General features: G+C 40.4%; 48 protein-coding genes (2 of these 48 running past the window's edge). 34 read left to right on the top strand and 14 right to left on the bottom strand.

The window, feature by feature from the left end; genetic code table 11:
- The 5 genes from M3P19_RS11200 to M3P19_RS11180 all read left to right on the top strand — a co-directional run.
- Nucleotides 1-1,704, top strand: partial view of a DUF1501 domain-containing protein gene (locus M3P19_RS11200; RefSeq protein WP_249657756.1) — the 3' portion only. Its footprint begins 9 nt before the window's first position; 1,704 of the gene's 1,713 nt are visible here — the last part of the coding sequence; its start codon lies beyond the left edge, outside the window; it ends in the stop codon at nucleotides 1,702-1,704.
- A 149-nt stretch (nucleotides 1,705-1,853) separates the two neighbouring features.
- Complete coding sequence (gene metG, locus M3P19_RS11195; protein ID WP_249657755.1) at nucleotides 1,854-3,920, top strand: methionine--tRNA ligase; 2,067 nt, start codon at nucleotides 1,854-1,856, stop codon at nucleotides 3,918-3,920.
- Nucleotides 3,920-4,822 (top strand): histone deacetylase family protein, encoded by a 903-nt coding sequence (locus M3P19_RS11190; RefSeq protein WP_249657754.1) that lies wholly within the window; start codon nucleotides 3,920-3,922, stop codon nucleotides 4,820-4,822. The genes metG and M3P19_RS11190 overlap by 1 nt, the downstream gene beginning before the upstream one ends.
- A gap of 30 nt (nucleotides 4,823-4,852) precedes the next feature.
- Nucleotides 4,853-5,692 carry a phosphatase PAP2 family protein gene (locus M3P19_RS11185; protein ID WP_249657753.1) on the top strand — a complete coding sequence of 280 codons (840 nt, stop codon included), beginning with the start codon at nucleotides 4,853-4,855 and terminating at the stop codon, nucleotides 5,690-5,692.
- Between the two features lie 66 nt (nucleotides 5,693-5,758).
- Complete coding sequence (locus M3P19_RS11180; protein ID WP_249657752.1) at nucleotides 5,759-6,280, top strand: ferritin; 522 nt, start codon at nucleotides 5,759-5,761, stop codon at nucleotides 6,278-6,280.
- Nucleotides 6,281-6,533: 253 nt separating this feature from the next.
- On the opposite strand, the gene M3P19_RS11175 is transcribed toward M3P19_RS11180, so the two are convergent.
- The 5 genes from M3P19_RS11175 to M3P19_RS11155 form a co-directional block, all read right to left on the bottom strand.
- The gene (locus M3P19_RS11175) at nucleotides 6,534-6,950 is read right to left on the bottom strand and encodes a hypothetical protein (RefSeq protein ID WP_249657751.1); all 417 of its coding nucleotides are present in this window, start codon (nucleotides 6,948-6,950) and stop codon (nucleotides 6,534-6,536) included.
- A 136-nt stretch (nucleotides 6,951-7,086) separates the two neighbouring features.
- The gene (locus M3P19_RS11170) at nucleotides 7,087-7,419 is read right to left on the bottom strand and encodes a single-stranded DNA-binding protein (protein WP_249657750.1); all 333 of its coding nucleotides are present in this window, start codon (nucleotides 7,417-7,419) and stop codon (nucleotides 7,087-7,089) included.
- Nucleotides 7,420-7,836: 417 nt separating this feature from the next.
- Nucleotides 7,837-10,035, bottom strand: a complete 2,199-nt coding sequence (locus M3P19_RS11165; protein ID WP_249657749.1) for a xanthine dehydrogenase family protein molybdopterin-binding subunit — start codon at nucleotides 10,033-10,035, stop codon at nucleotides 7,837-7,839.
- A complete protein-coding gene (locus M3P19_RS11160; protein WP_249657748.1) occupies nucleotides 10,028-11,545 on the bottom strand; it encodes a CRTAC1 family protein in 1,518 nt (505 codons plus the stop codon). The genes M3P19_RS11165 and M3P19_RS11160 overlap by 8 nt, the downstream gene beginning before the upstream one ends.
- A gap of 114 nt (nucleotides 11,546-11,659) precedes the next feature.
- Entirely contained in the window at nucleotides 11,660-12,415 is a 756-nt protein-coding gene (locus M3P19_RS11155) for a LytTR family DNA-binding domain-containing protein (RefSeq protein ID WP_249657747.1), read from the bottom strand.
- Between the two features lie 179 nt (nucleotides 12,416-12,594).
- On the opposite strand from M3P19_RS11155, the gene M3P19_RS11150 reads away from it, so the two are divergent.
- From M3P19_RS11150 to M3P19_RS11135, 4 genes are read left to right on the top strand one after another with little or no spacing between them, the layout of a single operon-like run.
- On the top strand, nucleotides 12,595-13,437 hold the full coding sequence (locus M3P19_RS11150) for a bifunctional helix-turn-helix domain-containing protein/methylated-DNA--[protein]-cysteine S-methyltransferase (protein WP_249657746.1): 843 nt from the start codon (nucleotides 12,595-12,597) through the stop codon (nucleotides 13,435-13,437).
- An 8-nt stretch (nucleotides 13,438-13,445) separates the two neighbouring features.
- Complete coding sequence (locus tag M3P19_RS11145) at nucleotides 13,446-14,141, top strand: 2OG-Fe(II) oxygenase (protein ID WP_249657745.1); 696 nt, start codon at nucleotides 13,446-13,448, stop codon at nucleotides 14,139-14,141.
- A complete protein-coding gene (locus tag M3P19_RS11140; protein ID WP_249657744.1) occupies nucleotides 14,141-14,440 on the top strand; it encodes an Ada metal-binding domain-containing protein in 300 nt (99 codons plus the stop codon). Before M3P19_RS11145 ends, M3P19_RS11140 begins: the two co-directional genes overlap by 1 nt.
- The gene (locus M3P19_RS11135; RefSeq protein ID WP_249657743.1) at nucleotides 14,409-15,005 is read left to right on the top strand and encodes a GNAT family N-acetyltransferase; all 597 of its coding nucleotides are present in this window, start codon (nucleotides 14,409-14,411) and stop codon (nucleotides 15,003-15,005) included. Before M3P19_RS11140 ends, M3P19_RS11135 begins: the two co-directional genes overlap by 32 nt.
- Nucleotides 15,006-15,007: 2 nt before the next feature.
- Here M3P19_RS11135 and M3P19_RS11130 read toward each other — a convergent pair whose 3' ends face one another.
- Nucleotides 15,008-16,135, bottom strand: coding sequence for a glycerate kinase (locus M3P19_RS11130; RefSeq protein WP_249657742.1), 1,128 nt, complete (start codon nucleotides 16,133-16,135; stop codon nucleotides 15,008-15,010).
- A 164-nt stretch (nucleotides 16,136-16,299) separates the two neighbouring features.
- Here M3P19_RS11130 and M3P19_RS11125 point away from each other — a divergent pair, with 164 nt between their 5' ends.
- Together M3P19_RS11125 and M3P19_RS11120 are read left to right on the top strand one after the other, a co-directional pair.
- Nucleotides 16,300-16,998, top strand: coding sequence for an SIMPL domain-containing protein (locus tag M3P19_RS11125; protein ID WP_249657741.1), 699 nt, complete (start codon nucleotides 16,300-16,302; stop codon nucleotides 16,996-16,998).
- A gap of 36 nt (nucleotides 16,999-17,034) precedes the next feature.
- Complete coding sequence (locus tag M3P19_RS11120; RefSeq protein ID WP_249657740.1) at nucleotides 17,035-17,529, top strand: DUF6265 family protein; 495 nt, start codon at nucleotides 17,035-17,037, stop codon at nucleotides 17,527-17,529.
- 2 nt (nucleotides 17,530-17,531) lie between these two features.
- Here M3P19_RS11120 and M3P19_RS11115 read toward each other — a convergent pair whose 3' ends face one another.
- Both M3P19_RS11115 and M3P19_RS11110 read right to left on the bottom strand, forming a co-directional pair.
- Nucleotides 17,532-18,113 (bottom strand): TetR/AcrR family transcriptional regulator, encoded by a 582-nt coding sequence (locus M3P19_RS11115; protein ID WP_249657739.1) that lies wholly within the window; start codon nucleotides 18,111-18,113, stop codon nucleotides 17,532-17,534.
- Nucleotides 18,114-18,149: 36 nt separating this feature from the next.
- A complete protein-coding gene (locus M3P19_RS11110) occupies nucleotides 18,150-18,899 on the bottom strand; it encodes an SDR family NAD(P)-dependent oxidoreductase (protein WP_249657738.1) in 750 nt (249 codons plus the stop codon).
- A 133-nt stretch (nucleotides 18,900-19,032) separates the two neighbouring features.
- Here M3P19_RS11110 and M3P19_RS11105 point away from each other — a divergent pair, with 133 nt between their 5' ends.
- Entirely contained in the window at nucleotides 19,033-19,605 is a 573-nt protein-coding gene (locus tag M3P19_RS11105; RefSeq protein ID WP_249657737.1) for a pentapeptide repeat-containing protein, read from the top strand.
- A 10-nt stretch (nucleotides 19,606-19,615) separates the two neighbouring features.
- Complete coding sequence (locus M3P19_RS11100; RefSeq protein WP_249657736.1) at nucleotides 19,616-19,969, top strand: hypothetical protein; 354 nt, start codon at nucleotides 19,616-19,618, stop codon at nucleotides 19,967-19,969.
- 10 nt (nucleotides 19,970-19,979) lie between these two features.
- Here M3P19_RS11100 and M3P19_RS11095 read toward each other — a convergent pair whose 3' ends face one another.
- Nucleotides 19,980-20,450 carry a CBS domain-containing protein gene (locus tag M3P19_RS11095; RefSeq protein ID WP_249657735.1) on the bottom strand — a complete coding sequence of 157 codons (471 nt, stop codon included), beginning with the start codon at nucleotides 20,448-20,450 and terminating at the stop codon, nucleotides 19,980-19,982.
- A gap of 122 nt (nucleotides 20,451-20,572) precedes the next feature.
- Between M3P19_RS11095 and M3P19_RS11090 the strand changes: the two genes are divergently transcribed.
- The 4 genes from M3P19_RS11090 to M3P19_RS11075 all read left to right on the top strand — a co-directional run bounded on the left by M3P19_RS11090 (nucleotide 20,573) and on the right by M3P19_RS11075 (nucleotide 24,977).
- Nucleotides 20,573-22,855 (top strand): M28 family peptidase, encoded by a 2,283-nt coding sequence (locus M3P19_RS11090; RefSeq protein ID WP_249657734.1) that lies wholly within the window; start codon nucleotides 20,573-20,575, stop codon nucleotides 22,853-22,855.
- Nucleotides 22,848-23,660 (top strand): SDR family oxidoreductase, encoded by an 813-nt coding sequence (locus M3P19_RS11085; protein ID WP_249657733.1) that lies wholly within the window; start codon nucleotides 22,848-22,850, stop codon nucleotides 23,658-23,660. The genes M3P19_RS11090 and M3P19_RS11085 overlap by 8 nt, the downstream gene beginning before the upstream one ends.
- Before the next feature lie 121 nt (nucleotides 23,661-23,781).
- Nucleotides 23,782-24,156, top strand: coding sequence for a hypothetical protein (locus tag M3P19_RS11080; protein WP_249657732.1), 375 nt, complete (start codon nucleotides 23,782-23,784; stop codon nucleotides 24,154-24,156).
- 125 nt (nucleotides 24,157-24,281) lie between these two features.
- Nucleotides 24,282-24,977, top strand: a complete 696-nt coding sequence (locus tag M3P19_RS11075; RefSeq protein WP_249657731.1) for a hypothetical protein — start codon at nucleotides 24,282-24,284, stop codon at nucleotides 24,975-24,977.
- Nucleotides 24,978-24,980: 3 nt separating this feature from the next.
- Here the strand turns inward: M3P19_RS11075 and M3P19_RS11070 are convergent, their stop codons facing one another.
- Together M3P19_RS11070 and M3P19_RS11065 are read right to left on the bottom strand one after the other, a co-directional pair.
- Nucleotides 24,981-25,475 carry a nuclear transport factor 2 family protein gene (locus M3P19_RS11070; protein WP_249657730.1) on the bottom strand — a complete coding sequence of 165 codons (495 nt, stop codon included), beginning with the start codon at nucleotides 25,473-25,475 and terminating at the stop codon, nucleotides 24,981-24,983.
- The gene (locus M3P19_RS11065) at nucleotides 25,465-25,962 is read right to left on the bottom strand and encodes a hypothetical protein (protein WP_249657729.1); all 498 of its coding nucleotides are present in this window, start codon (nucleotides 25,960-25,962) and stop codon (nucleotides 25,465-25,467) included. Before M3P19_RS11065 ends, M3P19_RS11070 begins: the two co-directional genes overlap by 11 nt.
- 64 nt (nucleotides 25,963-26,026) lie before the next feature.
- On the opposite strand from M3P19_RS11065, the gene M3P19_RS11060 reads away from it, so the two are divergent.
- Nucleotides 26,027-26,965, top strand: coding sequence for an NAD-dependent epimerase/dehydratase family protein (locus M3P19_RS11060; protein WP_249657728.1), 939 nt, complete (start codon nucleotides 26,027-26,029; stop codon nucleotides 26,963-26,965).
- Between the two features lie 31 nt (nucleotides 26,966-26,996).
- On the opposite strand, the gene moaC is transcribed toward M3P19_RS11060, so the two are convergent.
- From moaC to M3P19_RS11045, 3 genes are read right to left on the bottom strand one after another with little or no spacing between them, the layout of a single operon-like run.
- Nucleotides 26,997-27,422, bottom strand: a complete 426-nt coding sequence (gene moaC / locus M3P19_RS11055; RefSeq protein WP_313791623.1) for a cyclic pyranopterin monophosphate synthase MoaC — start codon at nucleotides 27,420-27,422, stop codon at nucleotides 26,997-26,999.
- A gap of 7 nt (nucleotides 27,423-27,429) precedes the next feature.
- Nucleotides 27,430-27,870: a molybdenum cofactor biosynthesis protein MoaE gene (locus M3P19_RS11050; protein WP_249657727.1), complete on the bottom strand. Its 441-nt coding sequence runs from the start codon at nucleotides 27,868-27,870 to the stop codon at nucleotides 27,430-27,432.
- Between the two features lie 38 nt (nucleotides 27,871-27,908).
- Nucleotides 27,909-28,940 (bottom strand): helix-turn-helix domain-containing protein, encoded by a 1,032-nt coding sequence (locus M3P19_RS11045; protein WP_249657726.1) that lies wholly within the window; start codon nucleotides 28,938-28,940, stop codon nucleotides 27,909-27,911.
- Between the two features lie 106 nt (nucleotides 28,941-29,046).
- Between M3P19_RS11045 and M3P19_RS11040 the strand changes: the two genes are divergently transcribed.
- The 16 genes from M3P19_RS11040 to M3P19_RS10965 all read left to right on the top strand — a co-directional run.
- Complete coding sequence (locus M3P19_RS11040) at nucleotides 29,047-30,444, top strand: serine hydrolase domain-containing protein (RefSeq protein ID WP_249657725.1); 1,398 nt, start codon at nucleotides 29,047-29,049, stop codon at nucleotides 30,442-30,444.
- A gap of 127 nt (nucleotides 30,445-30,571) precedes the next feature.
- Nucleotides 30,572-33,385 carry a helix-turn-helix and ligand-binding sensor domain-containing protein gene (locus tag M3P19_RS16950; RefSeq protein WP_249657724.1) on the top strand — a complete coding sequence of 938 codons (2,814 nt, stop codon included), beginning with the start codon at nucleotides 30,572-30,574 and terminating at the stop codon, nucleotides 33,383-33,385.
- A 296-nt stretch (nucleotides 33,386-33,681) separates the two neighbouring features.
- Nucleotides 33,682-36,867 (top strand): glycoside hydrolase family 2 TIM barrel-domain containing protein, encoded by a 3,186-nt coding sequence (locus M3P19_RS11030; protein WP_249657723.1) that lies wholly within the window; start codon nucleotides 33,682-33,684, stop codon nucleotides 36,865-36,867.
- A 13-nt stretch (nucleotides 36,868-36,880) separates the two neighbouring features.
- Entirely contained in the window at nucleotides 36,881-38,290 is a 1,410-nt protein-coding gene (locus tag M3P19_RS11025; RefSeq protein WP_249657722.1) for a glycosyl hydrolase family 16, read from the top strand.
- A gap of 33 nt (nucleotides 38,291-38,323) precedes the next feature.
- A complete protein-coding gene (locus tag M3P19_RS11020) occupies nucleotides 38,324-39,160 on the top strand; it encodes a glycoside hydrolase family 16 protein (protein ID WP_249657721.1) in 837 nt (278 codons plus the stop codon).
- 27 nt (nucleotides 39,161-39,187) lie between these two features.
- Nucleotides 39,188-42,058, top strand: coding sequence for a PKD domain-containing protein (locus M3P19_RS16910; protein ID WP_283777932.1), 2,871 nt, complete (start codon nucleotides 39,188-39,190; stop codon nucleotides 42,056-42,058).
- 122 nt (nucleotides 42,059-42,180) lie between these two features.
- Nucleotides 42,181-43,695 carry a sugar porter family MFS transporter gene (locus M3P19_RS11010; RefSeq protein ID WP_249657720.1) on the top strand — a complete coding sequence of 505 codons (1,515 nt, stop codon included), beginning with the start codon at nucleotides 42,181-42,183 and terminating at the stop codon, nucleotides 43,693-43,695.
- Between the two features lie 18 nt (nucleotides 43,696-43,713).
- Nucleotides 43,714-47,181: a hypothetical protein gene (locus M3P19_RS11005; RefSeq protein ID WP_249657719.1), complete on the top strand. Its 3,468-nt coding sequence runs from the start codon at nucleotides 43,714-43,716 to the stop codon at nucleotides 47,179-47,181.
- Between the two features lie 16 nt (nucleotides 47,182-47,197).
- Complete coding sequence (locus M3P19_RS11000) at nucleotides 47,198-48,490, top strand: glycosyl hydrolase family 17 protein (RefSeq protein WP_249657718.1); 1,293 nt, start codon at nucleotides 47,198-47,200, stop codon at nucleotides 48,488-48,490.
- A gap of 46 nt (nucleotides 48,491-48,536) precedes the next feature.
- The gene (locus tag M3P19_RS10995) at nucleotides 48,537-49,997 is read left to right on the top strand and encodes a glycoside hydrolase family 30 protein (protein ID WP_417953869.1); all 1,461 of its coding nucleotides are present in this window, start codon (nucleotides 48,537-48,539) and stop codon (nucleotides 49,995-49,997) included.
- A gap of 10 nt (nucleotides 49,998-50,007) precedes the next feature.
- Nucleotides 50,008-51,573, top strand: a complete 1,566-nt coding sequence (locus tag M3P19_RS10990; protein ID WP_249657716.1) for an MFS transporter — start codon at nucleotides 50,008-50,010, stop codon at nucleotides 51,571-51,573.
- Between the two features lie 33 nt (nucleotides 51,574-51,606).
- A complete protein-coding gene (locus tag M3P19_RS10985) occupies nucleotides 51,607-52,494 on the top strand; it encodes a glycoside hydrolase family 17 protein (protein WP_249657715.1) in 888 nt (295 codons plus the stop codon).
- A 317-nt stretch (nucleotides 52,495-52,811) separates the two neighbouring features.
- Nucleotides 52,812-54,086: an alginate export family protein gene (locus tag M3P19_RS10980; protein ID WP_249657714.1), complete on the top strand. Its 1,275-nt coding sequence runs from the start codon at nucleotides 52,812-52,814 to the stop codon at nucleotides 54,084-54,086.
- A gap of 21 nt (nucleotides 54,087-54,107) precedes the next feature.
- A complete protein-coding gene (gene nrfH / locus M3P19_RS10975; protein ID WP_249657713.1) occupies nucleotides 54,108-54,707 on the top strand; it encodes a cytochrome c nitrite reductase small subunit in 600 nt (199 codons plus the stop codon).
- Nucleotides 54,697-56,181 carry an ammonia-forming cytochrome c nitrite reductase gene (nrfA, locus tag M3P19_RS10970; protein ID WP_249657712.1) on the top strand — a complete coding sequence of 495 codons (1,485 nt, stop codon included), beginning with the start codon at nucleotides 54,697-54,699 and terminating at the stop codon, nucleotides 56,179-56,181. Before nrfH ends, nrfA begins: the two co-directional genes overlap by 11 nt.
- Before the next feature lie 105 nt (nucleotides 56,182-56,286).
- Nucleotides 56,287-57,671, top strand: partial view of a cytochrome c biogenesis protein gene (locus M3P19_RS10965; protein WP_249657711.1) — the 5' portion only. The gene runs 1,717 nt beyond the window's last position; 1,385 of the gene's 3,102 nt are visible here — the first part of the coding sequence; its start codon is at nucleotides 56,287-56,289; the stop codon falls past the right edge of the window.

Raw genomic sequence — 57,671 nt, 5'->3', positions numbered from 1 at the left:
ACTCATCATACCCACGATACATCACCACACAAAGGCCTTGAACATGATGGCCACAATGAAGAACATAAAGCATGGAGCCGAAGGTCCTTTATCCAGGCACTGGGTATAGCAGGTTCAGGATCCATGTTCTTGGGCAGTAATCTGCTATCTGCTTCCGCCCCATCACCACTTACTTCTGCTATTGCAGATGCGGAGACTGACAATATTTTGATATTGATCAGACTCTCGGGCGGTAACGACGGGTTAAGCACGGTTATCCCAATCCAACAATATGATACTTATGCTAATGCAAGACCTAACATTTATATCCCAGAAAGTAAGGTCCTGAAACTTACCGATGATTTTGGAGTTCCAACTTACATGAGCGCCCTTGAACCTATGTGGGGCGATGGACAGTTTAAAGCTGTACACGGTGTAGGTTATGAAAACCAAAGTTTATCACATTTTACCGGATCCGATATTTATGCCAATACGGATTTGACCACTACTGGCTTTTCTGGATTGAACACTGGATGGATGGGAAGACATTTTGAACAATGCTATCCTGACTATTTGATCAATCCACCGGAAGCCCCAGCGGCCATCCAAATTGGTAACCTATCGAATTTGGTCTTTCAAGGTGAAGAAACCAATTACGCCTTCGTAACCAACAACATTGATCAATTGGAGGAAATTGCACAGACAGGCTTTTTCTATGACATAGAAAATGCTCCTTTTGACAATTGTATGTACGGCGATCAATTACGCTTTCTAAGAGGTGTTGCGAATACCACTTACGAATACGCAGGTAAAATCCATGAAGCTTACGAAAGAGGACAAAACCAAGTACAGTACCAAGACAATGGATTTGCAAGACAATTGGCTCTATTGGCCAGATTGATCAAAGGAAACCTGGGCACCAAAGTTTATATGATTTCCATGGGTGGTTTTGATACTCACGGAAACCAGCCTTTGGCTCATGAACGCCTAATGACAAATTTGTCCATTGCTGTAAACAATTTCTATGAGGACTTGGCATTTACTGAACAAGATGAGCAAGTGTTGAGTATGACCTTCTCCGAGTTTGGACGTCGAATCTTTGAAAATGGATCTAATGGTACAGATCACGGTAAAGCAGCACCAACATTATTCTTTGGTTCAGGATTGAACGGCAGTGCTTTTGTTGGTGATCATCCGGCACTTGACAGCCCAAATAGCCGAGGAAATTTGGAATACACCATGGATTTCAGGGATCTCTATGCCACCGTTTTGGCGGAATGGCTATGCGTTCCTATCCCATTAGTGGAACAACATTTATTGGACCACCCTTATGCTCCGGTTGATTTAGGATTTAATTGTAGTGGTGTGGACTTCCCAGACATTGTCTATAGTGATGACCCACCTACATTACCAGATACGCCTCCTAGCCCAGATGGTACAGACCCAGACCCAGATGCCTTGGCCCAAATCGTACATCGACCATATTATCCAACACAACAGGCACCGCATATTCATTTGGAAATGCCGGTTGCAGCCCATGTGGACATCCAATTGTACAACATTTTAGGCCAAAATGTCGGAACCGTTTTCAATGAAATGATGTTGGAAGGTTCTGCTGAAATCAACATACGGGAACGTATGCGAGATAGTCTTTCTACCGGAAAATATATTTATCAAATCCGAGTTGGGGAAGAAAAAATGAGTAAGTCAGTAATGATCATGTAGACTGGTTGTAACAGTTTATTTCCAGAATCCTCCGAAAGTGTAACCCACACCCCAAATTTGGTTACACCCTTCGGAGGTTTCCTTTTTTACGGCATTCCTATTGCATCTTTTCCTAAATCAGTATTTTTGAGGCTTAATTTGATTCAAACATGCCTCAGAATACGAAGCCATCAAGATTCACTATAACTGCAGCTCTACCATATACCAATGGTCCTATTCATATTGGCCACTTGGCGGGTGTCTATGTTCCTGCGGATATTTACTCACGTTATCAGCGATTGCAAGGGCATGATGTAGCCTTTATTTGTGGAAGTGATGAGCATGGCGTGGCAATCCCAATGAAGGCGAAGAAAGAAGGGGTATCCCCTCAAGAAATCATTGATAAATACCACGGTATCATCAAAAAATCCTTTGCCGAATTCGGTATTTCATTCGATAATTATTCCAGAACTTCTGCCAATATCCATCACAAAACCGCCTCTGACTTTTTTGAACGGTTACATGAACAGGATGATTTTATTGAAGAGGTCACAGAACAACTTTATGATGAAGCGGCCATGCAGTTTTTGGCCGATCGCTTTGTTACAGGCACCTGTCCAGTATGCGGACATAACGAGGCCTACGGGGATCAGTGCGAAAATTGTGGTTCTTCATTGAATGCAACAGATTTGATCAACCCAAAATCCACTATTACTGGAGCTGTTCCAACTTTGAAAAAAACCAAACATTGGTTTTTGCCTTTGGACCGATATGAAGGGTTTTTAAAGGATTGGATCCTAGAAGGTCATAAATCTGATTGGAAACCCAATGTATATGGCCAATGCAAATCTTGGATAGATGATGGTCTAAAACCAAGAGCAGTGACCCGAGATTTGGATTGGGGAATACCAGTACCGGTCGAAGGTGGCGATGGGAAAGTACTTTACGTATGGTTTGATGCCCCAATAGGTTACATTTCATCAACCAAAGAATGGGCAGCACGAGAAGGAAAAGATTGGGAACCATACTGGAAGGATGAGAGCACTAAACTTTTACATTTTATCGGGAAGGATAACATCGTTTTTCATTGTATCATTTTCCCTAGTATGCTTAAAGCACATGGCAATTACATATTGCCCGAAAACGTTCCTGCCAATGAGTTCCTGAATTTGGAAGGAAACAAACTTTCAACTTCCAAAAATTGGGCCGTATGGCTGCATGAATATTTGGAAGAATTTCCAGGAATGCAAGACGTTCTCAGATATGCACTAACGGCTAATGCTCCAGAAACCAAGGACAACGATTTTACATGGAAGGATTTTCAGGCCCGCAACAATAATGAACTGGTGGCCATTTTTGGTAATTTCATCAACCGAGTTGCGGTTTTAACTCATAAATACTACAATGGTATTGTTCCTGAACCCAAGGATCTATCACAAATTGACAAGGAAACGTTGTCAGCGTTGAAGAATTTCCCAGAAACCTTATCGCAGTCCCTAGAACGGTACCGTTTCCGTGAAGCCAGTCAAGAATTGATGAATTTGGCGAGGTTAGGTAATAAATACTTGGCCGATGAAGAACCTTGGAAATTGATAAAAACAGATTCTGAACGGGTGCAAACCGTTATGTGGGTGGCTTTACAAATTGCTGCTGGGTTAGCGGTTTTGAGCGAACCTTTTCTTCCCTTTACCTCAACCAAACTTAATGGAATATTGAATTTAGGGGACAATGCAAGTTGGCAAAGTGTTTCCAATTCGGAAATCCTAGTCCCTGAAGGTCACCAAATCAATACGAGCGAATTACTCTTTAGAAAGATTGAGGACAAAGAAATTGAAGTACAATTGGAAAAATTGGAAGCCACCAAAAAATCAAACGAACAAATGGAAAAAGAAGTCACCCCGCAAAAAGGAACCATCTCATTTGATGATTTCACCAAGTTGGATATGCGCGTTGGCACCATTATAGAAGCGACCAAAATGCCAAAAGCAAATAAATTGTTAGTGCTAAAGGTGGAGACCGGACTTGATACAAGAACCATCGTATCTGGTATAGCAGAAAGTTTCGCTCCAGAAGAAATCGTAGGTAAAAAAGTTACGGTTTTGGCCAATCTGGCGCCAAGAAAGCTTCGTGGTGTTGAAAGTGAAGGCATGATCCTTATGACCGAAAACGAAGATGGCAAACTGGTATTTGTCAACCCTGACGAAGGAGGAGTTGGCAATGGGGAAACCATCAACTGATGCTTAGAATAGCATATCACCCAATTTACAAGCATCCTTTACCTGAAGGCCATAGGTTTCCCATGATCAAATACGATTTGCTTCCGCAGCAATTAGTACACGAAGGCACCTGCATTGAGGAAAATTTCTTTCAACCGGAGCTACCAGATGACCAACACATTTTAAGAGCGCATACCCCAACATATTTTACAAATTTGGTCCAACTTCAATTAAAACCAAGCGAGGTTCGGAAAATTGGTTTCCCATTAAGTGAAGTTTTGGTAGAACGCGAACGAATCATTGCCGATGGTACTATTAAAGGTTGTGAATTTGCCTTGGAAAATGGTATCGCAATGAATGTTGCCGGTGGCACCCATCATGCCTATTCGAACCGTGGGGAGGCGTTTTGCATGTTGAATGACCAAGCGATAGGTGCACGCTATTTAATCGACAAAGGATTGGCCCATAAAATATTGATCGTGGATTTGGATGTACATCAGGGAAACGGCACAGCGGAAATTTTCCAAGATGATGCTTCTGTTTTTACATTTTCAATGCACGGTCAAGGTAACTATCCGTTCAAAAAAGAAAATTCAGATTTGGACATCCCCTTGGAGAAAGGTACTTCGGACACTGCTTACCTCAAATTATTGAAACAAACATTGCCCGAACTATTTGAAAAGGTACAACCTGATTTTGTGTTTTACCTCAGCGGGGTAGATGTAGTGGCCACCGATAAATTGGGCACCTTGGGCATGACCTTGGAAGGTTGCAAAGAACGGGACCGTTATGTGCTTCAAAGCTGTTTTGATACCAACTTGACTGTGCAGTGTAGCATGGGCGGCGGCTATTCTCCGGATATCAAGATTATTGTTGAGGCACATGCAAATACCTATAGACTAGCCCAGGAAATATTTTTTTAACTTTAGAATAATCCGCAAAACACCACAGCCATGAAATATTTGATTCTTATTGCTTTATTGTTTTCATCCGTCTTTACCAATGCCCAGGATGTCATCGTTTCCCAAAAAGAAAGTACCTGGAAAAATTTCACCTACGATATGGGTGCAGTATTCGGTGGTATTGGGCATTCATATTCTCGACCATTTCATTGGCAAGGTGACGATTGGGCAAACTTTGGATATCTGACAGCAGGTACCTTGGCCTTGTTTTTAGTTGATGATGAACTAAACAATTGGACAAACGGTTTTAGTGATGATATCCCTGGGTTTGTGTTGGATTATGGAAATGAATATGGAAATCCAGCCAATAACTATATGATGACTGGCGGCGTTTACCTTGCTGGTTTATTCACAAAAAATGAAAAACTAAGACGAACTGGCGTGCTATTGATATCTTCTGCAACAGCAGGTGGATTTTTACAGCAGGTCAGCAAACGGATCATTGGTCGTGCACGTCCAAAAAGTGGGGATAGTTCAAGTACATATGATCCATTTCATTTAAATCGGGTGTTTAATTATGATTCTTTTCCATCTGGGCATGCTATGCTTGCTTTTTCCAATGCCTATGCCATTGCAAAGCAATTCAAGAACCCATGGGTAAAGGCAGGGATTTACACCGTTGGTTTTATTCCGGGTTTTGTACGGATCATGGATGATTTCCATTGGGTTTCGGATGTAGCCTTCAGCACGGTATTGAGTATTTTTATAGTAGAGTCCATTGACCGTTATTTAGACTCCAAATACAATGAAAAATACAATGCACAATCCAAAAAACTGAGTTGGAATATGCGTTTTGGCCCAGGAACCTTAGGTGTAGCCGTACAATTCTAAATGAATTTCAAAATCCTTCGGGTTCGTCTCGCCTTTTGTAATTTTACAGTAAATAAATCTTAATACATGCTATCAAAAAAACTAGAAAAAGCACTAAATGAACAGATTCGCATAGAGGCAGAATCTTCGCAGGTATATTTATCCATGGCTTGTTGGGCAGAAGTAAAAGGCCTTGAAGGGGTTGCTGGTTTCATGTATGGCCATTCTGATGAGGAGCGTATGCATATGCTCAAATTGGTAAAATACGTAAATGAAAGAGGGGGCCACGCACATATTTCGGAATTGAAAGCACCGAAAACCGAATTTGGGGGCTTACAAGAGATGTTCCAAGAATTGTATGATCATGAAATTTTCGTTTCACAAAGCATTAACGAATTGGTACACGTAACCTTACAGGAAAAAGATTATGCCACACATAACTTTTTGCAATGGTACGTGGCTGAACAATTGGAGGAAGAAGCTTTGGCCCGAACTGTTTTGGATAAGATTAATCTTATTGGAAATGACAAAGGCGGATTGTATTTGTTTGATAGGGATATTCAACAAATAACAGTGGAAAGTGCAGCTTCGGATACTGCAGGCGAATAATTGTTGAAAACAAACTTATTTAGATTAAGTTAAAATAATTATCTTTGGCCCATCCAACTGAAAAGATGGGAAAAAAGAAAAAGGAAATAAAGAAGCAACAGAAGGCAAAATTGAAGGAATTCCCCATGGATAACCTGAAAACCAAGTGTTGTAAGAAATATAAAAAAGGCGAAAACAAACGTTGTGGACGATGCCCCTGTTTTGACCTTTTAAAGAAAGTAGCATAAAAAACCGCCATATGGCGGTTTTTTATTTAGTCTTGTTTTGTCGAGAGTTTCCGAGTTCCATTATCGGATTCTGACCAAGCTAGTAGTTCAGAATCGGTAACGGATAAATAGGCTTGGGCGCGTTCCAAATAAAGCGCACTATGCGCACAACTTCCATTGCAAGTTTGTAAATGCGATTGATAGGCTTCTTTCTTACCCTTCATATACGTTAAATAGGCCAAAAAATTTGCTTTGCCCAATTGACGTTCAAAATTTTTCTGATCTACCCAATAATCCAACTCATCTTGGGCTTCCAGCTTGTGAAGTTCTTGCTCGTAGGTAGCATCACGCAAGGCCAATTGTTCATAAAAACGTAAACTTTGTGTACGTTCTTCTACTTGTGCATTGACTGAGTAGGTCAATCCACAAATCAAGAATACCGTAAGTAGTTTAGCCGTTTTCATAGCATTTGCATCTATTGTATTAGACGTACAAACACCCCCATTGTTGCGCTAACCCTTATTAAGTTATTGTTAATATTGGGTCCAAACAAAGAAAAGGGGCAAAAGCCCCTTTTTTCACGATTATCCGAATTTGTGCCTATTTACCCAACATGAGTAGTTCATGACACTTTACTTCGGTGATGTAGCGCTTTTCACCTTCCTTGGTTTCATATGATCTATTGACCAGCTTTCCTTCTAGGGCAACCTCCTTTCCTTTGATCAAATAGCTTTCTACTATATCAGCGGTTTTGCCCCAAACCACAATGTTATGCCATTGCGTATCCGTAACTTTTTCCCCTTCTGCATTTTTGTAGGTTTCATTGGTAGCCAAGGAAAACTTGGCCAATTTGGAGCCATTTTCCAATAGCACGATTTCTGGGTCATTTCCTAAGTTTCCAATCAACTGTACTTTGTTTCTTAATGAGTTCATGATTTAAATTTTACGTGTTAAACAGTTAATACTATCGAGCTGAATTACATCGACAGGGCAAACTTAGGGGTGTAAAAAACCATAAATCGGTATGTAAACGTTTGTTTTCGTTTGTAAACGGATGTAGTCGTTTGTGCAACTCATGTAAAGGCAACTATATATAATAAGCTTCTATACGAATTAGCAAGAATTTAAAAATGGACTAGTCGAATTATAAAAGAGAGTTAGTGGTGGAATCTTTTGGATGTAGATGCTGTTAGAACTGCTTTCTTGCCTTTCTATTTCTACTGCTTCTGAAGTTCCTGCCCTTTTTTGTGAAAAAACTGGCAAAAACCATTAATACACTCAATAAGATAATTGAAATCAATATTTGGTAAAACTCTTCTGGTAAGTTCATGTATTTAATATACAAAAAATTTATCCGAAAGTAAAATAGTGCGCCAATGGCAACGTTCGTATCCGTTGTCCTGTTGCCGCAAAAATGGCATTGGCCAAAGCTGGAATTGCTGGAGGTAAAGGCGGCTCTCCAAGTCCTCTGGGTGGCAAGTCATTCACAATGAATTCCACTTCAATTTCCGGCACATCCCGCATTCGAATCCACGGGTAATTGTGAAAATTGGATTGTTCCGTAGCACCATCCTTAAAGGTAAGTTCCCCATAAAGCGCAGCACTTAATCCTTCCAAGATACCACCTTCAACCTGGGCCTCAGCACCAGAAGGGTTAACCACAATTCCGCAATCCACTACAGCATCTACCTTTACTATTTTAAGTCGATTGTTGTCATCCACCTGCACCGTGACCACTTCCGCAATAAAGGAACCCGCTCCTTTGCGAGCGGCAAACCCCCTACCCTGTCCTTTTGGAAGTGGCACATCCCAATTGCTAAGCGCCCGTACTTTCTCGATGACATGGATCATCCGACCATTATCAAATTCGTAATCCCCTGCCACCGGAACCATCCTTGCTGGACCCAAAAACTTTAAAAAATAATCGATAGGGTCCATACCTGCTTTATAGGCCAGTTCATCCAAAAAACAATGAATTGGAAAGGCATTGGCAGATGCCGATACTGCCCTCCATTGCCCTAGTGGTATATCACTAAGTACATGACCGTATTCCAACTGAAGGTTGGATACAAAACCTGCTGGAAACTCGTATTCATCAATTTCCGTTCCCGCTGGCCTACCTTCTCTTCCCAAGGATGTTTTCCGTGATGCGTTTGCAAGTATATGTTGCCATCCCATGACCATTCCCTCCTGATCTAATGCTGCTCTTATTTTTTGAACGCTTCCCGGTCTGTACCAATCATGCTTGATGTCTTCTTCCCTGCTCCATAGCAATTTAACCGGTCTTTTCATTTTTTGGGAAAGAATGGCCGCGTCCATCGCGTAATCCACATAATATCTTCTGCCAAACGCACCACCTATTCGGGGCAGATGAATCTTAATCTGCTCAGGTTGCAATCCAAATAGTTTTATCAACCCATTTTGAAGGGCTTCAGGATTCTGTGTGGGTGCCCATACCTCACAGTAATCATCCCTAAAATCCACGGTACAATTCATGGGTTCCATGGGTACATGCGCCCAAAAAGGTAGTTCATAAATGGCTTCGTGAATACTGGTGGCATTACTTTCGGCCATTTTAATATCACCATCCGTTCGCTCAATACTGGTATCAGAAAGCTGCTCATAAAATCGTTCAAAAATCGCTTTGGAATTCTCCTGTCTTGCATTGGAATTGTCCCATTCAATTTCCAATGCCTTCGCGCCTTTAAACGCCGTCCAAGTGGAATCGGCCATTACGGCCACACCGTTAACAAAGTTGGGACTATTGGCAGCCAAAAGTCTACCACCATATTTTTGATTATCCAATTCCTGGACCGCAACCACACCTTGAATTGACTGTGTCTTGGTGGCATCAAATCGAAGTACCTTGCCCTCATGCACCGGATTTTTGCGTACCGTGGCATATAGCATGTTGGGCAATTTAATATCGATGCCGTAATTTGCCTTTCCACAAACCATTTCATTCAATCCGTATTGTGGTTTGTCTTGTCCAACAATATAATACTCTGATTGGGGTTTGAATTCCACTTCCTCAGGCAATTGGAGTTGGGACGCTTGTATTAGAAAATCCTGGAATGCACTCTTCTTTCCGGTTTTTGCATGGATTATTTGATTGTTTTTAGTTGTTAATTCCGAAAAGGGCAATGCCCATTCTGTGGAGGCCGCCTGCAACAATACATCCCGAACCATGGCGCCAGCCGTACGCATCAAATCCCAATTCAAAATGATCGCATAACTTCCTCCGGCCCATTGTTCGTCATATTTTACATCAAAATCTGCTTGAACAATCTTGACCTTACTCCAATCCGCTCCCAATTCCTCAGCCAAAATCATAGGAAGCGAAGTCTTCACACCTTGTCCAATTTCTGGGTTTTTGGCAATCAAAGTAATCCAACCATCTGTGTCTATTTGGACCAGTGGTGAAAATTCAAATGTTTCTGCTTTTTCGGAATTGTTGATACAGGATTCCAAATGTACCCCCAATACTAGGGCTCCCGTGGCTGTCAAGGACAATTTTATAAAATCCCTTCGTTGGATTGTTTCAATCATTTGTCAGTTTTTTGAATTCGATGTTTTCCTTTACGAGATAAGTGGCATTTATGGCGATACTATTTGAAACATCAACTATCCCTGAAGACCATAGTACCTTCATTTGTGAAATACTGGTATTCTTGGGTATCCCAAAATGTAATTCTGGGGCATTTTCGCTCCCATATCCTGTTTCCCTGGTAAAATATCTGGTTAATTGCCTACCATCGGATAGTTCTAGAATGACCCAACTACCAATCCCAAAAGAATTGGACTTATTTCCTTGCAGTTTGATTTTCAGCCAACGCTGTGAAGGCGATTCATTGCGATATAAGTCATTGAGTTCTGCTTCTCCACCCCAATTGCAAACGTAGATGTCCAAGTCACCGTCGTTGTCTACATCGCCCGAAGCCGTACCTGCAGAAATATGTGGTTGGATAGCCACAATTGATTCATATATCCTTTGAAAGTGCTCCTCTTGGTTCCCAGAGAATAGAAAATTTTGTATTTCTGGATACCCTTCCGTGCCATTGGCTACATAAAGATCTAAGTGCCCATCAGAATTAAAATCCCCCCAAGTCTGTCCTTTTGAAGGTCGATTGCTGCCATTCATCAATACACTTTCTGTCAACGGTTCAAACTTGCCATCGCCTTGGTTTTGATACAAACCGTTTTCATCTGACCTTGAAACGTTGGTCACATAGATGTCTAGGTCGTGATCATAATCCATATCAACTAGGGTTACCCCGTATGATGCAGTCAAGGTTTCAACCGCAGCACCTTTAAGCTGCTCTACAAACTCGTTATCCTTGTTTCCGACGTAAAGATAATTGCGATGTTTACCGACAAATTGCCCATTTTCCTTCACCACAAAGTTGGCAACGTATAAATCCAAGAAACCATCACCATTGATATCCCCCCATGCGCAAGATCTTCCATCTCCGCCATTACCTATCCAAGGTCCAACTTCCTTTCTATAGAAGCTTCCCTTGCCATTGTTAATATATAGTGCATCGTCCTCGCCATCTCTATTGACCACAAATACATCCATGTCTCCATCTAAATCAAAATCACACCAACAGGCACCTGGAGAATTGGTCTGGTCTGATGTAAGTTGACTGGCATCACTTTGGGTAAAATGACCCTCTCCATTATTGAGGAATAATAAGTTGGGGGTGCCAAATTGTGTTGTGAAAAATAAATCCAAATCACGGTCATTGTCCACATCAACGGTATGCACAGATTCACTCCAAGCCCTAACATTGTTGGAGGCAATGTATTGCAACACATAATTCTGTCCGTTATTAAAAAGAATGGTGTTCCCAAGCATCGAAAGTGAGTCTACTTGATTGGCCACAACGATATCCAAGTAGCCATTGCCATCCAAATCTGCAATGGATACCCCGCGTGAACCCTGTTTAACGCCAATATCTTCTCCTCTTACAAACTCAAAATTTTGAGCATGGACCAAAGAATAGAAAAGGTAAAAACTGAATACAAGAAATCGTGTATGTGCAAAATGTAATTGCATGGGGTAAGTTGATTGACGAATTTCATTATATAAATGGACACTTAAACTTACCCATTTGAAGGATGGTCAAACATACAATGCAGTAAATGAACGGGAAATTGATAGTGAACGGTCTTAATAAACACGTTCCTTAAATAGCTGGGTGACGTCTTTGATAAAACTCTTGCTAACCCTTCGCCTTGTGCCGTCTTGCATGATGACTTCCAAGGTACTTCCGCTTCCTCTTGCAAGTTCCACTACATAATCCATATTGATGATCGTTGATCTATGGATTTTAAGAAAAGTATGCATTGGAAGAATCTCCAAATATGTTTTCAAAGGTTTACGCATCATGAAAATCCCTTGGTTGGTAGCCAATTTAGTGTAATAATTTTCAGAGACCAACCATTGTATATCGGACGGTTTACAAAAAAATTTATTGCCACCTCGGGTCAGTTCCAAAAGCAATGGTATTTTCTCCGCCTGCTCTTGTGAGGTATTCAGTTTATCGACCATAAACCAAAGCAGTGCTAAATCAATCAATGTCCAAAACACAAAAAAATAGCGATAAACCCCAAATCTGGAACCAGGTAAATCCAAATACGGACTAGCAGTGGAGCTTAGCAAAAAGAACCAACCAAAATGTAATCCTACCAATATAACACCAATCAACGTTAATTTTGCCAAACCAATCTTGGTATTCACAAGGTTTCGATGCATCTTTCGCAACAGGATAAAACCCAAAATCCATGGCGCCCAAACTCCTATCTGCCAAATCAAAACGTGTATTAAGGAAACCTGATCTCTTGTGGCATATTCCCGCCAGTAAATCAATCCGCCCAGTACAAGTGCGATAATTAGGATTAGAAATACGAAATTCTTCAGTTTCATAGCGCGAGCTTCTCAACACAAAACATTTAAATTTACTAAACGTTTGACAGCTTTTTGTAAGAACGATGCAATATGTCCAAGCAAAGCTTTAAATTCTAAGTTTTCCGTTGCATTCAGCAAGAAACGGGTTTTGAACCTAGGGGTGCGACACTACTTTTGAGGCATAAAATAACTATGTCATGAGCGAACAAGATCAATTGAATTATCAGCGAATTGCTACTGCAATTTCACATATTCGAAACAACTTCAAGGATCAGCCTTCATTGGCTGTAATTGCAGAAAAAGTACACCTAAGCCCATATCATTTTCAGCGATTATTCAAGGAATGGGCTGGCGTAAGTCCAAAAAAGTTCCTTCAATATACCAGTGTGGAACATGCCAAATCACTCTTAAAGGAATCCGAAACCACCCTATTCGATACCGCTATGGAAACGGGTTTGTCTGGTACCAGCAGACTACACGATCTATTTGTGTCCATTGAGGGGATGACTCCTGGCGAGTATAAAAATGGCGGCGAAAACCTCACAATTAACTACAGTTATGCCATTAGTCCTTTTGGATTGGTAATCATTGCGTCAACAGCAAAAGGATTGTGCCATGTGGCCTTTGTGGAAGACGAAGAGAAAGGACTATACCAACTTATGCAGGAATTCCCAAAGGCCAATTACCAACAAAGAGTAGATCAAATTCAAGTCAATGCTTTGATGATATTTGCCAACGATTGGAGTCAAATACCAAAAATTAAATTGCATTTAAAGGGTACTGAATTTCAGTTGAAGGTATGGGAATCTTTGCTCAAAATCCCAAAAGGTGCTCTTGCCACCTATGGAACCATAGCAAAAGACATAGGAAAACCAAATGCTTCGAGGGCCGTTGGTACTGCCATAGGCAGTAATCCGATAGCCTATCTGATTCCTTGTCATAGGGTCATCCAGTCCTCTGGAAATTTAGGTGGTTATCGATGGGATCCGCTGCGTAAAACTTCAATAATTGGGTGGGAAGCTGCGAAAACCCAACACTAGAATTTATTATGGAAATGCAAATAGATTGGAACTCACTTCAAAGTGAAATCCGAAGGAATGGCTATGCCATAATTGATTATGTTCTCAACAATGAGGAATGTGATTCGCTTATCCAAGACTATAACAATCTTGAATTGTATCGTAAAACAGTGCATATGGAACGTTATCGTTTTGGAAAGGGTGAGTATAAGTACTTTACATATCCTTTACCACAGATCATTGAAAACCTAAGGACCACAATCTATCCTCATTTGGTCCCCATTGCGAATGAATGGCATAGAAAGCTGAAGCTTAATGAATATTTCCCTCAAAGATTAACGGACCTACAGGAACTTTGTAGATCAAAAGAGCAGCGCTTAGCCACACCCTTGATTCTAAAATATGGTGTTGGCGGTTACAACACCTTGCATCAAGATTTGTATGGTGAAGTGTACTTTCCCATGCAAGCGGTATTGATGCTTTCTGAACCAAATAACGAATATAAAGGAGGTGAATTTGTATTAACAATGCAGGTGCCACGTGCACAATCCAAGGCTATTGTGTTGAGGCCCAACAAGGGCTCTATGTTGATTTTTCCGACCAATTATTTGCCAAAAGAAGGGAAAAGGGGGTACTATAAAACCAAGATGAAACATGGCGTGAGTGAAGTATTGGAAGGTCAACGTTACTCCCTTGGTATTATATTTCATGATGCATTGAAATAATGGTAGCACATAACGATATTTCAAATAGGACGTTACTAGAAGCAGTAAAAAGCAAGAACTTGGTTTTAGGTGGAAATCGCAATCTTAAGATTTACGGCACGCTGAAGTGTAAATCGGGGAAACGTATGCTCAAGCAAAATCGAGTCTTCTTTTCCTCAGAGCATGAAGCACTAGCGCAAGGTTATCGCCCATGTGGACATTGTATGCATAAAAAATACCTCGAGTGGAAAAACAATACACTTATCTTTGATTCCAAAAGTCAATCAAATGGAACCGTGGACAAAACCTGTAGCCCTTGAAGGAAAGTTGGTAAAACTCATCCCGCTGGACCTGTCACATCAAAATGATTTGTTGAACGCGGCTTCAGATGGAAATTTATGGGAATTATGGTTCACCTCAGTTCCGTCAGCCGCCACAATTTCCAAGTATTTGAATTCAGCATTTGAAAATCAACAGAAAGGTCTTGCACTTCCCTTTACCATTATTGACAAGAAAACCAATAAAATTGTAGGTTCCACCCGCTATTTGAATATTGAAGCGGAAAATCGAAGGCTGGAAATTGGAGCTACCTGGTATGCAAAGTCGGTACAGCGAACGGGCATCAATACCGAATGTAAATACTTATTGTTGCAGCACGCTTTTGAAACATTAGGCTGTATTGCCGTGGAGTTTCGTACGCATTACCACAATTTGGCTTCTCGCAATGCCATTTTAAGACTAGGCGCCAAACAGGAAGGGATTCTTAGAAACCACAGAATTGATCCTCAAGGGAATTATAGGGATACCGTTGTATTCTCAATTTTGGACAACGAATGGAAAACTGTAAAAGCTTCATTGGAATATCGAATGAACAAATCGTATTGAATTTAATGGTTTAACAAACGGGCAAAATTAAAACTTGCCAATTCCAAATTGCTAAAGCTATTGGACTTTGCCTTTTCCAAATCTCCAATTTCATTAAGAATAGAGACTGCATATTGCAACCCTAAATCTTGGATTTGATCCATAGTAAGCGTTATGGAACCACACAAGGCGGCAACTGGGATTTTATGTGAAGCAGCTACTTGAAGGACCCCATTAATGGTTTTCCCAGACAAGGTCTGACCATCTAACTGACCTTCTCCTGTAATTATCCAGTCCGCATCTACCACAGCGGATTTGAAATTGGCCAATTCCATGATCAAATCAACTCCTGAAGTTAATTCGGCATCCATAAAAACCTTTGCTCCCGCACCCATTCCTCCGGCCGCACCCGCACCTGGAATTCCCTGTACATCTAATCCAAAAGTTAGATGGATTACTTGAGCAAACTGTCTCAATCCATTATCCAAGATTTCAATTTCTTCTGGAGAGGCCCCTTTCTGTGCACCATAAATATGTGCTGCACCTTTAGCACCATAAAAGGGATTGTTCACATCACAAGCTACTTGAACCGCAACAGCGTTTAGTCTAGGGTGCAAATGCTCTTTTTCAATGCGCTGGACTTTGTCCAAATTTTTTCCAACGGGTTCCAAAGGATTGTTCTCGCCATCATAAAAGCGATACCCGAGCGCTTGTGCCAAACCCATACCACCGTCGTTAGTAGCACTTCCTCCTATTCCTAAAATTATCTTTTGGACGCCTTGGTCCAGTGCATTCACAATTAATTGACCCGTTCCAAGAGAAGTTGTATGCATGCAATTCATTTCGGAATGTTGCAACAACTTGTACCCTGAAGCTTCCGACATTTCCACATAAGCCGTTTTTTTGTCCTGGGATAACAAATAAGTCGCATTTATTTCTCGGAATAAAGGATCTTGGACAAATACTGTTTCCAGTGTGGCATTAAGGTATTGTTGAACGACTTCCAAGGTGCCGTCTCCGCCATCTGCCAAGGGTTTTTTGATGATTTTCGATTTCGGGAACACTTGCAGGATCCCATTTTCAACGGCATTGCAAAATTGTGCCCCCGAAAGGGAACCTTTGTATTTGTCAGGAGCGATTACAAATTTCATGGGCACCATTAAAAGCGAATTCGTAGTTTAATTGTTTCTGAAAGTACAATGATCGGTCCACAACGCCAAAGTCTGGTTTTATAACCAGCATAACACTGCACTAAAATTCACATTTTAAAGCGTAATTTTGGAATGGAAGTTGCATTCACCTAAAAAAACACATCATGAAAAAATTAGTTACAATTCTTTTAATTACTGTATTTACAATGACTGCATATTCCCAAACAAAAAACTTTTTGGACTCACCCTATTTGGAAACTTCCGCCCGGGTTGACACCTTGGTAACTCCAGATAAAATCTATCTTAATATCACTATTCAAGAAAAAGACTCTAAAGGGCGAAAATCCGTTGAGGAGCAAGAGAACAAAATGGCAAATAGTCTTAGAAATCTAGGCATAGATTTGGAGAAGCAGTTAGTCATCAAGGACTTGAGCAGCAACTTTAAAAAATATTTTTTAAGACAGAAGGAGGTTTTGAAAAGCAAACAATATGCGCTTTTGGTGCATTCAGGAAAGAAAGCTGCTGAAGTGCTGATGGCATTAGAGAAATTAGGGATTGCCAATACGTATCTGGAAAAAACCGAATATTCGAAAATGGAAGCCTTAGAACTGGAGTTAAAATCGAAAGCAGTGGCTAAAGCCAAGAAAAAAGCAGAGGCGTTAACTGCACCTTTAGGACAAACTGTTGGCAATGCCATCCATATTATGGATACTTCCACTCCATATTACCCTAGGTATAATCAACCAAGAATGGAAATGAAAACAATGGCCATGGACATGGCTGAAGCGGAACCTTTGGATATTGATTTTGAAAAAATAAAAGTGGAAACTTCTGTAAATATCAAGTTTCAATTGTCCAATTAATCGGGTTCCATACGTCATGAGGTAAAACCACCAATCATGAAGTATGTCATTCTATTTTTACTGTTCGGAGCACATAGCTGCTATGCGCAACACACAATTCAACTGAGTAAAGATACCATTTCGCCCAATGCCACATTGGAAGATGTATCTTGGATAGCCGGTCACTGGCGAGGTGAAGCTTTAGGGGGTATTGCCGAGGAAATTTGGAGCCCTCCTATGGGCGGGTCCATGATGTTTTCCTTTCGTTTGTTGCATGATGACGAAGTAACCTTTTACGAGTTTGGTCATATTAAACAACATAAGAACACCCTCATTTTACAACTCAAACACTTTGACGGGAAACTTAAAGGCTGGGAAGCTCAAGACGATACTGTAGACTTCAAACTAGTAAAACTTGAAAAAGACATAGTTTATTTTGAGGGCTTGACGATGGAAAAGACGACCACGGATGTGTTGAAAGTTTATGTACTAGTGGAAGAGGAAAGCGAACAGCGTGAATTGCTGTTCACTTATACGAACTATCAGCAGTAAGTTCAATGCAGGACGGAAAGTGCAGCCTCAACCATTTTTTTTAACTCAATAGGATTAGGGTCAACTTTTGCAACTACACGAAGGCCATTATAAAAAGTAAAGATCATGGATGCCACACCTTTGGCATCCATGCTTGATGCAAATTCCCCTGAATCAATACCTTTTTGGATTTGCAGCAGGAATAGCGATTCCAAATTTGACTTGTTCTCGCTCAATACCTTCAATAAATCTTTGTCGCCAGGGACCAATTCTGTTGTAGTATTTACCACAAAACAGCCTCTACGGCATTCATCTTCCACAGATTCCTTTATTGCAGAATCGAATAGTTTCTGAAATCCCCCCTTGACAGTCTCCGCACTTTCAAATATTCCGTTCAACCAATCGGTAGCACCCTTTCTATAATGTGCAAAAGCTTTGTCAAACAAAATATCCTTTCCTCCAAAAGTATCGTACAAGCTGGCTCTATTGATACCTAAATGCGAGACCAAATCTTGAATGGAAGTAGCATGGAACCCTTTTTCCCAAAAGAGCTCCATAGCTTTCTTCAATACTTCTTCTTCGTTGAACTGTTTAGTCCTAGGCATGTTATTGGAATAATTGTTCCAAATTTATTTAAAAAATTATACCTGTGCCAAACCTCCATCAACAGGTATCTCGGCACCTGTGATGTAACTACTATCCGCCGAAGCCAAAAACAAGGCAGTCGTTGCAATTTCGTCTGCAGTTCCAAACCTACCCAAGGAAACCATGGATGGAAAGCCAGACGCCATTTGGTCAATGTTTTCCTGCGGCACATTGTGTTTTCCATAAATAGGCGTATCAATTGGACCCGGGGCAATGGCATTTACGCGGATTCCTTTAGGACCAAATTCGGACGCCAAAGTACGGGTCAAGGAACGCAAGGCAGCCTTACTCGCCGAATAAGCGGCCATACCAGCAAAACCCTTTACATTAACAATGGAGGTGTTGAAAATAATGCTTCCACCTTCATTTACGTGATCGTATGCTGCTTTAACCGTAAAAAGAGGACCTTTTACGTTGATATTCGCTACCTCATCATAAATCTCTTCCGTAAGTTCATGGATTCCTTCCAAACGAAATACCCCAGCATTAAGAAACAAAACATCTATCTTACCAAAATGGGCAATTGTTTTGGCTATAAGCCCACGACTGTCCTCTAAACTTGATGCCTCTGCCTGTACCAATAGATAGTCCCCAGAGATTTCATCTTTAAGAGCGTCAAGTTTTTGTTGACTTCTACCTGTCAATACAACTTTGGCTCCTTCTTGTAAATACTTTTTTGCGGTGGCCAGACCTATGCCGCTGGTTGCACCTGTTACTATGGCTACTTTACCTTCTAATTTGTTCATTTAAAATGAATTATTGATTATTATTTATTTTGGAACGTTCATTCCGATACAAACATATTCTTTTTAGAACGTTCATTCCAAATAAAAGTTTTCTTTTAACATTTATTTAATTTTATACCAAACAACAATCACCATGAATGCTCCTTTTATCGCCGATAGAACATTTGTCAATGAAGACTTCACCTCAAGCCGATTGAAAAAAGGTGATTATGAAAATTGTGTTTTTGAGGGTTGTCTTTTCAAGGAGGGCTATTTAGACAATCAAAACTTTATGGAATGTGAGTTTGTAAACTGCGATCTTACCAACAGTAACATCAAACACACAATTTTTAAGGAAACCTCTTTTAAGGGTTGCAAGCTTACCGGTTTACGATTTGAAGAATGTAATCATTTACTGCTTTCCATTCGTTTTGTAGATTGTAATATGACACTTACCTCCTTTAATGGATTGGCATTGAAAGGAACCTTCTTTTCGAATTGCATCTTACAGGAATCAGATTTTACAGATAGTGATCTTAGCTTCGCACAACTGCCCTATTGCAATCTAAAAAAAGCCATATTTGAAAATACTGTTTTACACCAAACCGATTTTACGGAATCCATCGAAATAGACATTGACCCTGCTCTTAACCAACTTAAAAAAACCAAGTTCAGCAAGGAAAATGTAATCGGTTTACTGAAAAAATACGATATTGTTGTGACGTAAATCTTACGAAATGTCCGAAAAGAGCTGCTTGGAATGTGGAGATGTGTTGATAGGACGGGTAGATAAAAAATACTGCTCTGATCACTGCAGAAATGCGTATAACAATCGATTGAACAAGGATAGCAAAAACCTGGTCCGCAACATTAATAATAGACTTCGGAAAAATTATCGCGTATTAAACAGTTTTCCGTTAAAAGAGGGTAAAACCAGGACAACCAAAATGCGATTAATGGACAAAGGTTTTGACTTTGAATACATCACAAACCTATATACCACCAAAAAAGGAAGCACCTATTATTTTGTATACGACCTTGGCTATTTGCCTTTGGACAACGATTACTATATGATTGTGAAACGGGAGTAACTCGTTAAGCTTACTTCCAATTTTGGGCACTTAACTTTAACGCGGCAATTACAATATCCTTTCTACTAATCTGACCAACTAGAATATCGTTTTTCATAACAGGCAACCTACGTCTGTTATGTTTATCAAACACCCCAGCAGCGTCAAATATGCTCATGTCATGAGGAATTGTCTGAACATTCTTAGTCATGAAACGCTCAACACTTTTATCCAATATGGGTTGATTAAAGTACCTACTTTCTGAAATTTGCTTCATGCAGTCCGCTTCGGAAATGATCCCCACCAAAAACCCATTTTTATCCATAACCGGTCCCCCAGAGATATGATACTTGGCAAATGCTTCCATAACCTCCAAAATGGACTGTTCAGGTGAAAATGTCACTAATTTTTTGGTCATATAGTCCTCCACAAGAATAGGAGCATCATATTCTTTTTTGGAAGAACTCTTAGATCGAACGCCTTGAAAACTCTTGATTGCCATACCATTAACTTTTAGGGTTAATTAATAAATATAGCGTTTTTTAACGAAATATTTAAATATTTAGCAACGAATATGCTATGGATCTATAATTTCATATTTTTGGACGCCAACTTAATCGAACTATGAAATTTTCAAGAAATCTTGCCTTACTACTATTGGTTTTTGCGGTCTATTGGAGCTTTAAGGCCTTAATGCCGAACTATGCTCATGATGCGGATATTGCGCTGCAATCATTCTCCACCGATCGTGCATTATCCCACATTGAACAAATCGCAAAAGAGCCACATGCTGTTGGCTTTCCAGCCCATTCCGATGTCAGGGCATATATTATTCAGGAATTGAACAAAATGGGATTGGAAACCTCAACCCAGGAAGGTTACACGGCTGGAGACTGGGCCAATCTCAGTAAGGCCACAAATATTCTTGCCCGTATTAAAGGTTCTGGAGCTGGTAAGGCCCTGATGTTACTTACCCACTACGATAGTAGTCCACATTCTTCCTTGGGAGCAAGTGACGCGGGAAGTGGAGTGGCCACCATTTTGGAAGGTGTCCGTGCGTTTTTGGCTGAGGATAAAACGCCTGTTAACGATATCATCATCCTTATGTCCGATGCAGAGGAATTGGGGCTTAATGGTGCAGACCTATTTGTGGACAAACATCCTTGGGTCAAAGATGTTGGCCTTGTTCTTAATTTTGAGGCCAGAGGCAGTGGCGGACCTAGCTATATGCTCATTGAAACCAACCAAGGCAATGGAAAACTCATTCAGCACTTTGTAGAAGCCAATCCAAAATTCCCGGTTGCTAATTCTTTGGCTTACAGTATTTATAAAATGCTTCCAAATGATACGGACTTAACTGTTTTCAGGGAAGATGGGGACATCCAAGGTTTCAACTTTGCTTTTATAGACGATCACTTCGACTATCATACCGTAATGGACAATTATGACCGTCTAGACCGAAATACCTTGGCACATCAAGGAAGTTATCTGATGCCGCTAATGCACTATTTTGCTGATGCAGATTTGACCGATCTCCGGAGTTCAGAAGATTACATCTATTTTAACCTTCCCTTTTTTAGGCTGGTATCCTATCCATTCGGTTGGATATGGCCAATGTTTGGTTTAGCGGTATTGGCGTTGATCCTGCTTCTGTTTTTTGGAATCAAGAAAGAACAATTGAAGCTGAAGGAAATCCTTAAAGGATTTGCCCCAATGCTGATTACACTAGTAATCAATGGTCTATTGGGCTACTTTGCGTGGACCATGATCACTTGGTGGTATGTGGAATTCAAGGACATGCTCCATGGGTTTACATATAATGGGCATTTGCTGATTTTGGTGTACGTTATGCTGTCACTGGCCGTATGTTTTTGGGCTTATCATAAATTCCGCAAAATCAAAACAGCCAATTTGTTGGTCGCTCCTTTGTTTCTATGGCTGATTATTTGTGGTCTTGCAGCCATTTATCTACAAGGTGCAAGTTTCTTTATTGTTCCATTATTTGGAACACTGGCCGCCTTAATGGTACTAATCAATCAAGATAAACCCAGCCCGTTGTTACTACTTTTCTTGATTTTACCTGCTGTATTTGTGCATGCACCATTCATCAAAATGTTCCCAGTTGGCCTCGGACTAAAAATGATGGTGGCCGTAACGGTATTCACAACATTGTTATTTTTCCTGTCGCTTCCGTTCTTGGGCGGGTTAAAAAACAAGGAGCGTTTTGCCTACGTTTTTCTGATACTGTTCTTTTCCTTCGGTATTGCAGCGCATATCAACTCCGATTTTTCTGAAGACCGACCAAAACCGAGCAGCTTGTTATACGTGCACAACACGGATAATGACAATGCAATGTGGGCCACTTATGATCATAGTTTAATTGACTGGAACAATCAATTTTTAGGAGATACGAAAAAGGCACCAACTGAAGCTGATTTCAAAACACTCTCCAGCAAATACTTATCGCGGTTTTCGTATATCAGGGAAATTCCCAAAAAAGATATAGCCGCTCCTTGGATCGACACGGTTCGTGATACTGTAATTGGAGATCAACGTATACTAGAACTCTGTGTTACTCCAAAACGAAATGTCAATCGACTGGATGTATACACCAATGAAGGTATCGAAATCAGCTCCGCCAAAGTCAATGGCATAGCACTTTCCGAAGCATTTCTGGCACGTAGAAGAAGTAAACTGGTAACGCATTATATTAGCAACAACGACTACACAGAGTTGGAAATCAGCTTTCCAAAAAATGAAAAGTTGGAACTTTCCTTTTATGAATCTTCCAATGATCTTTTATCGCATAGTGAATTTACCATACCGGAGCGTCCAAAAAACAGTATCCCAATGCCGTTTGTCTTGAATGATGCCATAATGGTCATAAAAACGGAAACATTTGACTAATAACATTGGCGTTTTAGGTTGTGGTTGGCTTGGTTTCCCATTGGCTAAAAAATTGGTTCAATTGGATTACATTGTCCATGGAACAACAACAAGCCAAACCAAAATAGATGTGCTAAGTGAATCAGGTATAATACCCTACCAAATCTCACTCACCAAAACTCAAATTGTTGGAGATATAGCGCATTTTCTATCCCAATTGGATATACTTATCGTAAATGTTCCTCCCAGACTAAGGGGTGCTGGTCAAAAGGAGAACTATGTCTCAAAAATTCAGCTTTTAAGCAAAGCCGTTGCAAAACATGGCCCATCCAAACTACTTTTTGTAAGTAGCACTTCAGTTTATGGTGATGTCACCGGTGAGGTCACCGAACAAACAGCCCCAAAACCCACTACTGAATCCGGTAAACAATTACTGCAATCCGAAGATCTAATTCAATCATTAGAAGGTTTGCAAACTTCCATTATTCGGTTTGGAGGCTTAATCGGTCCCAATAGAAATCCCGTAACCATGTTATCCGGAAGACAAGGTCTCAAAAATGGGAATGACTTTATCAATCTAATCCATTTAGAGGATTGCATTCATATGATCATTACAATTCTCACAAGGAACTATTGGGGAGAAGTCTTTAACGGTGTATATCCCGATCATCCTACAAAAAAGGAATTTTACACCCTGCAAGCAGAAAAAATGGGCATTCCAGCACCTGACTATTTGCCTTCCCAAACGCTACATTCCGGCAAAAGGGTAATTAGTAAGAATTTTCTTGATAAATACCATAAGTTCAACACTCCAATAAGTGAATAATTGACCACACCCTAACGCGGTTTCACAACAATTAAGATAAAATTAAGTTAATTAAATCATTGATTTCTAATACTTTAATAGCTTGAGCGTTAATTTTGTATACGATTTAATTAGAGGAGTCATGGGAAATTCAAGATTAACAACAAGAATCTTGATGGAGATGGAAAATTTGATTACAAAAAGTAGTACAAGGGATAACATAACATCAAGATTTCAGGACTTACATCGGTCTATTCTTAGGAAACATTATAACGCGGCAGATGTAGAAATTGATTATCACAATCATAGGGTTAAAATGGATGTAGTATTGGATGATCGGGAATACGATCCAAAAACCATTAATATGGTAGTGTCCACAATGCCGATGAATCTGTTTTACAAGGACTTGGAATCCTTTCTAAAGTCATGTTTGGGCACAGATGTAAAAAGCTTAGCATTTTATGCCAGTTTGCTAAAGCAACATACGGACAAGGATATTGCTTTAATGGCACTTTAAGCCACAAAAAAACTGCTAATGAAAAAGATGTCCACTGGACATCTTTTTGTTTTTAGGCATATAGTATTCTTTAACAGCTTAATACCGATAATTTTTATAGTTTTGGCGCACTAAAATCAATAGACATGAAAAAAGTTATTGTGTTGGTGCTACTGTTTATGGGTATCAATGGAATTGCACAAACCAACAACGATTTAGCGGCGCACTACGAAGCCTATTACAAAGAAATGCGATTGCAAGGGGATATTACTGGTGTGATAGGTGCCTTGACGCATTTAAATGTATTGTCACCGTCCAAACAGCGACGTGATACATTGGCCTTTGTGTACATGAACAATGGTCAACATATGCAGGCATTGAATACAATAGGTATTGAAAAAAACGCCGATGATTCTGATTTAGCGGTTCAAGTAAAGGCAGTTTCCTTAAAAGCTTTGAATCAACCCAAACGAGCATTGGAACATTTTGACGTCTTGTTCAGTAGAAACCCTTCAGCCTATCTAGCTTATGAATTAGCAGATTTAAAAATCCAAACGGGAGACAATGATGGGGCCAGCAGCAATATTGAATATGGCATTGCCAATTCCAAAGATGATATGAAATACGCTTTCTACGAAAGACAACAACCTTACGAAGTTCCTTTAAAAGCGGCTTTTTATCACTTACAAGGTTTGATAATCTATAACAAGGATAAAACCAAAATAGATGATGCTATTGCCTCTATGGACCAAGCTTTACAACTGGATCCTAATTTTAATTTGGCAAGTCTAAGCAAGCAAGCGCTTCAAGCAAGAAAAGAAGGAGCTACTGAAGAGAAATAATAGCTATTTACGCTTTAATCCAAGCATAATAAGGCTATCCTTCTCTTTTTTGATTTGAATCAATTCCGCAACATTCTCGTTGGGAACCGCAATAGAAAGTACATAATGGGCAATTTTCCATTGCCCATTTTCTTTTTTGAGTATCCCAGAACCTCGACATAACTCCATCTGGGTGTCCAGGAGTTCGTCAAACCAAGCTAGATCATTGGTGTCATTCAGGTAGATATTTCGTTCAACCGCAGTAAAACTCCAAGCTCTACCACGATCAAAATAGGGTTTTGAGAATTCACGAAACTCCTGATTCTGCCAATTTTCCGTAGCGTCGGTGCCAATGAAAACCCCATCATCGGTCATTTTGGAAAAGTACCCATCAAAATCAGCTTTCGAAGCTGCTAAATGCCAAGCGTCCAACAATTCATCAATTGCTTTTTTTCCGTTTTGGCCAACTACTGTTACACTTGCAAGCAACAATAGTGTCAAGGTTAATTTAATTTTCATCCAATATCAAATTTTCGTCCAGTTGACTATTTAAGACCACGTTGAATTGTTTACGCATAGCGTTGTACGCATTGAGCATTTCTATAGTGGGTCCCGTTGTTTCACTGTTGTTCAAAATATGTGCTTTAACCTTAAGCAAGTATGTTTTCACAACTTGCTGCCTACTTTTTACCTGAAATGCATCAAGCAGTCCTGGATATTCCGATTTCCCCAAAGTAATTTCCTTTTCAATCAGATCATCAATGGCCAATGCCAAATCCTCGTTATTACGTGCGGAATACAAAACATCAAAACTGGTATTGAATATCATAAACTCTGGCCAACTTTCAGTAAGTGCAGTTGCTTCTTCGTTCAATGCCGTTCGCTTGGGTAGCTTTTGGTAATTGAAAACACCTTTTTCAGACTGTGTTTCCACTTCCACCGGCTTGTTGTCCTTACATGCAACCACAAGAAAAAACAAGCCTAAAATCCATGACAATTTTCGCATAAGCGAATGTACAAATTTTAATAAAGGCTATATTTACGCACTAACTTAATTAACGTCATTTTAAATGCAAAAACCTATTCTAATTCTTGGCGCCTGCGGACAAATTGGGACAGAATTAACCATGGCGCTTCGTGCAAAACATGGGTCTGAAAGTGTAGTAGCCAGTGATATTCGAGAAGGTAATGATACCCTTATGGAATCAGGTCCTTTTGAACTTTTGGATGCCACCAATTACGAAGCTATTGAAGATGTGGTCATGCATTACGAAATTGATGAGGTCTATTTGATGGCAGCCATGTTGAGTGCAACCGCAGAGAAATTCCCTATGCGAGCTTGGAATTTAAATATGAGCTCATTGTTCAATGTACTCAATCTAGCCAAGGAAGGAAAAATCAGTAAAATCTTTTGGCCAAGTAGCATTGCCGTTTTTGGTCCAAATACCCCAAAGGAAGATACCGCACAAAGTACTATTATGGAACCGAGTACTGTCTATGGGATCAGCAAACAATCTGGGGAACGCTGGTGTGAGTATTATTTCAAGAAATTTGATGTAGACGTGCGTAGTGTAAGATATCCTGGGCTCATTAGTTGGAAAACCATGCCCGGTGGAGGAACTACGGATTATGCGGTTGAAATTTACCATAAGGCATTGGAAAACCAGTCTTATAAGTGTTTTTTAGGCCCTGAGACCAAACTCCCAATGATGTATATGGACGATGCCATTAGGGCAACCCTAAACCTCATGGAAGCAGATGCCAAAAATCTAAGTGTTCGCTCTTCCTATAACTTAGGAAGTATGAGTTTTACACCTGAAGATATTGCAGACAGTATCAAGAACCATATTCCGGAATTTAAGATTTCCTACGAGCCGGATTTTAGACAACAAATTGCAGATTCATGGCCTAGTAGTATTGATGACAGTCAAGCACTAAAGGATTGGAATTGGAAACCTGAATTCAATTTGGATGACACTACTGCGGAAATGCTTAAAAACCTTGGCTAGGCAAAAAACACATTCCCAGAAATAAGGAAGACTATCTGTTAATATCCGATTTACCTCCTGTTTTCTTCAATAATTTAATGTGATGGATTTCCACGCCCTTGTCAATAGGCTTGAGCATATCATACATGTTTAAGGCCACAACGCTTGCGCCGTGCATGGCTTCTACCTCAACACCTGTTTTGTAAAACGTTTTCACCATCACACTCACCGTGATCTCCAAGTCTTCAATATTGTAGTCAATAACGCAATGCTCCACAGGTAAGGGGTGACAATCAGGTAACAAATCGGAGGTTTTTTTAACCCCTAAGAAACCGGCAGCCCTACTCATGGCAAACACATCGCCCTTAGGTACCGTTTTGTTTTTGATAGCTTCTATAGTGGCTTGATCACTAACTTTTACAATAGCTTGTGCCAAGGCCATTCTATGCGTGGACTGCTTCTGGGTAATATCAACCATAACTTACTTAAGTATTAACCTTCCATTGGTATGAATCGTCTTCAAAGAGCTCCTTTCCAAAAACCGGAACCTGGGCCTTTATTTCTTCCACCACAAATCGAATGGCGTCAAAGGCAACCCTTCGATGGGGAGAAGAAACAAAAACGAACAAACACAAGCCCCCAACGGGAACTTTGTCTATACTATGATGGATATGCATACATGTTAGTTCGTATTTTTCGAAGGCCGCTTCCTTTATTTCATGAAATTTCAGATTCGCCATTTCTTCATAAGCACTATACTCAATAGCGCCTACTGTTTTCCCATCTATTTTATCTGCTCGCACTTGTCCCAAAAAAATATCATGGGCTCCAATTTGTGTCTTATGCTGATGATTGGCGATGGAATCTGCAATAAATTGCGGGTCAATCGGCCCTTTTACAAACACATTTTTAATCTTCCTCTCCATTATAACTTATTGTTTACGCTAAGGTAATCATGTTGAATTTATTTTAAACCGTGGGCCTTTTGAAAGTCTCTTGGAGCCATACTGGTTTCTTTCTTGAATGCCGTATAAAAAACAGATACCGTGTTGAATCCGACATCATAAGCCAAGTTCTCTATCTTATCATCTGCAAAATCCGGATCCAATAGTTTAGTTGAAACATCCTTTACGCGGTAACCATTGACTACATCTTTAAATCCTTTATGATAAGCGACATTAATCGCTTTTGAAACCAAATAATTTGGCGCACCAAGTGAAGCTGCAAACTCGGCCACTGTTATTCCCCGTTTAAGGTAGATTTTTTCAATCTCGAAGGAATTTTTAACCTTCGCTACCAAGTCCGGGGGCACCTCTGTTGAACCATTTCTTAGCAATGATTTGGGCGACTTCACTACCATAAAAAAAAGGTAGTATAGGATTACGGACGCCCCAACAATGCCCAATCCGTAGTTAAATGCACCATCAAACCACATCTGATAAGAAAACAACAACCACAAACCAACTACGCAGAAATACAATTGTCTATGCCAGCTTGTAAAGGAAAATCTACTCCGGTTTCGGATTATATAATTAAATCCGATCCATATCAAGTATACTCCAAATAAACGATGTCCGAAAAAATAACTGTGTCTTGCTCCTATATTATCCGAAATCAATAATGCAAAAGCCAAAATAGGCACCACAAAATGTAAGTAATGCCAATAACTAAATTTTACGAAACCTTTTCTATTGGATTCAAAATAAAGCAACAGTAATGGCGCAATTGTCATTGCACCCAACAACCCAAAAGAAATGCCTGTTAGGGAATTCACACTAAACACAAAAGCGAACAAAGATTTGGATAACCGTAAGACAACGGCAATGAAAAGCAATCCCAATAAAATATCTGAGGTTTGATTGTCTTTTCGAATCAGGAAAACATAACCGATTAAAAACAAACCACAAGCAATTGCTATACCCGTAAAAATTGTAAGAAGTACCAACGGAATCAATTCAAAGAAAACACGATAAAAATACCATATTAAGCTGGGCATTAGGCGTTAAATTATTCCTAAACTCATCTCTTGTTCTTTACAAACAGGAAGTCTCATGGGGTTCAAAAAAGGACTTTTGGAGGTATAATTTAAACTTCAGCAATCAATGTACTTATCAAAATCTATCGTTTTAATTCTGTTATTGACATGCTTCAGTTGGTCAGGTCATGCACAAGTAGATTTCGAAAATTCGATTAGGGAATCCTTTGCAACATTTGAAACACAATTAGTGCAATCATGCAATTCAGGAACCACCCCAGCAGTGCAGGTTTCTATTCGTTATAAAAATGGGACATACCATAAAACCCTGGGTTACGCTAACCATAGCGAGCGAATTAAAGCCAGTACTAAAACATTGTTTCGTAATGCTTCTACGGGGAAAGTTTTTCTTGCATTTGCAGCACTAAAACTTGGGCAACAAGGCAAACTAGATTTGGATACGGGCATTGCCTCCTATCTCAAAGGGTTACATCCACGAATCGGAGCATTGACCACGCGTCAATTATTGACCCATACCGCAGGTTTAAAGGATGATTCAGATAATTATGGCCCAACGGGTCGGTCGAGGCAAATAGAAATGCTAAAAAAATATGGTGCAAGTGCTTTTATCGGTGATCCGGATTTGGTTTTCAGTTATTCCAATAACGGATACGATATGGCAGGTGCGATTATTGAAGCGATTACAGGTTTGAACTTCAATGAAGCAATGCAACAACTTGTTTTTCAACCATTGCAAATGAATTCAACTTTTTATGGAGTCGCCAACTTAAAAGATCATCAATTGGCTTATGGCCATTCCGGGTCAAATCATAATTTCAATACCAGCAAATCCATTGCCGACAATGCTAATGGAAGGGCGTCTGGCATGGCCTTTACAACCGCCGTCGATCTCAACAAATTCTTGTTTTGGCTCAATCAAGAACACCCAGAAAAGAAGAGCAATGATTTAAGGAAGCAACTATTACAAATCTACGCGGACAAACAAATGACAGGAGAATATTGGGCGTATGGATATGGTCTATTCCATTCCGAATATTGCAAAAACAAAGCGATTTGGCACAGCGGGGGTTTACCAGGCTACAATGCTGCATTTTTGAGTGTCCCCGAAAGCGAATTCTCCATCGTGGTTTTAGCCAACGGTTCGGAATTCAATCAATGGGAAGTAATTACCAATGCAGTGAAAACCATTCTTAAAAGCGATTGCACCCCTGTTAAAAGCCCAACATCCAAACTAACTGAATTTACCGAAACCGAGGCCAATGATTTAGTTGGAACATACTCCCAGGGCATCGGCGCAGTTTTCAAAATATCCAAATCAAATAAGCAATTGGTACTTAGTGTAAGTGGTGATCAATCACATCCAATTCGGAAGAATTCCAATGGCGACATTGTAGTCCTTGAAGGTGGAAAACCAATACGAAAGTATACCGTTTTCAAGAATAGAATGGGCCAAGTTAGGTTTCTACATCATTGGGTTCGAGCATATCCAAAATTGAAAAATTAAGCAGTACTCTGACCAATTGAGGTCATTATAAAATGTTTTGCGTAATTTAATCAGTAGGAATGTAATCCGAATTCTAGAACCTTGGTTTCAAAATTCAAGGATACAATTCCATTGAAACGAAACATTTGTGATAAGGCCCAAATTTGCTTTTCTGGTTATCTCATTGGTTTGCTTCGCTCAGGGCATATCACAAGAAATCCCTCCTATTCAGAATTTTAGCCCGTCTGATTATCATGCGGAAAGTCAAAATTGGGATTTGGACCAAGGTGATGACAAAGTTATCTATGTAGCAAACAATCGTGGACTCTTGGAATACAATGGAGCTAAATGGACCCTTTACCCATCGCCAAACGAATCGATAATCCGTTCCCTGAAAATTGTTGGTGACCGCATCTACACCGGATGCTACATGGAATTTGGTTATTGGGAACGTAATAAGTTCAACGTACTTGAATACACCAGCTTATCCTCAAATCTTTCAGACACCATTTTGGAGGATGAAGAATTTTGGCAAATACTTGATTTTGGTGAACGAATGGTCTTCCAATCCCATTATCGTATTTACACCTATAACCTGGAAACCAATACCGCAAGCATCATCAAATCCGAAGCTTTTATTCCAAAAGCATTTCCTATTGAAAATACAGTTTACTTTCAAAAACTTAATGAGGGCGTATTTAAGATTGAAAATGGACAAGAGCTTCTTGTCTTGGCAGACGAAATCCTTCAAAGTGAGGAAATCATCAACCTATTTCAAGAAAATGGTTCTTTGGTGTTTCTAACAAGGAATAAGGGCTTCTACAAATTTGAAGATAACAGCTTATCGAAATGGGAAACAGAAGCCAGTCCACTTCTAGATCAAATAAGTCTCTATAGTGGGGCACGGTTGAGCAACGGAAATTTGGCCTTAGGCACAATTTCGCATGGGCTTATTTTGATGGATTCTGAAGGTACGATTATTCAACACATTGATCAATTGAAAGGCCTTCAAAACAATACCGTTCTATCACTTTTTGAAGATTTAGAAAATAATATATGGTTAGGATTGGATGTTGGCGTGACCAGTGTGAATGCCACTTCTCCATATCATGTATACCTAGATCGTGAAGGATTGGTGGGGAGTGTTTATGCCGCTGCGGTTACAAACGACATTTTGTACTTAGGCACTAATCAAGGACTATTCTACAAAACGCTTACAAATGATTCCGACTTTACTTTTATGGAGGGCACCGAAGGTCAAGTATGGTCGCTGGAAAATATTCATGGCACACTCTTCTGCGGACATCACAACGGCACCTTTATAATCCAAAACACCTCTATTTCAAAAATTGATGGCACCCAAGGTACCTGGAAAATTGGAACACTTGATAATCATCCGAATAGGTTAATTCAAGGGAATTATGATGGTCTGTATACTTTAGAAAAAAGAAATGGAAATTGGGAACTACGGAATAAAATAAACGGCTTCGATAATTCCTCTAGGCAATTTGAAGTATTTGATAACAACATTTTTGTCAATCATGAATACAAGGGTTTGTACAAACTGCAATTGGACGATGCGTTTGAAAACGTGGTTCAGCTCCACATCGACGAAACCATTAAAAGTTCCAATTCAGGAATAGTAAAATATCAAGATGAGCTTATATATGGTTATAAAAATGGTGTGCTAAAATATGACTGGGATAATGATAAATTCAACAAGGACAGTTTTCTAAGTCCACTGTTTGAACATGATGAATACGTATCTGGAAAGCTGATAAATGACGCTGCGAATAATCGGTTATGGACGTTCACCAATTCATCAATTGGATATGTATCCAAAGATGGACTGGACGGCACACCTCAAATAAATCAGATTCCTTTATCGGAAGATATGCGAGATGGTATAATTGGTTATGAGAGTGTTGAACCTATTTCCAACGGAATGTACCTAATTGGAGCTCGTTCTGGATATTTTACAATTGACTTGAATGCCATTCAAGACCAAGAATTTGAAGTGCAGCTTGATAAAATTGCGCTTGCAGGAAAAAATACAGGCTTGACCAATGACTCACTTCTGGAATTAACCAATGCAGGGGATTTTGATAGTGACCACAACAATTTGACTGTTTCTTTTCATGCCGCGAGCTATAAAAAATTCCAGAGACCTTATTATCAATACAAACTGGAAAACATCTATGACAATTGGAGCAATTGGTCATTAGACCATGAAGTAACCTTTGAAAATCTACCGCCAGGGAATTATTCCTTTAAGGTCCGAGCCAAGGTAGGAGATAATCTATCCAAAAATACAGCATCCTATTCCTTTAAGATAGCACGTCCTTGGTACAAATCCAACTTGTTCATATTGTTGTATATCATCAGCGGTGTCCTAGGTTCAATAGCAATCCATAGTTCCTACCGACGATATTATCATCGAAAACAGAAAAAAATCATTGAGCGCAACAAACGTGAACTCGAGTTGGCGAAGGCGAATAGTGAAAAGGAGATTGTCAAACTCAAAAATCAGCAGCTAAAAGATGAGTTCAAGAGCAAAAGCAATGAACTTGCAGCTTCAACAATGAGCATTATCAAGAAAAATGAACTGTTGGCTAAAATTAAAAACCAATTGGTCAGTGATGTTGAAGACAAAAACTCTGTGAAGCACATTGTCAACGTTATTGATAAAAATCTAAATCAAAATGATGATTGGGAAATGTTCAAGGAGGCTTTCAATAATGCTGACCGTAAATTTCTCAAAAAGCTCAAGAAAGCGCATCCCAATCTATCCCCAAACGATATTCGATTATGTGCTTATTTAAGACTCAATCTTTCATCCAAGGAAATCGCACCTATGTTCAACATTTCTCCAAGAAGTGTTGAGATAAAGCGGTATAGACTTCGTAAAAAAATGGATTTACAGCATGACGAGAATCTCGTAGATTATATCCTCAAGCTTTAAAAACCATACAACGCGATTTTCCCACCTCAACATTACCTATACAACCGTTGATTACACCCTCTTTTTGAAAAGATAAAAATCCCGGGGGAAGCCCAAGAAATTCAGGGGTTATTGTGATTTTCACAATTTTATTGACTCTTTTTTGAGATGTATGCTTTTTGTAGAGGTTCTTTTTAAGGATACCTCATTTTATTAAGATAAGTTTAACCGTTCCGAATATTGGAAATCCAAAGGTTCATGGTTGAACACAACGCACTTTCCATTCCGGTGAACTTCAAACTAAAACTAACATTACTATGAAAAAAATTGTATTGCAATTGCTTCTTGTTTTGTTCTCAACTGGTATTTATGCCCAAACCGGTCAGGTTCAAGTTGTACAAGATGGAGAAGGAATGAAATTGGTGGTCAATGGAGAAGACTTCATGATCAATGGTATGAATTGGGACTATATCCCAATCGGCACCAATACAGTGAATGCCAATTTCTGGACAAAATCCGATGATGTTATCCGTGCAGGTCTCGATCATGAGATGTCTCTACTAAAAAACATGGGTGTAAATGTGATTCGTCAATATACAGGAGTGCCTGCTAAATGGATTCAATACATCTATGAGAATTACGGCATATACACTATGCTGAACCATTCTTTTGGTCGCTACGGGTTAACCCTTAATGGTGTATGGACTCCAGTTACCATTTATGACGACCCAACTACAATGGACTTTCTGATGACGGAAATGAAGGAATTGGTAGAAGGTTACAAAGACACTCCAGGTTTGCTTCTTTATTTATTAGGAAACGAAAACAACTATGGCCTTTTCTGGGCCGGAGCGGAAACGGAAGATTTCCCGGATGATGAAGGGCGGATTCAATTTATAGGAGAAAGCAGGGGTCGTCCAATGTATCGTCTTATGAACGAAGCAGCTAAAATGATGAAATCCATGGATACCTCCCATCCTGTCGCCATTTGTAATGGTGATGTACTCTTCATAGATATCGTTGCAGAAGAATGCAAAGATGTGGATATCTATGGAACCAATACCTATCGGGGAGTTTCCTTTGGTGATATGTTCCAGGTGGTTAAAGACAAGCTGAACAAACCGGTTATGTTCACCGAGTTTGGAGCCGATGCATTTAGCGCCGTTGAAAACAAGGAAGACCAATATTCCCAAGCCTATTATATGGTAGGAAATTGGAAAGAAATTTATGAAAATGCGGCAGGAGTTGGAAACGTTGGTAATTCCATAGGTGGTTTTACCTTCCAATTCAGTGATGGTTGGTGGAAGTATGGTTTTGATGACAGAAAGAACGCCGATGTCCATGACAACAATGCTTCTTGGTCCAATGGCGGATACGCCAGGGATTTACCCGCTGAAGGAGAAAACAATATGAATGAAGAGTGGTTTGGAATTTGCGCAAAAGGCGCAACAAACCCTAGAGGTCTTTACGAATTATATCCTAGAGCTGCATACTATGCTTTGAAAGAAGCGCATCAGTTAAACCCATATGATGATGGTGTTGATCAAGCATTTGTTTCCAACTATTTTGACAACATCCAATTGATGGATGCAGTTTTGAAGGCTCGGGGCGATAAGGCAGCTTTGACTGGAGAGCAAAGTAACTTGTTAAGGATAAGTAACCTTCAAGCAAAATTCTCAACCTTCAGTACTGGTGGTAGTTTACTAACTACACCAGACAATGCTGACCCAGATGACCCCAACACTTTTCCCAATCAATTAGGTTTTGATCACATGCAATCCTATTTCATCGGTGTAGAAGGGAATCCTGCTCCAAATATGCGTGCAGAAGTTAATGTCAACGTGGTGGGCAATGTGGCCCAAAACCCAATTAACGAAATCTTTTATGAGAACAATTCGCGTCCATTGGAAGTGAATACCGACCAAGGGAACGTTTTGGTTCAAGATGTGAATCGAATTCGGGTCTACAATGCAGAATTTGAATGGAAAGCCAAAAATTTTGACCTAAGAGGTTTTTACAGAACAGGTCACTACCACTGGGGTTATGAAGGAGATTTCTTTGGACTCTATCCAGAAGCAAATTATGGGCCAAACCTAGACATTTACAATGGTGAAATCCTAGGAGCTGAAGTAGACGGCAAAGGAGTTCTGAAAGGATTAAAAGCCGCTGTAGGACCACAATTATGGTGGGGTGCAAACCCAACCATGCTCTTCAAATATAAAAGGCACCTTGGCAAGTTTGATGTAACGGGTATCTACCACCGGGATTTCGAAACCGATATCACATTTGACGAAAATGGTCGACGTGTCTTGGACGTAAATCAAGTACGTAGTGGTGTTATTCCGCCATGGCCAACCGAAAGAGCAACAATTGCAATTGAGCGAGAGTTTGGAAAGTTTGGCGTAATGTTAGGTGGAATTTGGGCCGGTAATCCACTGAATGGAAGCACGTTCCAAGATGTAAGGGGCACAACCGGTAACTATGTAGTTTTCGAAGATCAAGTCCAAGCCAGTGATAATTGGGGTGGAAAAATAAAACTCACCTATGAAGCAGGTAAATTCAATTGGTATGGACAGGCGGCTTCCATGGGTCTTGTAGCCAATGGTGGCGCCGACCAGACCTTGACCTTCACAGGTTGGAAATTGAAAGACACCGGTAGTGGTAACCAAGTCAACTTCTTAACTGGTTTCACATATGCAACAGGTAATTTTCAAATTGCACCAAATTTCTTGTGGCAAAAACCTTTGGTAGATGCAATGCCAAATGATGTAACTGCTCCAGGAAGATTAAGGAACATCATAGACGATCCTTTTTCAGTTCGTGGAAATCGGGAGACTACTGGCGGTGAAATCCTTTTGACATTTGACCCAACGCCAGGAACTTGGATGTATGAATGGGACAACGACAGGGCAGAAGATGCAAAATTTGCCATGAACCTTGGATTCGTTTACCGTCATCTTCCAACAACTCAGGATGCACACATTGGTTTCCTGGCCAACAGGCAGTTCTTTGCATTCCCAAACTCAGCTCCTGCTGAGGATCTATGGGAAATCCATTCAAGGATGGTATCCAAAGTAAGTCCGGATTTAGGGATAATTGGAAACTTCTACTATGGAAATGGTCAAGGAAATGGTGACAGCGATCGACTTATTAAAAGATTTGGTGGTGATATCAGAGCCATTTACAAAAACATGAAATTCCGCACACATGTCAAGGTCAACGACTGGGGACCTTTTGATTACCACAGGGATTTCAACCTTACGTTTCCGCTACAGTTGATGTTGGATGTATCCACAACTTTAGGTAAACCAGATTGGTTTATTCTGCCCAGCACACAAGTTGGTATACGTGGAATATGGAGATCATTGGATGAATTTTCACCCCGCTATGCACCAAACGCAGCACTCGAATTTGCCAATGAACCCATAATCAGTCCAGTTGGATTTGATAATGGAAGTGAGTGGGAAATTATGACATACATACATATCAATATTGGCAAATAAAAAGACTACTAAAATGAAAAATAAGAATTATATCAGCTTAAGATCCGTACTTTTTCTATGCCTGGGAATTGTTGTTCTATCCGGTTGCGAAAGAGATTTTTCGGATGATGTGGAATTCGCGACTTTCCCTGCCAATGGCGATGTTTTTATTGATGCCTTTTCTGCAGGATTGGATTATTTTCCATTTGTTGACGCCGGAGCAGACCCTGAAGCATTCAGCGTAGCAACCGACGACAACGTATTTATGGGCAGCGCTGCAATGCGTTTTGATGTCCCTGCCTTTGGAAATGGTTTTGTCGGTGCGGCGTTCAACACAACAGTCAATAGGGATTTATCCAGTTTTGACGCACTTACATTTTATGCCAAAGCTTCTCAAGCCGCAAGCATCAATGCAATTGGATTTGGAATCTCTGCAGAAACCAGTAATAAATTTCAAGTGACCTTGAACAATTTGGCAGTGAGTACCAGATGGGAAAAATATGTAATACCTATACCTGACGCCTCCAAATTGGTCAACGAAACCGGTATGTTCTGGTTAGCCGAAGGCGCCTCTTTTGAAGGAGACGAAGGAGGCTATATACTTTGGTTGGATGAAGTACAATTCGAAAAATTAGGTACAGTTGCCCAACCCAATCCGGCAATTTTTGCTGGAGCAGAATTGGTGGAACAAGCATTTACAGGTTCAAACATTCCAATTACGGGACTTACGCAAACCTTTAATTTGGACAATGGTGTAAACCAAACTGTAACCGTAGCACCTTCTTATTTCGATTTTTCTTCCACGGATGAAAATGTGGCACTGGTAAGTGAACTCGGTGAAATTTCAATTGTTGGAGAAGGTACTTCGACCATTTCAGCCATACTTGGCAATGTACGTGCTAATGGTTCACTTGAAGTTACCTCTAATGGCGCCTTACAAACCGCACCTGAGCCTACAACGCCAGCTGCTAATGTGAAGTCCATTTTCAGCGACGCTTATACCAATGATACGGCCAGTAATTTCTCTCCTGGCTTTGGCGGTTCCACAACAGAGGTTTCGGTTACCTCAACCAGTGGAGGCGATGTATTGGCGTACACCAATAACAATTTTACAGGAATCATTTTTGAAAACACTGTAGACGCATCTGGGCTAACATTCATGCATGTGGATGTGTATGTTCAGGAAGCCGGTACCGAAGTGGGAATCCAAATCAGGGATATTGGAGCCAATCTAACACTTGAGACCGATGTTAATACCGGGCTACCTACTGGAGACGATGCAGATCGTAGGTTTGATTTGACCGGTTTGACTGTTGGACAATGGACATCTTTTGACATTGCACTAGATGGTGATATCGCATCACAAAAAAACAATTTAGGAGCATTGATTCTTACTGGTGGACCCAACTTCATATTCGACAATATTTATTTCTACACGGAATAAGACGTCCTAAATCATTAGCAAAAAAATAAGGTTATGAATGTAAATAACAAATACAGTAAAATTCAAAGAATATCGGGATTATGGTGCCTCGTTGCACTATTCACCATACTGCTTACGGCTTGTTCAGCAGATGAGACCCAAACCGTGGCCACATTCACCAATTTGGTTATGGAAGACAATTTCGATGTCGAAGGCAGACCGGATGCATCCATATGGGGATATGACATTGGAACTGGTGTAAACGGATGGGGCAATCAGGAACTGCAATACTACACTAGTCGTCCGGAAAACGTAACAGTGGAAAACGGCGTCTTGTTGATAACAGCTCAACAAGAGGCATTTGAAAACTCCCAATACACATCAGCTAGATTATTGACCAAAGATCTGTTTGAACAACAGTACGGTAGATTCGAAGCTAGAATTCGACTACCATACGGACAAGGGATTTGGCCAGCATTCTGGATGTTAGGCGCCGATATAGACGAAAATCCTTGGCCTGGTGCCGGGGAAATCGATATCATGGAATATCGAGGTCAAAACCCAACAGTTTTGATAGGTAGCGTACACGGGCCAGGATACTCAGGCGGTCAAGCAATATCCAAAGAATATGTATTGGAAAATGACCGATTCGACACAGGATTCCATGTTTTTGGTATCGAATGGGGACCTGAGTACATCAACTATTACGTTGATGATGTCCTGTACAATCAAATTACTCCTGAAGACGTAACAGGAACTTGGGTGTTCAATAAGCCCTTTTACATCCTCATGAATTTGGCAGTAGGCGGAACCTTTGTTGGAAGCCCTAACGCTGAAACTCAATTTCCACAATCCATGATAGTGGATTATGTACGTGTTTACGAACAATAAAAACTAACTCAACTAATGTATACTAAAATGAAATATATAACGACAAAAGCCAAGATCCTATCACTCTTGATTTTGGCCATATCCTTATTTGGATGTGAAGAAGATGATGAAGGGAACATTTTACCCGAAGTAGTCGCAGGGTTTACCCAACGAATCGTATCTGGCACGGGTACCGTATCATTTTTAAATATCTCAGAAAACGCTCAAAATTATCAATGGGATTTTGGAGATGGAACAACTTCAACCGAAATTGAGCCGGTTAAAACCTATACCAACGGCACATACACAGTACGTTTAACCGCTTCAAACATTGCAGGCGCAACAGATACTTTTGAAGATGAAATTGTAATCGCAATCCCAACACCTCCTGCTGCACCCATGTTGCCAATTACTTTTGATGGCAACAATGTGGACTATCAAGCTTCCACTTTTAGTGGAGCAGCATTCGAGGTAGTGGCCAATCCCGCACCTGGTGGCAGTAATGACGTGGCTTCCAATGTTGGTGCAATTACCAATAGCGGAGCCGAATTTGAAGGCATCTTCTTCAACTTGGGAACTGCCATAGATCTTAGTACAGACCAAACCATAACCATGAACTTCTGGGCAGAAACTGCTATTGACGTTCTGGTTAAATTAGAAGAAGGAACTGGCGCCGATACTGAAATCAGTGCAAGCCATGGCGGTTCTGGGTGGGAAATGTTGTCATTTGATTTTACTTCAACCGATAGTTTCTCACGCTTTACCATGTTTGTAGACGGCCCAGGAACCACAGCTGGAACCTTCTATTTGGATGATATTGCCCAAATGGGATCCTCTGGTGGCGGAGATACCCCAACAGAAGCCGCACCTGCCCCACCTTCGAGAGATGCCGCAGATGTTATTTCCTTGTTCAGTAATGAATATACAGATATCACCGTAGACACTTTCTTTGCTGGATTTAGTGCTGGAGCTGGTGTTGTTGATATGCAAGTAGCAGGTGATGATGTAAAACAGTACGCGGATTTGGATTTTGCAGGTATTGAAACCATAGCAACCAGTGTTGATCTTTCCATGATGACCAATTTCCATATGGATGTTTGGACAGCTACAGGATTCGATTTCATTGCCGGAGTTGTGGATTTCGGAGGTGATGGCTTTGCAGGAGCGAATCCTGATACCAGAGGCGATGAAAGAACCACGCTTCAGGCCGGAATGTGGACATCCATCGATGTTTCCATTGCTGATTTACAAGCTGCAGGTCTTACGGCTACACCTTCAGACTTTAGCCAATTGATTTTAGATGTAGTTGATGTAGTAGGAACTGTTTATGTGGATAATATTTATTTCTACAACGAAAGTTCTGGAGGCGGTGATATGCCAACTGTTGCGGCTCCAGCTCCTCCATCTAGGGATGCAGCAGACGTAATATCCTTGTTCAGTAATGAATACACAGACATTACCGTAGATACCTTTTTTGCCGGATTTAGTGCTGGTGGAGGTGTAAGCGATGTGCAAGTTGCTGGTGATGATACCAAGCTCTACACAGACTTGGACTTTGCCGGAATTGAGACCATAGCTACCAGTGTTGATCTTTCCATGATGACCAATTTCCATATGGATGTTTGGACAGCCACTGGATTCGATTTCATTGCCGGGGTTGTAGATTTCGGAGGTGATGGTTTTGCAGGTGCAAATCCAGATACAAGAGGTGATGAAAGAACTACCTTGCAAGCGGGCATGTGGACATCCATCGATGTTTCAATTGCCGACTTACAAGCTGCAGGCCTTACAGCAACACCAACAGATTTCAGTCAGTTGATTTTGGATGTGGTTGATGTAATAGGAACCGTTTATGTGGACAATATCTATTTTTACAATGACGGTGCAGCTGGTGGCGACACACCAACAGTTGCAGCTCCTGCTCCACCAGCAAGAGATGCAGCAGATGTTATCTCCTTGTTCAGTAATGTTTACACCGATATCACGGTTGATACCTTCTATGCTGGGTTCAGTGCCGGAGGTGGTGTAATGGATGTGCAAGTTGCCGGAGATGACACTAAACTCTATACGGACTTGGATTTTGCCGGAATTGAAACCATAGCTACTAGTGTGGACCTTTCCATGATGACCAATTTCCATATTGATGTATGGACAGCGACTGGATTTGATTTCATCACCGGAGTTGTGGATTTCGGTGGAGACGGTTTTGCCGGGGCCAATCCAGATACTAGAGGCGATGAGCGTACCACCTTATCTGCCGGAATGTGGACATCCATCGATGTCTCGATTGCAGACCTTCAAGCTGCAGGTCTTACAGCCACTACTACAGATTTTAGTCAATTGATTTTGGATGTAGTTGATATATTGGGAACTGTTTATGTCGATAACATTTATTTCTATAAAGAAGCGGCAGCTCCACCGGCTCCTGCTACTAGTCTGCCGGTGAACTTTGAGTCCAATGAAACCTTATCAGGCGTATTTGAGGAAGGCGACGGAGTTACTGGACAACCTATTGCTAACCCGGATGCTAGTGGAATCAATACCTCCGCAACAGTTTATGAATTCGACAAAGTTTTAAACGCTGCATGGTACTCAGGAATGTTCAACATTTTCCCATCTGATATCGATTCGGGCGCTGGCACTACCTTTAAAGTGAAAATCTGGTCCCCAAAGGCGGGAATTAATGTTCGCATGCAGTTGGAAAAAGAAGGAAACCAAGGACCTATTGTAACATATAACTTGGATCAAACCCTTACCACTGCAAATTCATGGCAAGAGTTGACTTTTGATTTCTCAAGTACTCCGCTGAATTTGGCAGACGGATATGATAAAATTGTGATTTTCCCTGACTTTGATGATGTAGGCCAACCTGCTGGTGACGGTTCAGTCTACTACATCGATGATATCGTTCAGGAATAACAACGAAGAATTATTTATTGGGATGTTGGATAGGTCGGGCTATTAGGGTTCGGCCTATTCCAACTAAATCAAACAAAATTAAAACCATTGCATAAATGCAACAAACTGACCAAATACTACAAATGAACAAATCCTATACGGTGCTAATCAGTCTGATTGTAGCTCTGGGCGGTTTTCTTCTTGGATTTGACAGTGCAGTTATCTCAGGTGCCATTAAAGGTATAACCACATATTTTGAGATGACTGATGCCATGCTCGGCTTTGCAGTCGGATGTGTCATCTTTGGCGCCATGGCCGGTAACCTTGTTGCTGGACCTTTAGCGGACAGATTTGGCCGTAAAAACGTACTAATTGTTGTTGCCGCATTATTTGCCATTTCGGCCAGCTGGTCCGCCATGGCAACAAATTATACAGAATTTATCATTGCTCGGATCATTGGTGGTGTCGGTATTGGCGGTGCCATATTGATCGCTCCTATTTACATTGCAGAAATTGCACCGCCCAGATTAAGGGGCAGCTTGGTTTCTTTCAACCAGTTAAACATTGTGATAGGTATTTCAGTAGCCTATTTTTCCAATTATTTTTTGGTCGATTATGGTGATCAAAGCTGGCGTTGGATGTTAGGTGTGGAAGCGATTCCAGCAGTGGTGTATTTTATAGCGCTATTCACTGTTCCCAAAAGTCCGAGATGGTTGATTCAAAAATTGAACAAGGTCAAATTGGCCCGAAAGATTTTACAAAAAATCGGTGGTGAGGAATATGCGGAAATTACCGTAAATGAAATCCAACGTGGATTGGCCAAAAAAGAGAAAAAGGGGAGGTTAAGAGATCTATTCAAAAGCAAGTACGCCACAATAATGATCATAGCTTTGGGAATCGCATTCTTTCAACAGATTACGGGTATCAATGCTATTTTCTACTATGCGCCAACCATTTTTGAACAAGCAGGTGGAAGTACAGATTCGTCATTCTTACAGGCCATTGTAGTAGGCCTAACCAATTTGATTTTCACTTTGGTCGCCATTTGGTTGATAGATCGATTGGGCAGAAAACCTTTGCTATTGATTGGTTCTTCGGTAATGACAATAGCATTGGTAATGGCTGCCCTTGCATTTAATAGCGCTAAATATGAGTTTGACGAATCATCATTGCGCAAAGTTGATGACTATCAAATATTTACAACACTTACGGAATTACGAGGAAATACATATGACAACCAAACTGCACTGTTTGAAGCGGTTAAACCCAAATTAAGGGACGACCAGTTCATGGAGTTCAAACGCAGCCATGTGACCAACTTCATTAGTATAAATGCAAGTTTGGTTTTAGTGGCCATATTGTTGTATGTGGCAGCATTCGCCATATCATTGGGTCCTGTGATGTGGACGCTTATTTCTGAGATATTCCCAAATAAAATTAAGGGCATTGCAATATCTGTTGTTGGTTTTTTCAATTCTCTGGTAAGCTTTTCCGTTACCCAAGTTTTTCCGTGGGAACTTACCAATTTAGGACCAACATGGACATTTGCCATCTACGCGATTTTTTCCTTTATAGCACTGTTGTTTGTTTATCGTTTTGTAGTCGAAACAAAAGGCAAGACGTTAGAGGAAGTCGAAGATTTATTAATAAGAACCTAATTCGGATTGAATTTTAAAATGACGAGTGAACCTACATTATTAAAGGAAACCAAAGAAGTGAATACCAACAAAAGCATGGAACAAATTCAAATAGGCAACGAAAAATTCTTTAAAATCTCCAACAGCGATTCGCTACGGCCATTTTTCATGAGTATCGTAAGCGATTCGGATCATTGGATGTTCATATCCAGTAACGGTGGATTGACTGCAGGAAGAAAGAATGCCGAATACGCCCTTTTTCCATATTACACAGACGACAAGATTACGGAAGCTGCAGAAATTACGGGTTGCAAAAGTATTTTTTCCATAACCACTGGTGAAGCACGGATGGTATGGGAGCCTTTTTCAGAAATGAATAAAGGTAGATATAACATCAGTAGAAATCTTTATAAAAGTGTTTACGGAAACAAAATACTATTTGAAGAAATCAACCACGATCTGGAACTAAAGTTTCAATACCAATGGAATTCGAGTGACATCTTTGGTTTTGTACGTAAATCAAGCTTAGGGAATCTCTCAAACAAGAAGATCAAGGTCAATTTACTGGATGGTGTCCAAAACGTGCTTCCTTATGGTGTTGGTAGTGACCTTCAAAATAGACAAAGTAACCTAGTGGATGCCTACAAGCGTAGTGAACTAATCAAGAATTCTGGTATTGGAATCTATGCGTTAAGTGCAATAATTGTGGACAAGGCAGAACCAAGTGAAGCACTAAAAGCCAATATTGCCTGGTCTGCAGGATTACCCTCACCCAAATACCTATTGTCATCTTTACAACTGAATGCATTTAGAAATAGTGGTGTTGTAAAGGAAGAATTGGACATTAAGGCGGAAAAAGGAGCATACTTCATGAATTCTGAAGTAGCATTAGCGCCAAATTCGGCACAAGAATGGATGATGGCATTAAACGTCAATCAAAATCATTCCGCAATTGCGCGTATGTCCCATTCGCTATCCAGTCCAACTGCAATTTTGGACGAGGTAGAAGCGGATATCATCAAAGGCACAGAAAAATTGATTGGCCTGACCGCAGCGTCAGATGGGCTACAATTGACCACGGACAGCCTTAGGGATACGAGACATTTTTCCAATACGCTCTTCAATATCATGCGAGGCGGCATATTCGATGATGGCTACAAGATTGAAAAATGGGATTTTCTGGATTATTTGTCCAAAGCCAATAAAGAAGTCCATGAAAATGCTCAAAAAACCCTTACTGATTTACCAGAAACCTTCAGTCTTTCGCAACTAAAAGCAGTAACATCCAAAAGTGAGGACAAGGATTTTATTCGCCTCTGTTTGGAGTACCTTCCGTTGAAGTTCAGCCGTAGGCATGGAGACCCAAGTAGACCATGGAATCGATTTTCCATTAATACCAAAAGTGAGCTCGATGGTTCCAAAATTTTGGATTATGAGGGCAACTGGCGGGACATCTTTCAAAATTGGGAGGCTTTGGCACATTCCTACCCTGAGTTTATTGAAAACATGATCCACAAATTCTTGAATGCCACCACCTTTGACGGCTACAATCCATATCGTGTGACCAAGGATGGCTTTGACTGGGAAATCGTGGAACCTGATGACCCTTGGTCCTACATTGGTTATTGGGGAGATCATCAAATCATTTACCTCCTTAAATTCTTAGAGTTCATCACAGACCATGATCCTGGAAAACTGGAAAGTCTATTTGATCAAGATTTATTTGTTTACGCCAATGTGCCGTATAGAATAAAAAGCTTCGAGGATATCGTCAAAAATCCAAAGGACACTATAGAATTCGATGATGAATCAGATAAAAACATACGATCAAGACGGGAGAAAATTGGAGCCGATGGGGCCTTATTAACCACGCGGAAAAATGAAATCCATAAAGCCAATTTTTTAGAAAAAATACTGGCAACTGTCCTTTCCAAATTGTCAAATTTTGTACCGGAGGGTGGAATTTGGATGAATACCCAACGACCCGAATGGAATGATGCCAACAATGCATTAGTTGGGAATGGAGTGTCTATGGTGACCTTGTACTACTTGCGTAGATTTTTAAACTATTTACAAAAGGTGCTCTCCACCACATCAGTCAATGAGGTTTCCATTTCGGAAGAATTGGATACATTTTTCCATGCAATCTCTTCTACATTAAAAGCAAATCTTGATTTGTTGTCTCAGGAAATTAGTGATGAAAATCGGTTCAAAATTGTTGAAGGTTTAGGTACTGCTGGTAGCAACTTTAGAGAAGACGTATATCAACATTCATTCTCTGGTGATAAAAAGTCCTTATCCATCAAAGAAATCATTGAACTGGTAAATACAGGGCTTGCCTTCTTGGAACACTCCATACGGGCCAATAGGAGAAAAGATGGGATGTATCATGCCTATAACCTAATGACAGTACACCAAAATAAGAGTGCATCCATTTCCTATTTGAGTGAAATGCTAGAGGGACAAGTAGCCGTTTTAAGCTCCGGTTACCTCTCACCAGAGGAAAATCTAGAGGTATTGAATGGTCTTAAGCAAAGTGCTTTATTCAGAGAAGACCAATACAGCTATTTACTGTATCCAAACAAGGAGCTCCCTTCGTTCATGACCAAAAATACCATCAGTAAAGAACAAATGAACAGTTCTCAATTACTGTTGGAGTTAGAAAAGAACGGAAACCTTCAGATTATAGAAAAAGATGTCAATGGTGAATACCATTTCAATGGCGATTTTAAGAATGCCGCGGATTTGGAAAATGCTATAAAACTCTTATCCAATTCCTCCTATTCGGATGTAGCCAAAAAAGAATTACCCTTGATTCTGGAAATATTTGAAGCTGTTTTCAACCATAAAGCATTTACGGGTCGTTCAGGTACTTTTTACGGATATGAAGGTTTAGGATCCATTTATTGGCATATGGTTTCCAAGCTTCTTTTAGCGGTAATGGAGGTTACCACAGATGCCATTGATAAAGAAGCGAATGAGGTAGTTATCGGTCATTTGATGGAACATTATTATGAAATCAATGAAGGTATTGGTGTACATAAATCCCCTGAATTGTATGGCGCTTTTCCAACGGATCCCTACTCACACACGCCAGCAGGCAAGGGTGCTCAACAGCCAGGCATGACAGGCCAGGTCAAGGAGGATATTTTAAGTCGTTTTGGAGAGTTAGGGATCAAGGTAGCCAAGGGAAGGCTATGCTTTAATCCAGGATTGTTAAGAAGAAATGAATTTTTAAATCAAACAACCACTTTCAATTATGTGGATGTCCATTCAGTTCCGCAGACTTTTCAATTGGAAGGGGATTCGTTGTGCTTCACCTATTGTCAAGTGCCCATAATTTACACGCTTTCGGACAAAGAACATCTCGTTATTGCCGATGTGAATAATGGCACTTCAATTATCGATTCGCTCTGGCTGGACAAAGAAAATAGCCAACAACTGTTTCAACGAACAGGAAAGATAGATCATATAATCGTCAACTTAAATGAATCAAGATTGAGATGAATGAAAATTCCGTATTATGAAACTAACAACAAAAACACTTCTCCCGCTAATGGCTATTTTGATATGCCATTCCTGTAAGGAGAAAAAAAGTCAAATCTCAGAACCTCAATCCCAAATTAAAAAAGAAGTGACAGCTAAGGATATTTTAGGAAACCCGGATTATTTGGCAATATCATATGGTGGATACCGTGAGATCTCACGAGACATCCAACCTACGCTTGAAGAGTTGAAAGATGATATGAAAATTTTATCCGCCATGGGTATCAAAATCGTTAGAACGTATAATGTTCAATTGCAACAAGCCTCCAATTTACTGCTAGCAATCCGTCAATTAAAAGATGAAAATCCGGAATTTGAAATGTATGTCATGCTGGGCGCTTGGATTGATTGTAAAAATGCATGGACTGGAAAAGAACCCGATCATAATGTGGAAAGTGAACAAAACGAAGCGGAAATTGCCCGAGCAGCCGCCTTGGCCAATGCATACCCCGATATCGTTAAAATCCTAGCTGTTGGGAACGAGGCCATGGTAAAATGGGCCACAAGTTATTATGTCCAACCAAGTGTAATCCTTAAGTGGGTAAATCACTTGCAAAACTTGAAAGAGAACGGTAAACTTCCAAGCGAATTATGGATCACCAGTTCAGACGATTTTTCTTCATGGGGAGGTGGCGATGCTGAATATCACACCCCAGATTTAGAGGAATTGGTGAAGGCAGTGGACTATATTTCCATGCACACCTATGCTTACCATAATACACATTACAATCCGGAATTCTGGGGCGTCCCCGAGGATGAAACCCAATTGGCGGATATCGCAAAAATTGAGGCTGCCATGCTTAGATCAAAGGCCTTTGCCATGTCACAATACGATTCCGTGACCAACTATATGAAGAGTTTGGGGGTAAATAAACCCATTCATATTGGAGAAACAGGCTGGGCAACCGTATCCAACGGGCAATACGGACCAAAAGGTTCACGTGCAACGGATGAATTTAAGGAAGCACTGTATCACAAACATCTTAGGGAATGGACCAACAAAGCGGGTATTTCTTGCTTCTATTTTGAAGCATTCAACGAAAAATGGAAAGACGCGCATAACCAACAGGGTTCGGAGAATCATTTTGGTTTGATCACTTTGGATGGTCAAGCCAAATATGCCTTATGGGAAATGGTAGATAAAGGTGTTTTTGAAGGATTGACCAGAAATGGCAACCCCATCACTAAAACTTATAACGGGGATGAAGAAGCTTTAATGAAGGATGTGCTTGTCCCGCCTTTAAAAAGTGAACAAGCAGTAACACATTAATTCTATCATGAAACTTTTTCTCAGGACGGTATTGGCACTGATAATAATGGCACAAATGACTTCATGTGACTCAAAAGAATTGAAAGTTGAGGTTCTTGAAACCTCAGCGTCGGGTAATAAATTATCCACAATATTAGTTGGGGCCCACAATAAGAAACAAGGATCCATTCAAATAAAGCCTGAAGAAAAGTTTCAGACCATCACAGGATTTGGTGGTTCATTCACAGAGGCATCTGCCCATTTGCTGAATCAATTGGGTGCAGCGAATCGGAAGAAAATCATAGAAGCTTATTTTGGACCAAATGGGGCACGCTACTCGCTTACCAGAACCCATATGAACTCTTGCGATTTTGCCCTAAGCAATTACTCGTATGCTCCAGTTATCGATGACTTGGAATTGGAACATTTCTCTATTGAAGAAGACAAGGAAGATCTTATTCCAATGATCAAGGAGGCCCTATCGGTTTCAGAAGATGGTTTTAAACTTCTTTCTTCTCCATGGACTGCGCCGCCCTGGATGAAAGACAATAAAGACTGGCGCGGAGGTAAGCTTTTACCAGAAAACTATGGTACCTGGGCCAAATTCTTTTCAAAATATGTAGATGCCTACAAAGCTGAAGGAATTGATATTTGGGGATTCACAGTTGAAAACGAACCTTTAGGCAATGACAACAATTGGGAAAGCATGCACTATACCCCGGAAGAAATGACCCGGTTTGTTGAAAACCATTTAGGACCAAGGTTGGAAGCTGATGGAAAGGGGCATATCAAAATTCTGGGTTATGACCAAAATCGTGAGCACTTGAACGAATGGGTAGATGTGATGTATGCATCGGAAGAAACATCAAAATATTATGCAGGAACAGCTATACATTGGTACGCCAGCACTTTTGAGGTATTTCCTGAAGCATTGCAATACGCGCATCAAAAGGCACCCAATAAACATCTTATTCAATCTGAAGCCTGTGTGGATGCCGAAGTTCCAAAATGGCAGGATGACCACTGGTATTGGTCTAAAGAAGCTACGGATTGGGGTTGGGATTGGGCTCCAGAAAAAGACAAGCATCTGCATCCCAAATATGTCCCTGTGTATCGCTATGCTGGTGATATCATTGGTTGCCTAAACAACTGGGTAGATGGCTGGATAGATTGGAACATGGTCTTGGATCGACAAGGTGGCCCAAATTGGTTTAAAAATTGGTGCGTAGCTCCTGTTATAGTTGACCCTCAAGCAGATGAAGTTTATTTTACCCCACTCTACCATACGCTCGCCCATTTCAGCAAATACATTAGACCCAATGCCATTCGAATTGGGTGGGAGAACAATAGTACCGACCTAAAGGTAACGGCAGCAAAAAATCCAGATGGCACCATTGCTGTTGTTTTATTGAATCAACAAGATTCCAAAATAGATTTTGAATTGATCCTAGGAGAAAAATCCCAATACATAACCATAAGTGAACATGCTATCCAAACCATAGTGATTCCCCCTATTGAAACTAACTAAAACATCGATTATGTCAGAAGTAAAAACCATTAAAAAAGACAGAGTCCCCGTAGGACAAAAAGCGGCCTTTGGGGCTGGGCATTTTATTTTGAACATCTTACCCGGAACATTAGGTGTTTTTATTCAGTTTTTTTTGTTAACAGCTTGGGGTGTTGACCCGCTTTGGGCAGGTCTCTTAGGCGGATTGCCTAGGATTTTCGATTCCATAACAGACCCTATAATGGGATTCATCTCAGACAATACAAAATCGAAATGGGGACGTAGGAGACCCTACATCTTTGTGGGTGCTATCGTTAGTGGGATACTTTTCTTCCTCATGTGGCAAATTGATGACAATGCATCCCAAACCTATATCATTTGGCATGTTATGGTACTTCAATTGTTATTCCTGATTGGTAATACCATGTTCGCCACACCACTTGTTGGTTTAGGTTACGAAATGACCCCTGATTACAATGAACGTACTCGTCTGATGGCATTTTCCAATACCATGGGTCAAATTGCATGGATGATCGTTCCATGGTTATACGTCATTATTCCTGATTCAAATACGTTCAACACGCAAACAGAAGGGGTTCGGACAATGGCTCTAATTGTAGGTGCCATGTGTATTGTATTTGGCATACTGCCAGCTATTTTTTGTAGAGGTATCGATGCGGCCAATATGGAGAATCGGAAAGAAATCAATTTTAAAACGCTTTCCTCCAACATGAAAGAACTATTAGCTGGAATTAAACAAGTCTCCAAGAATAAACCATTCATGAAACTATGTGCCGCAACATTTTTAGTCTTTAATGGCTTTCAATTAGTGGCAGCTTTTGGTGTTTTTATTATTGTTTTTTACATGTATAGCGGAAGCTATGAGTTAGCTGGTACTTGGCCTGCCTGGTTCAATACCATCAATGCTATGATCACTGCATTTTTGGTGATTCCAATTATTTCAAGAATGGCAAACAAATGGGGGAAACGTAAAGCGTTTATCATTTCCACCGCTCTATCCATTGTAGGTTACCTTTTGAAATGGTGGGGTTTTGACACTGAGCTAAACGATAAATTCAGCCAAACCGGATTTGCCAAGAGTATGAACGCTGGGGTAAGCTCAATATTTGAGTCCATCAATCCATTTTTGGAAAGCGTGGGTATGTCTTGGTTCAGCATTGAGCCCGGCACAGAAATCCCATGGTTGATTTTTGTTCCAATCCCACTTTTCGCTTTCGGTATGGGTGGCCTTTTCACCTTAATGATGAGTATGACTGCTGATGTCTGCGACTTGGACGAATTGGAAAATGGTATGCCTAGAAAAGAAGGTACTTTTGGTGCAATTTATTGGTTGATGGTTAAAATTGGGCAATCCATTGCTCTTGTATTGGGGGGCGTCATTCTAAAAATTGTAGGCTTCGACCCAGGTGCATCAGAACAAACCTTGGACACAATGAATCGCTTAAGAATTGCTGATATCATTGTACCGTCATTTACTGCAGCCTTGGCAATATGGGTCATGTGGAAATACAGTCTTAGCGAAAAGAGAGCTCGAGAAATCAAAGCGGAACTGGTAAATAGAAGAGGTGAGCTCTAACACTAAATAAAAATCAAAAAATAAAAGAAGTCTATGTCTTCAAGAAGGAAAGAAAAATTTTTAACATTGGCCTCCTTGGATTATTCCAACAAATCCAAAAAGGAGTTACAGGATATGGCAAGGAAAACATTGGAGGATGGTATGCATGGTCTCTGTTTTAGTCCGTATGTGGAAGGTCAAAATCCTGGAGATCAACTCACCGAGGATCAAATCCGTAGACGAATGGAAATCATTCAGCCATATACCCAATGGATACGATCTTTTTCATGTACCGAGGGAAATGAACTGATCCCCAAAATTGCACATGAATACGGGATCAAAACATTGGTTGGAGCCTGGCTTGGTGAAGATTCCGAAATCAATAAAATGGAAGTGACCAATCTTATTGATTTGGCAAATCAGGGATTTGTTGATATCGCAGCAGTTGGAAATGAAGTATTGTACAGGGGAGATCTAAACGAAGATGAACTTCTAGGACACATTTACACTGTAAAAAATGCCATCTCTAAAGTACCCGTTGGTTATGTGGATGCTTATTATGAATTTGTGGATCATCCAAGAATCTCAGAAGCTTGTGATGTTATTTTGGCCAATTGCTACCCGTTTTGGGAAGGTTGCGACATGGACTATTCCTTGCTCTACATGAAGGATATGTATCAACGCGCCCTAGGTGCAGCTAATGGTAAAAAAGTTATTATTTCTGAAACCGGATGGCCTAGTCAGGGAACCAACTTAGAAGGAGCGTTCCCATCATATGAGAATTTCCTGAAATACTTCATGAATACTCAAAAATGGTCTAAGGAAGATGATATTGAAATCTTCTTTTTCTCTTCGTTTGACGAATCTTGGAAAGTGGGTTCTGAAGGGGATGTTGGGGCCTATTGGGGGCTTTGGGACAAAGATGAAAAACTAAAATTCTAATGGTTTTGGGGGGATTTTATCGATTCCAATGAATTTGAAAAGTTCCTCCAAGAACATTTAATCTTCTTGCATTTTACCCTCTCGGTTTTAGTCATTATTTGTAAGACAATTCCGTTAAGTTTTGCTACCTTTAAGAGGTTCCTCACAATTGTTCATAGTACAGTTACCCATGTGATAATATGCAAAGCATATGGTTACAATGGATTGGCAGCACCTTTAAATCGTGTGATTAATGGATATGACATAAGTCATGTTCTTGGATGCCGCAACATCCTACATTTGAATTTTCAATCTTAAAGCCTAATCGAAATCAACCTATGAAAAATCGATTTTCCCCTTTTAGTTTATTGGTAATTCTGTTTAGTTTTTATTCACTACAAGCGCAATTAGTCGTAGATGCAGACCTAAGAGCTCGTTTTGAGTACCGTCACGGTTTTGGAAATCTTTTTCCTAACAATGCCGATCCAGGAGCATTTGTAGTCCAGCGTTCAAGATTAAATATCGGTTATACCCAAGAGCGACTTAAGCTGTTCTTAAGTATTCAAGATGTGAGCACCTGGGGCGATACCCGTCAAATATTGATCAATGATGGTAATGATTCCTTTTCCTTATTTCAAGCTTGGGCACAAGTATTTTTGGATGAAGCTTGGTCGGTTAAGGCAGGTAGACAGGTAATTTCTTATGACGACCAACGCATTTTTGGTGGTCTTGATTGGGCTATGCAAGGTAGATTCCATGATGCCGCTTTGATCAAATATAAAAGTGATGATTTCCTAGCCGATTTTGGTTTTGCATTCAATCAGCAGAATATAGCTAGTGAAACTACCGCATTTCCAATACAGGGGTTCTTCAGTTACAAAACAATGCAGTATGCCTATCTTCATAAAAAATGGGAAAAAACTTCTGCTAGTTTTCTTTTTCTAAACAATGGGTTTCAAAAGTTTGATGCCAATGGAGATGCTGATGGTACGTTTAATCGTCAAACCACCGGAACCTATTTTCAATTCCCAATAGATCAAGTAAAATTTGCAGGTAGTGCTTACTATCAGTTTGGAAAAGCCGCTGCGGATACTGATCTAAGCGCTTATCAAGTTTCCTTGGAAGCAAATTATAAACCAAACAACACATTGTTTGGTGTCGGTTTCGAATTACTAAGCGGGACTGATCAAGACGGCGATTCAAAAAACAAGTCTTTTTTCCCATTATACGGTACCAACCACAAATTCAATGGTTACATGGACTATTTCTACGTGGGCAACCACGCCAATAATGTCGGTTTGAACGATGTGTACGCCAAAGTTAGATTCACAACAGGTGAAAAATCCTCTTTGTTGATCAAAGGGCATTATTTTTTGGCCAATGCGGAATTGACCAACGATGAAAGCAAATATTTGGGTACGGAAGTAGATGTGGTGTTTAACCAAAAGATAATAAAGGGGGTAACATTGGATTTAGGCTATTCCCATATGTTTGCTTCAGAAAGTATGAGTTTGATCAAAGGCGGTAGACCGCATGACAATACCAATAATTGGGCATGGGCACAACTGATCATAAAACCCAATCTCATCACTTGGAATCCAAAAATTGATTAACTTAAGGACAACGTACCAACCATGATGATACTGCCTTATAAATACTCCAGATGGCGTACCACGGCCATTATGTCCATTGCGGTCATTGTTGGTCTTGGATTGTTTTTAGCCAAAGAGGCAGAGGTGGTATCCTATATGTCCGATGACCCCCAAGCTTGTGTCAATTGTCATGTAATGACCTCTGTTTACAATTCGTGGATGCATAGTTCACATAGGGAATGGGCGAATTGCAATGATTGCCATGTACCGCATAACAATATAGCCAACAAGTATTTTTTTAAAGCGAAAGATGGTCTTTACCATGCTTCAATTTTTACGCTAAGGGCGGAGCCAGAAGTAATTTTCATGAGGGAAGCATCACAAGAGGTGGTTCAGGAAAATTGTATCCGGTGCCATGTGCAGCAAGTTACCCAAACCAAATATGAAAGTTGGCTTCCCAACCACACAGCAAACCGCACGGAGCGCAAATGTTGGAGTTGCCACATGGAAGTGCCCCATGGAAGTGTTCATGGTACATCCACCATACAATATAATATAGCACCCCTCCCCACAGATACCGGGGAAAGCATCGTACCAGATTGGATTACAGAAGAATTAAAAAACCAAGAAAATGAAGAATAAAGTCCTGTTCATCGTCACCGTTGTTGTTGTTTTTTTGCTAGGGCTATTGGCATCTAGCATCATCAACCGAAAAAATGAAGCACGATACAAATATGTGCCCAAGGTAGATATTGCCGAAACAGAACCAAGAAATGAGGTCTGGGGAGAAAATTATCCCAAGGAGTACCAATCTTTTCTTCAAACTTCTGAATCACAATTTGCCAGCTATCAAGGTGGTTCGGTCATGCGCGATATGCTTGAGGAAGATCCTAAATTGGTGGTTTTGTGGGCAGGGTATGGTTTTTCCAAGGACTATAATCAAGGTAGAGGTCACTTTTATGCAGTGGAAGATCTCCAAAATACATTACGAACGGGAGGTCCCAAAGGAAAGGGAGATGGTCCAATGCCTGCGACTTGTTGGGCCTGTAAAAGTCCTGATGTTCCTAGATTAATGAATGAGCATGGCGTAGCTGAATTCTATAGCGGTAAATGGGCAGATAAAGGTTCTGAGGTGGTAAATCCAATTGGTTGTGCGGATTGTCACGATTCCGAAACCATGAAACTTCAAATAACCAGACCAGCCTTGATTGAAGCATTCGATGCCATGGGCAGGGATATCACCAAAGCTACCCATCAAGAAATGCGTTCATTGGTTTGCGCCCAGTGTCATGTTGAATATTACTTCAATAAAAACCTGCCTGGAAAAGAGGGTATTCCGTATTTGGTATTCCCATGGAAAAATGGAACTTCCGTTGAACAAATGGAGGCCTATTACGACAGTATCAATTTTAAGGATTGGACACACAGCATTAGCAAAGCCCCGATGCTAAAAGCCCAACACCCAGGATGGGAGGTTTTTCAAACCGGAATTCATGCCCAAAGAGGGGTCTCATGTGCTGATTGTCATATGCCATATAAAAGCGAGGGAGGTCAAAAATACACTGACCACCATATCCAATCACCTCTTAATAATGTAAATAACGCCTGCCAAGTTTGCCACAGGGAAGATGCACGAAATTTGGTGCAAAACGTTTATGAGCGTCAACAAAAGTCCACCGAAACAAGAATACAACTTGAAGAACTTCTGGTTAGAGCACATGTTGAAGCCGGTAAATGTTGGGAGCTAGGTGCAACAGATAATCAAATGGCCGAAATTTTAATGGATATACGTCACGCTCAATGGCGTTGGGACTATGCTGCCGCCTCCCACGGTTCATCATTCCATTCTCCAGTGGAAACCGGACGCGTTATAGGAAGCGGTCTTGTAAAAGCACAAGAAGCACGTTTAAAATTAGCTCGACTTTTGGCGGAGCTAGGACATAATGAACCCGTTGCCATGCCAGATATTTCAACCAAGGAAAAGGCCCAGGAATATATAGGTCTGGATATGGAAAAACTGGAACATGAAAAAGAAGTTTTCTTGGAGAATGTCCTTCCCAAATGGTTGGAAGAAGCCAAAGAACGAGAATCAAAAATGCCTATTGGCACTAAATAACCAAGTAATCCTTCAACGGTCCATTTGGTGAATTCAACCTTGAAGTGCGTACCAGATGGACCTTTGTTTTTACTTTAATCCACTCTAATTTTAGTGTAAAAGGCTATGGGCAGAATGTACCGCTTGTTTTCTTCACCAATACTGGCTTTACTGCTTTTATTGGTATTTGCCGTGTCTATGGGTGTGGCTACGTTTATAGAAAATGACTTTGGCATTCCCACTTCCTGGAAATTGGTGTACAATGCGCTATGGTTTGAATTGGTCATGTTGGGACTTGGGGTTTGTTTTCTCTTCAATATTTCAAAATATCGTTTGTGGCGCAAAGTAAAGTGGCCTATCCTTATGTTTCATTTGGCCTTTATCTTAATACTAATCGGAGCCGCAATTACCCGATATCATTCCGAAAGTGGTATCATGCGAATTCGAGAAGGCAATTCAAGCAACCATATCATTTCTGACGCTAGTTTCCTGACAGCACAACTTACCGATGACAAGGACAATAAAATCATAAAAAAAGAACTCGACCTATCTCTCAAAGGCGATAACACTTTTGAAATCAAGGAAACGTACAAGGGAAAAACCTTATCTATATCCTATTTGGATTATTTGATTGATGCAGAAGCCGTTGTGGTTGATGATCATAAGGAAGGTGAACCTCTTTTGGAAGTGGTAATTTCAGATGGCTCAGAAAAAAAGACGGTTATTCTGAAAAAAGGTGAAGTTGAAGCCATTGGTGCGCATCAACATTTGATTGGTTTCGAATCCAATAATCGCTCCGCCGTAAACATTTATGAGGAGTCTGGTATTTTTAAGATCATGAGTCCAGATGATTTGGATTTCTTCATTATGGCCTCCCAAAATGCGGGAAGAATTGCTAAGGACAGCATTCAGAATATACATTTAAAGACCCTATTCCGATGGCACGATGTCTCTTTTGTACCCAACACCTTCCACAAACAAGGTAAAATCGATTTGATATCCGCCCAGGAGCAACCCAAGGATAATGATGAATTAAAAGATGACGTGCTACAAGTAAGGGTTCAATATGGTTCGGAAGAAAAAACTGCAAATCTTTTATATCGAAACGGTTTTATCGCCACTACCCATACGTTGGATATGAACACTTGGAAACTCAGCCTATCTTATGGAGCGGATTCCATTGTTCTCCCTTTCGCATTAAGACTTACTGATTTTCAGCTGGAACGCTACCCTGGTTCTTCAAGCCCGTCTTCTTATGCCAGTGAAGTCGAAATCCTAGATGGCAATAATACCATACCGTACCGAATTTACATGAACAATGTTCTAGATCATAGCGGTTATCGATTTTATCAGGCCAGTTATGACACCGATGAGCTAGGAACGGTATTGGCCGTAAATAAAGACGCTCTGGGTACATGGATTACCTATTTAGGGTATTTATTCATGGGTATTGGTATGCTGTTTACCTTGTTTGGTAGAACTTCAAGGTTTAGATTGATCAGTTCCAAATT

This window comes from Flagellimonas spongiicola (assembly GCF_023502425.1).
In the GTDB taxonomy this organism is placed as follows: Bacteria; Bacteroidota; Bacteroidia; order Flavobacteriales; family Flavobacteriaceae; genus Flagellimonas; species Flagellimonas spongiicola.
This window is presented reverse-complemented; position numbering and strand designations above follow the sequence as displayed.

What these genes read in the sequence shown, in the direction of transcription:
- metG (WP_249657755.1), top strand. Translation starts at nt 1,854, where the DNA reads ATGCCTCAGAATACGAAGCCATCAAGATTCACTATAACTGCAGCTCTA.
- M3P19_RS11190 (WP_249657754.1), top strand. Translation starts at nt 3,920, where the DNA reads ATGCTTAGAATAGCATATCACCCAATTTACAAGCATCCTTTACCTGAA.
- M3P19_RS11185 (WP_249657753.1), top strand. Translation starts at nt 4,853, where the DNA reads ATGAAATATTTGATTCTTATTGCTTTATTGTTTTCATCCGTCTTTACC.
- M3P19_RS11180 (WP_249657752.1), top strand. Translation starts at nt 5,759, where the DNA reads ATGCTATCAAAAAAACTAGAAAAAGCACTAAATGAACAGATTCGCATA.
- M3P19_RS11175 (WP_249657751.1), bottom strand. Translation starts at nt 6,950, where the DNA reads ATGAAAACGGCTAAACTACTTACGGTATTCTTGATTTGTGGATTGACC.
- M3P19_RS11170 (WP_249657750.1), bottom strand. Translation starts at nt 7,419, where the DNA reads ATGAACTCATTAAGAAACAAAGTACAGTTGATTGGAAACTTAGGAAAT.
- M3P19_RS11165 (WP_249657749.1), bottom strand. Translation starts at nt 10,035, where the DNA reads ATGATTGAAACAATCCAACGAAGGGATTTTATAAAATTGTCCTTGACA.
- M3P19_RS11160 (WP_249657748.1), bottom strand. Translation starts at nt 11,545, where the DNA reads ATGCAATTACATTTTGCACATACACGATTTCTTGTATTCAGTTTTTAC.
- M3P19_RS11155 (WP_249657747.1), bottom strand. Translation starts at nt 12,415, where the DNA reads ATGAAACTGAAGAATTTCGTATTTCTAATCCTAATTATCGCACTTGTA.
- M3P19_RS11150 (WP_249657746.1), top strand. Translation starts at nt 12,595, where the DNA reads ATGAGCGAACAAGATCAATTGAATTATCAGCGAATTGCTACTGCAATT.
- M3P19_RS11145 (WP_249657745.1), top strand. Translation starts at nt 13,446, where the DNA reads ATGGAAATGCAAATAGATTGGAACTCACTTCAAAGTGAAATCCGAAGG.
- M3P19_RS11140 (WP_249657744.1), top strand. Translation starts at nt 14,141, where the DNA reads ATGGTAGCACATAACGATATTTCAAATAGGACGTTACTAGAAGCAGTA.
- M3P19_RS11135 (WP_249657743.1), top strand. Translation starts at nt 14,409, where the DNA reads ATGGAACCGTGGACAAAACCTGTAGCCCTTGAAGGAAAGTTGGTAAAA.
- M3P19_RS11130 (WP_249657742.1), bottom strand. Translation starts at nt 16,135, where the DNA reads ATGAAATTTGTAATCGCTCCTGACAAATACAAAGGTTCCCTTTCGGGG.
- M3P19_RS11125 (WP_249657741.1), top strand. Translation starts at nt 16,300, where the DNA reads ATGAAAAAATTAGTTACAATTCTTTTAATTACTGTATTTACAATGACT.
- M3P19_RS11120 (WP_249657740.1), top strand. Translation starts at nt 17,035, where the DNA reads ATGAAGTATGTCATTCTATTTTTACTGTTCGGAGCACATAGCTGCTAT.
- M3P19_RS11115 (WP_249657739.1), bottom strand. Translation starts at nt 18,113, where the DNA reads ATGCCTAGGACTAAACAGTTCAACGAAGAAGAAGTATTGAAGAAAGCT.
- M3P19_RS11110 (WP_249657738.1), bottom strand. Translation starts at nt 18,899, where the DNA reads ATGAACAAATTAGAAGGTAAAGTAGCCATAGTAACAGGTGCAACCAGC.
- M3P19_RS11105 (WP_249657737.1), top strand. Translation starts at nt 19,033, where the DNA reads ATGAATGCTCCTTTTATCGCCGATAGAACATTTGTCAATGAAGACTTC.
- M3P19_RS11100 (WP_249657736.1), top strand. Translation starts at nt 19,616, where the DNA reads ATGTCCGAAAAGAGCTGCTTGGAATGTGGAGATGTGTTGATAGGACGG.
- M3P19_RS11095 (WP_249657735.1), bottom strand. Translation starts at nt 20,450, where the DNA reads ATGGCAATCAAGAGTTTTCAAGGCGTTCGATCTAAGAGTTCTTCCAAA.
- M3P19_RS11090 (WP_249657734.1), top strand. Translation starts at nt 20,573, where the DNA reads ATGAAATTTTCAAGAAATCTTGCCTTACTACTATTGGTTTTTGCGGTC.
- M3P19_RS11080 (WP_249657732.1), top strand. Translation starts at nt 23,782, where the DNA reads ATGGGAAATTCAAGATTAACAACAAGAATCTTGATGGAGATGGAAAAT.
- M3P19_RS11075 (WP_249657731.1), top strand. Translation starts at nt 24,282, where the DNA reads ATGAAAAAAGTTATTGTGTTGGTGCTACTGTTTATGGGTATCAATGGA.
- M3P19_RS11070 (WP_249657730.1), bottom strand. Translation starts at nt 25,475, where the DNA reads ATGAAAATTAAATTAACCTTGACACTATTGTTGCTTGCAAGTGTAACA.
- M3P19_RS11065 (WP_249657729.1), bottom strand. Translation starts at nt 25,962, where the DNA reads ATGCGAAAATTGTCATGGATTTTAGGCTTGTTTTTTCTTGTGGTTGCA.
- M3P19_RS11060 (WP_249657728.1), top strand. Translation starts at nt 26,027, where the DNA reads ATGCAAAAACCTATTCTAATTCTTGGCGCCTGCGGACAAATTGGGACA.
- moaC (WP_313791623.1), bottom strand. Translation starts at nt 27,422, where the DNA reads ATGGTTGATATTACCCAGAAGCAGTCCACGCATAGAATGGCCTTGGCA.
- M3P19_RS11050 (WP_249657727.1), bottom strand. Translation starts at nt 27,870, where the DNA reads ATGGAGAGGAAGATTAAAAATGTGTTTGTAAAAGGGCCGATTGACCCG.
- M3P19_RS11045 (WP_249657726.1), bottom strand. Translation starts at nt 28,940, where the DNA reads ATGCCCAGCTTAATATGGTATTTTTATCGTGTTTTCTTTGAATTGATT.
- M3P19_RS11040 (WP_249657725.1), top strand. Translation starts at nt 29,047, where the DNA reads ATGTACTTATCAAAATCTATCGTTTTAATTCTGTTATTGACATGCTTC.
- M3P19_RS11030 (WP_249657723.1), top strand. Translation starts at nt 33,682, where the DNA reads ATGAAAAAAATTGTATTGCAATTGCTTCTTGTTTTGTTCTCAACTGGT.
- M3P19_RS11025 (WP_249657722.1), top strand. Translation starts at nt 36,881, where the DNA reads ATGAAAAATAAGAATTATATCAGCTTAAGATCCGTACTTTTTCTATGC.
- M3P19_RS11020 (WP_249657721.1), top strand. Translation starts at nt 38,324, where the DNA reads ATGAATGTAAATAACAAATACAGTAAAATTCAAAGAATATCGGGATTA.
- M3P19_RS16910 (WP_283777932.1), top strand. Translation starts at nt 39,188, where the DNA reads ATGAAATATATAACGACAAAAGCCAAGATCCTATCACTCTTGATTTTG.
- M3P19_RS11010 (WP_249657720.1), top strand. Translation starts at nt 42,181, where the DNA reads ATGAACAAATCCTATACGGTGCTAATCAGTCTGATTGTAGCTCTGGGC.
- M3P19_RS11005 (WP_249657719.1), top strand. Translation starts at nt 43,714, where the DNA reads ATGACGAGTGAACCTACATTATTAAAGGAAACCAAAGAAGTGAATACC.
- M3P19_RS11000 (WP_249657718.1), top strand. Translation starts at nt 47,198, where the DNA reads ATGAAACTAACAACAAAAACACTTCTCCCGCTAATGGCTATTTTGATA.
- M3P19_RS10995 (WP_417953869.1), top strand. Translation starts at nt 48,537, where the DNA reads ATGGCACAAATGACTTCATGTGACTCAAAAGAATTGAAAGTTGAGGTT.
- M3P19_RS10990 (WP_249657716.1), top strand. Translation starts at nt 50,008, where the DNA reads ATGTCAGAAGTAAAAACCATTAAAAAAGACAGAGTCCCCGTAGGACAA.
- M3P19_RS10985 (WP_249657715.1), top strand. Translation starts at nt 51,607, where the DNA reads ATGTCTTCAAGAAGGAAAGAAAAATTTTTAACATTGGCCTCCTTGGAT.
- M3P19_RS10980 (WP_249657714.1), top strand. Translation starts at nt 52,812, where the DNA reads ATGAAAAATCGATTTTCCCCTTTTAGTTTATTGGTAATTCTGTTTAGT.
- nrfH (WP_249657713.1), top strand. Translation starts at nt 54,108, where the DNA reads ATGATGATACTGCCTTATAAATACTCCAGATGGCGTACCACGGCCATT.
- nrfA (WP_249657712.1), top strand. Translation starts at nt 54,697, where the DNA reads ATGAAGAATAAAGTCCTGTTCATCGTCACCGTTGTTGTTGTTTTTTTG.